We start from the raw sequence: 56123 nt of genomic DNA, 5'->3' as shown, positions 1-56123 counted from the left end.
TTGCTGATGTTTGGCTTCGAGCACGCCGCTGTTGGGACTAGAATATTCGAGAATATCGCAAAAACTATCGGGGATAAGGATCCCAACAACACTTTGCGCATCGCATTGATACGAGGTATTAGCAAGCAAAATCCTGCGCATTATCGTGTGGCTGTAACAAGCAATATTGATCGCTCTGACAATGGAACTTCGCAAGTCCAAACGGCTCTTTCTAGAATTCATACTATGACGCCAAGCTCTTCTGTAAATATTGACAGATTTTTGAAAGACTACGAGGCGCACAAGAAGTGTCATGTTGCCACGGTGAATGCCGAAGGGAAGCTCGTTAACCATTTATTAACTTCTGGGGTTGTTGTCATGCATGCCTGGGAGATTGATGAAAACGACCAGGAAATTTCGGCTATCAATCCTGACGACGATATCCTTATTCCGGTAGGCATGGAAAATCCTCCAGTCAGCCGTGCGTTGGCGAAGATTCGTTCATTTGATGCAAGATAAAGGTTAGTCACCTGCCCCACGTGTCCCATTAACGGCGCCTGGGGAGCTTTATGCCTTTGCGACGAACGACGCATTCGGCTGAAGTCAGATTGGTCCGAGCATACGCTTCTGGCCGATTTCTGCCGCTGCTGACCGGCAGCTTCACGCCTGAGGAAGTCAGTCAACCTAAATCGAAGTTCTTCAGGAGCGGTGAACCGCGCTTCCTCAAGGCATTCAAATAGGTCGTTTCATCGTAGAGCGTCCTGGTCTGCCAGCACCGATATAGAATCCGAATCCACTTCCTGCGCCCTCAACAGCCCGTGCATAGGCCACTGTCGCCACCTCAATTAAGGATCGGCGCTCTTCCTGATTTATAACTCCCCTCGCATGAAAACTGTCAGCAAGTCGAATCAATTCTTCATACTGCTCTTGTGCATTCATCCGAACTTCTGGCGTTACCAGTAAGTCATGAAAAGCGGAAAACGCCTCAAGCTTTGTATCGTCGTATATGTCGATTCTCCGGAGTTTGTACGGTAGAACAGCCTTCAATCTGAGTCGTTCATTTCAGGCGATACACGGCTAGGCTTGAGATTCTTTTGGTGCCTGCGACGCGTTACTCGCACAAGAAATCATGCTTCTGCCTCACAGACCTCATCCCTTCACCCCACTTCATTACGCCTCTGGGGACACGCTTTGAACACGGCTCAGCATCTGTTGACTATTCGGCAAGTCAACATCGCCTGGGTCGGATAAGCTGGACCACCGGCAGCCTTTCCGGCGACGAAGCCATGCGTAAACAGATGCGCCGCACCCTCGGCGACGAAGTCGACGATTTCATCTGGCACCTGCGCTGGCGCGGGCACCAGATCATCGAGCAACGGGTGGAAAAATACGGCATTGCCTGCGACCTCAAGCACGGTCACCTGCACGCAGCGTACAAGCCGAGCCACATGGACGGTTTGCGCAAGGACTACGACGAAGCGCTGCGCCGGGGCATGGGTGACGATGTCAGCCTGCTCGACCGCAGCCAGGTACGTGATCTGCTGCAGAGCGACCTCTACCACGGCGCGATCAAGAACACGAGCAACATGCACCTGCACCCGCTCAACCTGTGCATCGGTGAAGCCCGGGCAGCGGAAAGTCTCGGTGCGTTGATCTTCGAAAACAGCGAAGTGCTGGAGATCATTCACGGTGACAAGCCAGGCGTACGCACCGCCCACGGCCGCATCGACGCCAATCAAGTCCTGCTGGCCGGTGACGTCTACCACAAACTCGAACCGGGCAAACTCAAGGGCAAGATCTTCCCGGCCATGGGCGGCATCGTCACCACGGCGCCCCTGGGAGACCTGGCCCGGCAGATCAACCCTGAAGACCTCGCCGTCTACGACTGCCGCTTCGTGCTCGACTACTACCGCCTGACCGCCGACGGCCGCCTGTTGTTCGGTGGTGGCGCCAACTACAGCGGCAAGGATTCGCGCGACATCGCCGCCGAGTTGCGCCCGTGCATCGAACAGACGTTCCCGGCACTCAAAGGCGTGGCCATCGATTACCAGTGGAGCTGCGCGATGGGCATCGTGATCAACCGCATCCCGCAACTGGGCAAACTCTCGGACAACGTCTGGTACTGCCAGGGCTACTCCGGGCACGGCATCGCCACCACCCACATCATGGGCGAAATCATGGGCCGCGCGATCACCGGGCAGCTTGCGCAGTACGACACCTTCGCCGCCTGCCAGCACATCCGCGTGCCCATGGGCGACCTGCTCGGTAACCCGATGCTGGCAGCGGGCATGTGGTACTACCAGATGCTGGAGCGACTACGCTGATAGTGCGACGGCCAAATTCCAACTGTGGGAGCCTGCTCGTCGCCACAGTTGGATTTCAGTGACGCAAGACACGACTCGCGGGCCAGCTATCAATTCCTTCGATCTTTCAAATCACCAAGCCGAATTTTTTATTTGCGCCGGACCTGTTCAAGATGAGCGCCATCACCCCTGTCACGGATGGAAACGACATGAATCTAAATTTCGCCTTTGCCTGCATGATCGTGGTTTCATTCACCATCGCGTTGGTGCACACCTGATTCGCGTCAGCGCGCTCCCTTTCCATCCAGAGTCGACCCATGCTTTTTGCCCTTGTATCGAACGGCGCCCTTCTCACGCCTGAACAGCCGGATACAACGGTGCCCTGGTGGAGCTTCAGCAAAACCGTGCTCGCGGCGGCAGCCCTGACAGTGGTGCGCGACCGGCTGGTCAGCCTGGATGACAGGGTCGCCGAAGGACCGTTTACCCTGCGCCAGTTGCTACGGCATGAGGCCGGGCTGGCGGACTATTCAGAACTCGCTGATTACCACGCTGCGGTCGCTGGTAATGAAGCTGCCTGGTCGGCGGATGACATGCTGCAACGTCTCGATGCCTCCCGCTTGCGCTACACGCCGGGAGACGGTTGGCGTTACTCCAACGTCGGCTACCTGTTCATCGCAAGGCTGATTGAACGCACCACAGGCCTCCCACTCGCAGACGCACTGACACAACGGGTGTTTGCTCCTCTTGGTTTGTCCCGGGCTCGCCTCGCCAGAACACAGGCCGATCTGGCAGGCGTAAAGATGGGCGCCGCATCCGCCTACGACCCAGGTTGGGTCTATCACGGGTTGCTGGTGGGCCCACTCGCTGAGGCAGCCCTTTGCCTGGACCGGCTATTGGGCGGCGACTTGCTGCCGCAATCCCTGCTCCTGCAAATGCAGACCGTGCGCACCCTCGGTGGGCCGATTCCCGGCCGTCCTTGGACGTCCCCTGGTTATGGCCTCGGGTTGATGCGTGGTGGTGTTGAAGGTCAACGAACCTTGAGCGGTCACACCGGAGTCGGGCCGGGGAGTGTCGTGGCGGTCTATCAATGGGTTAGTGACGACAACATCGCGAGTTGCTGCGCTGTGTTTGATGAGGGTGCCAACGAAGGGGCTGTCGAAGCCGAAGTTGTAAAGCACTTATCGGCCTTTGGAAAAAATGACAAATAATCAAAAGTTGAATAATTATCAAATAAGAACATATACCAACACGCCGCAAACTTAACGCTGTAACAACGCTAAGCGTTATAACTGGTTATTACAGAACTCTGCATATTGGCCACCGCTGGTCGATAAACAACGCCGTAACTTAACCCTTCAAAATTCCGTGATCTAGTCTGAGTGCACGTTCGGCTGGAGCGCACTCCATGTCATTGACTCAAGAGCAAAAACCGCAGCGACGCAAGGAAATGCGGCTGTTCCTGTTTCTTGTTGTCTGCCTTTTTCCGCTACTTTCGGTCGCTATCGTCGGCGGTTACGGTTTCATTATCTGGTTTTTCCAAATGCTCTACGGCCCGCCCGGGCCGCCCAACTAAAAAACTCGATCAGAGCCTGTTGGAGTCGCCCATGGACGAAGCCCTGCATATAGCCAGCCTTGTGGTACATGCCCGCCCCGAACTTTTCGACGCCGTCAAAGCCAACCTGCGTCTATTGGAAGGCGTGGAACTGCATCAGGAAAGTGCTGCCGGGAAACTGGTGGTAGTCCTTGAGACCGTACACGAAAACCAGATCCTGCAACGCATCGAACAAATCAGCAATCTGCCGGGCGTGCTCAACGCTGCGCTGATCTATCACGAAATTCTCGATTCCGCGGGAGACAGCCAATGAGCATGTCGCGCCGAGCATTCGTCAAGGCCCAGGCCGCCGCCATTGCAGCCTCCGCGGCCGGCCTGCCGATATTCACCACCGCCAGCAACCTGGTCACCGAAGCGGACATGGTCACCCTGGACTGGAACAAGGCGCCCTGCCGCTTCTGCGGCACCGGCTGCAGCGTGATGGTCGCGACCCGGGACAACCGGGTGGTCGCCACCCATGGCGACGTCAAGGCCGAGGTGAATCGCGGGCTGAACTGTGTGAAGGGCTATTTCCTGTCCAAGATCATGTACGGCGTCGACCGCCTGACCCAGCCACTGCTGCGCATGAAAAACGGCCAGTACGACAAGCAAGGCGAGTTCCAGCCAATCAGTTGGGACAAGGCCTTCGACATCATGGAAGAAAAATTCAAGCAGGCCCTGAAAAACAAAGGGCCCGAATCGGTCGGCATGTTCGGCTCGGGACAATGGACGGTGTGGGAAGGCTACGCCGCCAACAAACTGATGAAGGCCGGCTTTCGCAGCAACAACATCGACCCCAATGCCCGTCATTGCATGGCCTCGGCGGTGATGGGTTTCATGCGCACCTTTGGTGCGGATGAGCCGATGGGTTGCTACGACGACATCGAAGCCACCGACGCCTTTGTGCTGTGGGGCTCGAACATGGCGGAGATGCATCCGATCCTGTGGAGCCGGGTCACCGACCGGCGCCTGAGCTATCCGCACGTGAAAGTCGCGGTGTTGTCGACCTTCGAACACCGCAGCTTCGAACTGGCCGACATCCCCATGGTGTTCAAGCCGCAAACCGACCTGTTGATCCTCAACTACATCGCCAACCACATCATTGAAAGCGGCGCGGTCAACCAGGACTTCATCAGCAAGCACACGCGCTTCGCCAAGGGCGCCGACGATATCGGCTACGGCTTGCGCCCGGATGACCCGCTGGAAAAACAGGCGAAGAATGCCGACAAGGCCAATACCTGGACGGACATGTCTTTCGAGCAGTTCGCTGCGTTCGTCAAACCCTACACCCTGGAACGCACCGCCAAGGAGACCGGGGTGGCGCCTGAACGCATCAAGGCCCTGGCCGAACTCTATGCCGATCCCAATCGCAAGGTCGTGTCGTTCTGGACCATGGGCTTCAACCAGCACACCCGCGGAGTCTGGGCCAACAACCTGATCTACAACATCCATTTGCTCACGGGCAAGATCAGCGAACCGGGCAACAGCCCTTTCTCGTTGACCGGCCAGCCGTCGGCCTGTGGCACCGCTCGCGAGGTCGGGACGTTTTCCCACCGCCTGCCCGCCGACCTGGTGGTGACCAACCCCAAGCACCGCGCCACTGCGGAAAAAATCTGGAAGCTGCCGGCCGGCACCATCCAGGAGAAAGTCGGCTTTCATGCGGTACAACAGAGCCGCATGCTCAAGGACGGCGTGCTCAACGTCTACTGGACCCAGGCCAGCAACAACATGCAGGCCGGGCCCAACATCATGCAGGAAGTCTTGCCGGGCTGGCGCAACCCGGACAACTTCGTGATCGTCTCCGACGTCTACCCCACCGTTTCCGCCCAGGCCGCCGACCTGATCCTGCCCAGCGCCATGTGGGTGGAAAAGGAAGGCGCCTTTGGCAACGCCGAGCGCCGCACGCAGTTCTGGCATCAGTTGGTCAGCGCACCGGGGGATGCCAAGTCCGACTTGTGGCAATTGGTGGAGTTTTCCAAGCGCTTCAAGACCGATGAAACCTGGCCCGCGGAGTTACTGGCCAAGGCCCCGGAGTACAAGGGCAAAACCCTATTCGAGGTGTTGTTCAAGAACGGCCAGGTCGACGAGTTTCCCGTCGAGCAGATCGAGACCGGCTACAAGAACGATGAAGCCAAGGCCTTTGGTTTCTACCTGCAAAAGGGTCTGTTCGAGGAGTACGCGCAGTTCGGTCGCGGTCATGGCCATGACCTCGCGGCCTTCGACCGTTACCACAGCGAACGCGGCCTGCGCTGGCCGGTGGTCGACGGCAAGGAAACCCGCTGGCGCTACCGCGAGGGGCTCGACCCCTACGTGGAAACCGGCAGCGAAGTGCAGTTCTACGGCTACCCGGACAAGAAGGCGATCATCTTCGCCCTGCCCTACGAGCCACCGGCCGAAGCCCCGGACGCCGACTACCCGTTCTGGCTGAGCACCGGCCGGGTCCTTGAGCACTGGCATACGGGCACCATGACCCAACGGGTGGAAGAACTGTACAAAGCCGTGCCGGACGCACTGGTCTACATGCACCCCGAGGACGCCAAGGCCATGAGCGCTCGTCGTGGCAGTGAAGTGAAGCTGATCAGCCGCCGCGGCGAGATCCGCGCCCGCATCGAAACCCGCGGGCGCAACAAACCGCCCCGCGGCCTGGTGTTCGTGCCGTTTTTCGATGCCAACAAGCTGATCAACAAGGTCACGCTCGACGCCACCGACCCGATCTCCAAGCAGACCGACTACAAGAAATGCGCGATCCGCATCGAGTTGATCAGCGTGGCTTGAGGAGAACCGCCATGAGTTTTCGCATCCTGCCGTTGTTCCTGCTCGCTGTGATCGGCGCGGTCATTGCCGCCGAGGTTGATTACCCCCTCGATGCACCGGGCCCGGACGGACGCCGGCCCGGCGGCACCCTGACGCAAAACGCCCCTGCGCCGCCCCTGGCCGACGATGAAAACAAGGACCTCAAGCGCGAGCGCAACTACCCTGACCAACCGCCGACCATTCCCCACAGCATTCGCGGCTACCAGATCGACAAGAACGGCAACAAGTGCCTGTCCTGCCACAGCCGGGCCAACAGTGCGCGCAGCCAGGCGACGATGATCAGCATCACCCACTACATGGACCGCGACGGCCAGGCGCTGGCGGCTGTCTCACCGCGTCGCTACTTCTGCAACCAGTGCCATGTGCCGCAAAAAGATGTGCTGCCGCTGGTGGGCAACAGCTTCGAGACCATCGACAAAATCCTGCAAGACGACGCCAACGCCGCGCAGAAACGTTGAGGAGGCGCCATGAAAGCACTGTTCGCCCTGCTTAAGGACTACTGGGGCATCCTCTGTCGGCCGAGCGTTTATTTCAGCCTGGGGTTTCTGACCCTGGGCGGTTTTATCGCCGGGATCATTTTCTGGGGTGGGTTCAACACGGCACTGGAGCTGACGAACACCGAGAAATTCTGCATTTCCTGCCACGAGATGCGCGACAACGTGTTTGTCGAATTGCAGGACACCATCCACTACACCAACCGCTCGGGGGTGCGCGCCAGTTGCCCGGATTGCCACGTACCCCACGAATGGACGCACAAGATCGCACGCAAGATGCAGGCCTCGAAGGAAGTCTGGGGCAAGCTGTTCGGCACCATCGACACCCGCGACAAATTCCTCGCCCTGCGCCGTGAACTGGCGGAACACGAATGGGCCAGGCTCAAGGCCAACGACTCACGCGAATGCCGCAACTGCCACAACTTCGAATTCATGGACTTTACCCGCCAGGGCAAACGGGCGGCGGCCATGCATTCGACGTCATTGGCCAAGGGCGAAGCCACCTGCATCGACTGCCACAAGGGCATTGCGCACAAGCTACCGGATATGAGCGGCGTCAAGGGCTGGTAGCGGTTCAGTTGCTTGCCACATGATCCACATGGCCTGCCGTCACCAGTGTCTTCAACGACGCATCGAACTGTTTCAACGCGTTCACTTGCAACGCGGTCTGCTGATTGATCTGCGCGGCAATCTGCGGCGCGGCCTTGCCATGCACCCACACCGAAGGCATCTGCTCGGCACGTGAGCCTTGCGCCTGGCCGATGTATTGCAGGTTCGCATCGTAGAACCTGGCCATGAACCGCGCCTCAACCTGGTTGTTGCGTTTGGACACCAGGCGACTGTAGGTGTCGAGCATCACCACCACGTCCGGATGAGCCTGCAGCGCCGCATCGAGGTTGTCGTAGACGGTCACCGCTGCGAACTCCTTCTGCAACGACGCCATCAACCAGCCAATCGCCCGCTGCGGGTCGGAGCTGTCGACGAACGCCTGGCTGATCCGTGAATCCAGCCCGGGGTTCTGCGCCCCCTTCACTGCCACGGCGTGGTAGCTCTCGAGGTATTGCTGGGTGTTGAGGGTGTTCTCGCTGTAGAGCACCGCCACCTTTTGCGTGTGTTGCAAACGCACAGTGCTGTCGGCAATCGGCAGGAAACGGCAGGCCGCATCGGCAGCAACGACCGGTGTGGTGGCCGCCACGCCAGCACTGAACACGGCGAAAAAGGCCAGCAGGGTCGAGATTCTCATCGCGCTTATTCCTTCAATGGCGAGATCGGTATGACGCTATCTTCCTCCCTTGGCGGAAAAACAGAACTTGCATTCTTTAATGATGGGTATCGAGGGAATGAATGATTGCTATGACTGCACCCGCTCGCCCGGTTTCCCGCAGGCGCCTGCTTGAGGCACCAACTGGATATCGACACGCCGGTTAGCCGCACGCCCGGCCTCGCTGTCGTTGCTTGCGATTGGCTGGCTGTCGGCAAAGCCCTGGACTGCGAAGCAACTGTCGGGGATATCGCCCATTCGCTGCATCCAGCCGCGCACGGCTGAAGCGCGAGCATGGGACAGCTGCAAATTTTGCTCGGCATTGCCCTTGGCATCGCTGTGCCCGGCGATGACGATCAACCAGTCCGGTTGGGCCTTGATGTCGACCAGGGCGCTGATCAGGACCTTGGTCGAGCCGGGCTTGAGTTCGGCGCTGCCGGGGGCGAACAGGGACAGGCTGTCCAGGCGTACGGGCTCGGGCACAGTTGGTGGCGCCTGGAAGACACTGGCGAGGCGATTCACGCCATCCTTGTCCGGGCTCACCAGCCAGGCCGTCCAGAAAGCACCCGCGGCCAAGGTGATTGTCGCGACGGCGGCGAATAACCAAGGGCTGAGCCGATGGGCCTTTTTCTGAGCCAGCACTTCGGGCATCGGCGGCGTCGGCAGGATCACCACCGGCATCACCTGGGGCGGTGGCGGCAGTCTCGTCGACAACGCCACCGGGTCGAACAACACATGGGGCTGTGCATGGGGCTGTGCCAGTCTCTGCAGCAGGCTTTCGACTTGCTGACGCAGGGTTTGCAATGCCCCTGGCGGATGCTGAAGCTGCCGATCCAGTCGTGTGTGCAGGCGCTCCAGCCCAGCGCCCAGTTGGGCGATCGCAGGCAGGCTCCAGGGTTGCAGCTGCAGGCCACGCAACAGCGGCTGCAGGCGCGCGAACAGCCAGGCCAGGATTTCCAGCCGCGCCGACTCCATCGCCGGCCACAGGTTTGCCCATTCACCGACGAGCGCCTCGATCAACGCGATCCCCTGAGCCATACCCTCCACGCCGTGCAGGTGACTGCGGGCCAGTGCGAACGCAGCGGCCGTTTGCAGCTCCGCCCCGTTGCGCTGGAACAACGCCAGGCACAACTGCTCCACCGTGGCCCAATCCACATCCGGGCAGGCCGGATGACTCAGTTTGGCCAACTCTTCACGCAGCGCCTTGAACTCACTGAAGGCAGTTGGATCGCCGCCGAGCCTGATTCGCATTTCAAACAATGCCGTCATTACGCATCCCTTTGTTTAAACAATTCCTGACTTCGATAGACAGTGTTGGCGCTTCAAGTGCCGCACCAGGACCTGGCCCCCTGGCGTGAGTGTGGTGCCGAAGGTCACTCGACGGCCCCCTCTGAGTTGCACTTCGAGGCTGTACTCCAGGTGACCCGGTCGGGTCTGGGGCAACAGCTCGATGCCAATCGTGGCCACGCGCGGCTCGTACCTGGCCAGGGTGTCGGCCATGGCGCGCATCAGTCCATGCGCCGACCCGGGCAGGCCCTGGAGGATCTGGCCCATGTCCGGCAGGCCATAATCGGGCAGATGATCGAGCGCGCCGGCCCGGCTGTTGAGGATGCGCCGCAGGTTGTCCAGCACCGACAGCGTGCACTGGTCCTCTTCAGCGACCTGGTGCAGATCCAGCTCGCCGTCGAAATTCTGCAGGAGTGTCTCGTACAACGAAGGATTGAGATCGCTCATCCGTCACTCCTTGGCCAGCGGGCGCAGGGTCAGGCGGTTGCCCCCCAGTTCGATCACCCGCACCCGGTCCGGGTCAAGGTCCTCCCGTGCCAGGGTCAGGCGCCAGGTGTCGGCTCGGCTATCGGTCTCACGGAACAATGCGACCACCGCGACGTAGCGTGCCTGCTTGTCCAGGGGGATGTTCAGTTGCATGCCCTCGTCGGGCTTGACCACCAGGGCTCGTTTGTCCAACAAGTCGGCACTCAGCACCTGCTCGTCATGGCTGAGCAAGCTATCGTAGTTCAGCGACTTGACCCCGCGCCAGGTTGACTCGACACGCTGGAAATCGGGGTGGTGCATCACGGCATCGAGTTGCCGGCTGATTTGCGCATCCAGGGCTGCGATGTGTTCATCGAGCAGGACTTTATCCAGGCGTTCGAATTTCTGTGAAGATTGTTTGAGCAGTTTAAGGAACACACTGACTGCCGCCGTTACTCGCTCATCGGCGGACACTTCGGAGAGTGCCTCGGTATTTTGAAATACTTCGATACTACTCAGGGTTTTGATCGGACTGAGATTGATCTTGCCAAACAGCGCGCCATATACGCCTTTTTCTTCGGACAACACAGTAGCGCCGCGCGATTGCACGTTAGAACTTTCGATGGACATTCAGGTAACTTCCCTTTAAACGAACCGAAGTGGATTAACGATTTTCTTGCGGCACCAAAGCGGCCAACTCGGCGCGCAGCTCGTCACTTAGCGCATCATCCTTGAGGATGCGTTCCAGATCATGACGAAAGGTAGCGTTGTCCAGCAAGTTCGACTTGAGATCGCGCAACAGGTTGCGCATGGCCAGCAGAGCACGCAGGTGCGGAATTTGCCGCGCCACCTGCTCCGGCTCGAAGTCCTTCATACGCTGGAAACTCAGCTCGACCGGGGCGTCGCCAGCGTCGTTGACCAGGGTATTTTCCACGGCCATTTCCAACACCGGAGAAAACTCTGCCAATACGCTGTCGAGGTTGTTTTTGTTGATCGAAACCTTGCTTCGGGCCGATAACGGACGCTGCTCCTTGCCGTTGCTGTAGTCGCCCATGACCATCAGCTTCAGCGGTAATTCGACCTTCTTCTGCGCACCGCCGGTGTGCAGGTCGAGTTTTATATTTACCCGCGCCTTTGGCACTTCATTCTGGAAACTGCTTGAAGCCATAACCCCCTCCCGTTTTTTCGTGATAACCACTGCCTTGACAATAAACTTGCAAGGACTGCGTTCAACAAGCCTAGACAATCAAACAAGAAAGATGTCGAGGCAGTTTGGAAATTCCATTTCAATTTAAATCTACCAACACGACTTATTTAGAGATCCTACAACACTAATGAAGTATCCTACTTCTCACTTTTCACCTCTCCAATGCACTTTAGGAAATTTCGCACCTGAATGCGGAAAAAAGCCTACAAACCAATCATCAGAACGTTGGTAAAAGAAAGTCGAAGTAACGACACGTCTCGGATACATCGCCCCGAATACCCTGTTTCCTGCTTGTTACCTCGGCGCCGCTGTTGTCACTTCTGCACCGCTCGACAGCTCAATAAAGTAGGGCCTTCGGCATCCTGCAGGGACCTCAGGTCCCGGTTCAGCGCCGATCCCATCACGGAAGAGGTGAAATCATGAGTTTCGTCAAAGTGGAAAAAAACCAGAGCAGCGCGCCATCGGAAGCCGAGATGAAAAAGGCCATGATCGAGTCGGGCGGCGTACCGGGCGAGGTCAGCGGGAACAACGCCGCCCGAACCTTGACCTACACTGGCTTGGTGAATCACACGGTGTATGAGAACAAGCTGATCGAGATTGCCCATGGCAAGCGCACCAGCTGGAACTTTGTCTGGGCCGACGCCCGGGCTGCCTGAAACCACGATGGGGCGGCCTGTTGGCCGCTCCACCGCGAGCGCCGCTGATACAACCCCGATACCCGCCTGTAACGCCAAGACACTTGGGCACCCTGCCCCTTGCGCCTAGATTGAACCCCGCAATGGACCGACCGGCTTCACCGCTCGAGGCCCATTGACTGCCCAACACACCACCAAGGAAGAGGGAAACCATGAGCAAATCAATCGCTGTCAGCCAACAAAGCCAGCAGCTTCAGAACGATGTGCAAGAAGCCGTCAAGTCGATCATGGGTGCTACCACCGCGCTGAAGTCCACCGATTACGGTCGGGTCTTCAGGTCCGTCCTAGCGGCTTCGCAGAAAACCGTCACCATTGAAATTGCCCCCGGCGACCTGACCCTGCTGAAGAAGTCCGGCTACAAGCTGTGCTTTGCCAAGAAAGTCGGTACGGCCGACTACAACGTGGTCTGGCAGTCCTACAGTGCTTACCTCAGCAACAACGAATTCAGCTGGACGCCGCTGTATCAGCTGTTCGCCTCCAACGTGTTCAAGGAAAACGTGCAAGTCAAAGTCTCGACCAATATCGTCAATATCGGTCTGGGGCAAACCTCGACACTCGATGAGCACGGCCTGCTGAGCCCCGCAGTAACGGGCGGCCCTGAGGTGTCCGTGACCTTCGTCAACAACTTCGCCCCGATCCATCCTGGGATCAACCAGTTGTCCACCGGCATCGATGGCAACCAGGTCAGCACGCCGATCTACGTGGCCGTCAATCAGGTGGTCACCGGAAACACCGTACTGACCCCCGTGGAAACCATCCTCGTGTGGTTCGAACAGGATGTGCAGACCAGTACCATGTTCAGTTCCTCACGCTCCAAGGCGATCGAAATCGACCTGACGTTCGATAACACCGCAGGTCGCCTTTACGAAGGCGGTCAATGGAAAACCGTTTGACGGGCGCACACCGGGGCAACCTCGCGGTTGCCCCGTCTATTCGTCGAACGTGCCTCGTGCAAAATAGCCCGTCAACGACAGACAGATAGAGGCTGCCAGGTCCTCCTGGGTAGCGATGCCATAGGGTTGGTTGCGATCGAACTGCGCCGACCAGCGAATCCGCCCCTGCGCCACATCCACCAACCGCAGCGACGCCCGGACCCGCGCCGGTTCGACCCGCACGCTGCCCTCCAGGCAATAACAGTAACGACCGCCACGCCGCGCATCCGCAGTTTTCACAGGGCTGCGCGGCATCCTTATCAACACGTGGTTGCCACCGGTCTGTGCCTGCTCGAACGACTCGAACAGGCGACAACTGAGCTCCTCGCACAAGCCACGGGTAAAGTCATCGCCCTCACGGGTAATGCAGGTAAAGGGCTGGATCTGCAACACAGGATGGTGCGCGGTCACTGAGTTGGGCCGCAGCCGCTGATAGGCCAGGCGATAACAACCGGGTGGAATGCTCAGCCGCACAGGCTCCTGCTGCCCCACCGTGGCGTAATGGCTGGCGAGTTTGCGACGCAGCCGCCCCACCTGCACCCGCACCACCGGATCGTCACCGGTGCAATACACCGCCGGATCGCGACGAAACACGGCGATGCCGATGGCGTGTTCGGTCAGGGGGACATTGGCCGATTGCAGATCGTGCTCGACCAGAAAACGCAGCAGGCTGCCCATGCGCCTGGACCTGGCGAACAACGGACTGGCCAGCAGCAACGCCAGCACCTGCTCCATCTCATCAGGATCGAGCGGCACGGCAGTACCCTCGGCACTTGCAGGACCTGTATTTTTGATCACCATTGCCTGCCTCCGTGCAGGTTGCCGACAATCGTTTGCCCCTTCCAGTGAAGGGGGATGTGGGTACGGGAGTCCTACTCCCTGGCCACGCGTGACACCGGCCATAGGCAGGCCAGGACGTGGCAAGGTCGAAGCTTAGCAGCCGTGATGGAACGGGCAGGATATTGCAGTGTTTACAGCGTTCCGGCCGACGAACGTTCAATCCCGCCCCCCCGCCAACGCGGTGCCCCAAAGGCTCTGCATCAGTTATTTATGCTCAAATGCCAGCTTAATAATATTTTACCGATATCAGGCTGATCCCTAGTCTTGAGCCCAAGAAATGGCAGGTCGACACAGACCTTTATCCAACTTCGAAGGGCAAAGAGATGACCATTGAAAAAACAATAATAGATACCTTGATTGTCGGCGCCGGCCAGGCCGGCGTAGCCATGAGTGAACACCTGAGCAAGCTTGGCGTGCCGCACCTGGTGCTGGAGCGCAACCGTATTGCCGAGCGGTGGCGCACCGGCCGCTGGGATTCGCTGGTGGCCAATGGTCCGGCCTGGCACGACCGTTTTCCGGGCCTGGAATTCGACGATATCAGCCCCGACGGTTTTGCCCCCAAGGAACGTGTGGCCGATTACTTCGAAGCCTATGCCCGCAAGTTCAAGGCACCGATCCGCACCGGCGTGGAAGTGAAGAAAGTCGAACGTAATGTCGGTCGCCCGGGCTTCACCATCGAGACTTCCCAAGGCGTGATCGAGGCCAGCCGCGTAGTGGCTGCCACCGGCCCCTTCCAGCGTCCGGTGATCCCGCCGATCGCACCGCAAGATACACAATTGCTGCAGATCCACTCCGCCGACTACCGCAATCCCGGGCAATTGCCCGAGGGCGCCGTGCTGGTGGTGGGTGCAGGTTCGTCGGGCGTGCAGATCGCCGATGAACTGCAGCGCTCCGGCAAGCAAGTCTACCTGTCGGTGGGTGCCCACGATCGTCCGCCCCGCGCCTATCGCAACCGTGATTTCTGCTGGTGGCTGGGTGTGCTAGGCGAGTGGGACCAGGCCGCCATGAAACCCGGCCGCGAACACGTGACCATCGCCGTCAGTGGCGCCCAAGGTGGCCGCACGGTGGATTTCCGTGGCCTGGCCCATGCCGGCATGGTGCTGGTGGGCCTGACCCAATCGTTCAATGGCAGCGTGGCGACCTTCCAGCCGAACCTGGCGGAGAACCTGGCGCGGGGCGATGAAAACTACCTGGCTTTGCTCGATGCCGCCGATGCCTACATCGAACGCAACGGCCTGGACCTGCCGGAAGAGCCCGAAGCGCGCCACACCTTCCCGGAGCCGGACTGCGTCACCCAACCGATCCTCGAGCTCGACCTGGTCAAGGCCGGCGTGACGTCGATCATTTGGGCCACCGGCTTTGCCGTGGACTACAGCTGGCTGAAGGTCGACGCCTTCGACGACAACGGCAAGCCGCAGCATCAGCGCGGCGTGTCCAGCGAAGCTGGTGTGTATTTCCTCGGCCTGCCGTGGCAGTCCCGCCGTGGCTCGTCGTTCATCTGGGGCGTGTGGCATGACGCCAAGTACGTGGCCGATCACATCGCCATCCAGCGCACCTACCTCGAATACCGCGATGCCGCCCAGCGCGAGACTGAAATCGCCCCGGCCGCTCACAAGACCACCGTCAGCGCTTGATATCCGCACGGCGCGCGAACCGCGCCGTCCACCCTGTTTAAGGAGTTTCAAATGACTACGCCAACCCATACCCGCATCCGCATGTTCAACACCAAGGAAACCTACCCGAACCAGAGCCTGGACAACGACCTGTGCCAGGCCGTTCGCGCCGGCAACACCGTTTATGTGCGCGGCCAGGTCGGCACCGATTTCGAAGGCAACCTGGTTGGCCTCGGCGATCCGCGAGCACAAACCGAGCAGGCCATGCGCAACGTCAAGCAACTGCTGGAAGAAGCCGGCAGCGACCTGAGCCACATCGTCAAGACCACCACCTATCTGATCGACCCGCGCTATCGTGAACCGGTGTATCAGGAAGTGGGCAAGTGGCTCAAAGGCGTGTTCCCGATTTCCACCGGGCTGGTGGTGACGGCATTGGGTCAGCCGCAGTGGCTGATGGAGATCGACGTGATTGCGGTGATCCCGGAATAAGGAGCAGAACCATGACCTTTTCCATCGCCGCCCGCTGCCCCGAAACCGGTCAGTTCGGCATCGCCATCAGTTCCTCGAGCATCGCCGTCGGCGCCCGCTGCCCCTGGCTGTTGCCCGGTGTGGGTGCGGTGTCCACGCAAAACATCACCCTGCCCTCCCTTGGCCCGGAAACCCTCGCCTTGATGGAGCAAGGCCTGGCACCTGCCGAGGCCCTGGACAAGGTGCTGACCCGCAACGGCTACAGCCAGTACAGGCAGATCACCGCCATCGACCACCTCGGCCGCACTGCGCACTTCAGCGGTGCGCAAACCCTGGGCCAGAACAATGCCGTGTCCGGCGAGCAATGCGTGGCGGCCGGCAATATGCTCGCAGCCCCCGGGGTGATCGAGGCCATGGTCAGCGCCTTCGAACAGGCCGAGGGTCAACTGGCTGACCGTTTGCTGGCGGCGATGCAAGGCGGCATGGCGGCCGGTGGCGAAGCCGGGCCGGTGCATTCGGCCGCGGTGATGGTGGTTGGGGAACTGACCTGGCCAATCATCAACCTGCGAGTCGACTGGGCCGATGAAGACCCGATTGGCCAGCTGCAAAAGCTCTGGCAGGCCTACCGCCCGCAAGTCCAGGACTACATCGACCGCGCCCTGGCGCCCGACAGGTCCCCGGGCTACGGCGTCGCCGGAGACGATCGATGAGCGCCAGCCGCAACCTGCTCGAAACCCTGGTGGCGTTCGACACCACCAGCCGCGAATCCAACCTGCAGCTGATCGAGTTCGTCCGCGACTACCTCGCAGGCTTCGATGTGCCGTGCCAGCTGGTTTACAACCCGGAGCGCAGCAAGGCCAATCTGTTCGCCACGATCGGCCCGGCGGACCGGCCTGGCATCGTGCTCTCGGGGCACACCGACGTGGTGCCCGTCGACGGCCAGCCGTGGACCGTCGCGCCGTTCCAGCTCACCGAACGCGAGGGCAAGTTGTACGGTCGCGGCACGGCGGACATGAAAGGCTACATCGCCTGCGTGCTCGCCCTGGTGCCCGCGCTGGTGCAGGTCTCGTTGCGCCTGCCGGTGCATATTGCCCTGTCCTACGACGAGGAAGTCGGCTGCCTGGGCGTGCGCTCCCTGCTCAAGGCCCTGGAACAACGCCCGGTCAAACCGATGCTGTGCATCATTGGCGAACCCACCGAACTCAAACCGGTGCTGGGCCACAAGGGCAAGCTGGCGATGCGCTGTGACATCCACGGCCACGCCTGCCATTCGGCCTACGCCCCGCTCGGGGTCAATGCGATCGAATACGCTGCCGAACTGATCGGTGAGCTGGGGCGCATCGGCCTACGGCTCAAGGCCTCCGAACACCATGACGCGCGTTTCGACCCGCCGTTCTCCACGGTGCAGACCGGCGTGATTGGCGGCGGCAAGGCCTTGAACATCGTCCCGGCCGACTGCCGCTTCGACTTCGAAGTTCGCGCCTTGCCCTCACACAACCCGCGACTGGTGGCGCAGGAACTGCAGGCCTATGCCGAGCAGCAGCTGTTGCCGCGCATGCGTGCTGTGAGTGAACAGAGCGAGATCCGCTTCAGTGAGTTGTCGGCGTACCCTGGCCTGGCCACCGATGAACGCAGCGAAGCCGCTGAGTTGATCGCGGCATTTTCCGGCTCCCGGGATTTCGGCACGGTGGCGTTCGGCACCGAGGGCGGCCTGTTCGATGCGGCGGGAATCCCGACGGTGGTGTGCGGCCCGGGCAGCATGGAGCAAGGCCATAAACCCGATGAGTTCGTCAGCCTGGAACAACTGCACGGCTGCGATGCCATGCTGCAACGGATGCTGTTGGCGATCAGCAACTAATGGCTGGCCCGAAGCTCAGGTATAGAGCCGGGCCAGTTCTTCCTGGCAGTAATCCACGAACAGCTGCACCGGCTTGGTCAGTTGCGCCCTGCGCAACCACGCCGCCGACAACCCGGAACCGGTCACGGTTTCGGCCAGCGGCACGCACACGACCTGTTGCCCGTCATAGGTGTATTCGGAAAACGGTTTGGTCACCAGGATCGAAAAGCCGAACCCCCGCCCTACCATCCCCCGCACCATCTCGATCGAGGGCGAACTGAAGACGATGTTCGGCGTCAGCCCGCGCTCTTCGAAGATGCTCACGAAATAGGTCCGGCTGGGCACCACGTCCAGCAAAATCATTGGTTCCAGCACCAGGTCGTGCAGCGAGACCTTGGCCTGCTGCGCGAAGCGATGGTCCGCGGGAAGCAGCGCGTAGGGTTGCTGCGGCGGCATCAGCGCCACGGTCTCGATCGTGCTGTCCAGGTCGTGTTCGAAAACCATGGCCATGTCGATGCTGCCGGCGGTCAGCGCCTGCACCAACTCCTGCTGCTCGCCATCGCGAATGCGGATTTCCACCCCTGGCCAGCGGGCCTTGAAACCGGCGATCAGGCGTGGCAGGTACAGCGGCGCCACGGTCTCGAAACAGCCGATGTCGATCTGCCCCGCCACCACGTCATTGTCCGCCAGGGCGTTCTGCTCGAACTCATGGGCGACCCGCAGCAGCTCCTGGGCCTTGCGGTAGAACCGCGAGCCGCTCGGCGTCAGCGAAACGCCCTGGGCGTGATGGCGGATGAACAGTTGCACGCCAAAACTCTCTTCCAGGTGCTTGATTGCCGTCGACACCGATGGCTGCGCGATGTAGAGCTTGCGCGAAGCCTCGGCCACGCTGCCGCAGTCGGCCGTGGTGACGAAATATCTGAGCTGGCGCAGGTTGTAAGCGGCCATGGGCACCTCCAGAAAACACAACATCAGGATCAAGGGATCGACAGCGCCCACAAGGGTTTTGCGTCAAGGCTGAACATACCGGAGGCGAGCGCAGCCACGGCATATATTTTTTAAGGTTTGAGGCAACAAACTTACTAATTTATCTATCCCGATCCGTTGCACATGATCACTCCAACAAGAAAAGCGTCGTTCGCGCGGCGCTCACCGAAGTACGTCCACGTACTCACTTTGCCTTGGAGTTCGTCATGGTAACCACTGCAACAACGAGCGCTCCGCTCATCGAAAAACACACGATCGGCTACGTGCCGCCGCAGGATCGTCACGGCAAGACCCGCGACCTGTTCACCCTGTGGTTCGGTGGCAACATCGCCCCCTTGCCCATCGTCACCGGCGCCCTCGGCGTGCAAATGTTTCACCTGAACCTGGTCTGGGGCATCGTCGCCATCCTCGTTGGCCATCTGGTCGGCGGCGTGCTGATGGCGCTGCACTCGGCCCAGGGCCCGCAGATGGGCATCCCGCAGATGATCCAGAGCCGCGCCCAGTTCGGCTCCCTCGGTGCGCTGCTGGTGGTGCTGATCGCCGGCGTCATGTACATCGGCTTCTTCGCGTCCAACATCGTGCTGGCCGGCAAATCCCTGCACGGCGTGGTCGACAGCGTGCCGGTGCCCGTGGGCATCGTCATCGGTGCCCTGGGTTCGGGCATCATCGGCATCATCGGCTATCGCTTTATCCACGTGCTCAACCGTATCGGCACCTGGGTGCTGGGTATCGGCATCGTGCTGGGCTTCGGCTACATCCTGACCCACGTACAGACTGACGACTTCCTTACCCGCGGCGGTTTCAACATCTCCGGCTGGCTGGCGACGGTTTCCCTGGCCGCGCTGTGGCAAATCGCCTTCGCGCCCTACGTGTCCGACTACTCGCGCTACCTGCCGGCCAACGTACCCGTGGCAGCGACCTTCTGGACCACCTACCTGGGCACGGTGCTCGGCTCCAGCCTGTCGTTCGTCTTCGGTGCCGTCGCCGTGCTGGCCACGCCGGTCGGCATGGACACCATGGACGCGGTCAAGCTCGCCACGGGCTCCATCGGCCCGCTGATGCTGGTGCTGTTCCTGCTCAGCGTGATCAGCCACAACGCCCTCAACCTCTATGGCGCCGTGCTGTCGCTGATCACCCTGGTGCAAACATTCGCCTACCGCTGGATCCCCACCGCCAAGAGCCGCGCCGTGCTCTCGGTGATCGTGCTCGCGGCCTGCTGCTTTGCCGCCGTCGGTGCCTCCGCTGACTTTATCGGCCACTTCGTCGACATGGTGTTGGTGCTGCTGGTGGTCCTGGTGCCGTGGACGGCGATCAACCTGATCGACTTCTACGCCATTCACAAAGGCAAGTACGACATCGACTCGATCTTCCACGTCGATGGCGGGATCTACGGGCGCTACAACCCGCAGGCGCTGCTTGCCTACGCGATCGGCATCGTGGTGCAGTTTCCGTTCATGAACACGCCGCTGTATGTCGGCCCGATTTCCGAGCACATCAACGGCGCGGATTTGTCCTGGTTGGTGGGCTTGCTGATTACGTCGCCGTTGTACTGGTGGCTGGCCAATCGTGACAGTGCGTACAAGCGTCGGTTGTCGGGTAGAAAGCTGGCGGCCAACGTTTAATCGGGCCAACAACCCGCATGATGAAGCCGCGCAGATCTGAAATTTAGATTGGGTGTATATCCGTTGCTGCGGTAACGGCCACTTAGGGTTTCGCCCTTACGGCGAGTCACTTGGAAAAGCCCCAAGTAACCAAGGGCTCTTGCCCCTGGCGTTCGGTGCCTCGCTAATGCTCGGCATGCCCTCGCTCCGATCCTGCTCCGTGGGTCGCCGCGATGGGGCAAGAAAATCAAAAGCCAAAGCAAAAGCGAGGCGGCCTGACAGCCGACCTGATCGGGAGCCGTACGCAATTCCCTTGTAGGAGCCAGGCTTGCCGGCGAACCAGGCGCTGCGGTGTGTCTGTTGTACCGCGTTATCGTTCTTCGCCGGCAAGTCGGATCGCCGCACCGCTGGCTCCTACAGAGGATTGGGGGGTATCTGCAAAGATCAGGTCGGCTTTAAGGCCGCCTCGCTTTTGCTTTGGATTTGGGTGCCCCGTTAACCACGATGGCCGAACGCAGGCATTGCGCAGTGGGGAAACCGGCAGGACGCCGGTTTAGCCGCGCTGGGCCATGGATGGCCCATCGCGGCGACCCACGGAGCAATGCCGGAGTGAGGGCATGCCGAGCTCTAGCGAGGCACCAAGTGGTGGGGCAAAGCCTTTTGCTTACTTTTTGGCGTTTGAAAAAGTGAGTCGCCGTAAGGGCGAAACCATAGGTGGCCGTGACCGCAGCAATGGATATGTACACCCCAAGTCTTTAGACACAACCCCACGCTCAAGTGAACGGCATTACTGCAGACTCGGGGGCTTTGTCATGCCTGCACACCTGAAATGAATGGAACCACGCCCCTCATCGCGTTTTCAAAACGCTATCGGCGCCGATTCCCGATCAGGCAAAGGCGCCATTGCAGAGGAAATCCCGATGAACCGTCGACTTCTGCTCCTGATCGCCTGCCTCGTTCCCGGCCTGGCCATCGCTGAAGGCTGTGACGTGCTGACGCGATCGCAAAGCTCTTCCGTTCCCGCGGTCGAGACCCACAGCTGTTATGAATACGAAGGCATGCCGGTCAACTCCATCGACTGGTCCTGCAGCAACGAGAGCAAGGACATGCTGACCCGCACCAAGAAAAAGGTCGAACGCTGTGCCGATCATTATCAAGCCACCTGCAGTGCCACGCTGACCCAGGAGTCCCTGGCCAACCCGCATTCCACCAGCAAGGACAAGAACAGCACGTCGCTGAACATTCCCGACAACGCCAAGGTCACCACCTATTACTACGACGCGCAGCACATTGACCAAGCCAGGATCGATTGCGAGTCCGGTGGCGGTCACTGGAAGGCCGGGTAGCGGCCTGGGTGGAAATCAGAAGTTCGCCGGGGTGTTCGCGCTGATGATTTCCGCCTCGTCCGCGCCGATGTTCCTGAAGCGGTGCGGCAGCGTCGTCGGAAAGTAATAGCCATCACCGGCATTGAGCACGCTGATCTGCCCGTCCACCGTCAGCTCGACGGTGCCACGGGTGACCAGCCCGCACTCCTCGCCTTCCGAATGCACGATCGGCTCTTCCCCGGAACTGGCGCCCGGCGCGTATTGCTCGCGCAGCAGGCGCATCTGACGGCTCGGCACGGAAGCGCCGATCAACAGCAGGCGCAGGCCGTGGCGGCCGAGGTCCGGCTGTTCGTTGGCGCGGAACACGTATTGATGCTCGCGCGGCGGTTGATCGAAGGTGAAGAAGTCGGCCAGGGACATGGGAATGCCTTCGAGCAGCTTTTTCAGCGAGCTGACGGAAGGACTGACGCGATTCTGTTCGATCAGGGAAATGGTGGCATTGGTGACGCCGCTACGCCGGGCCAGCTCGCGCTGGGACAGTTTGTAGCTTTCGCGTACTAATTTGAGTCGTGAGCCCGTGTCCATGACAGCCTTATGTGCTTGGTACGCAAGGGTAATGGGGGTGAAAAAAAGGCGTGGATCGCGCCGTTTTTCCGGTCCCGGAAACGTGAAAGGCGGCTATTAAATCACGTTTGTGGGTGTTGCTCAGCAGGTTCGATAAACGGCTGGAAAAATAGCCATTTGCCATGAAATTGCACCAACTGTGGGAGCGAGCCTGCTCGCGAAAGCGGTGCGTCGGGCAACATCAATTTTGGCTGATATGGCCTCATCGCCAGCAGGCTGGCTCCCACAGGGAACGGCGGTGTTTCAGGTGTTAAAAAACCGACGGCATCCTTGGGGGAAATGCCGCCGGCGAGGTAACGCTTAGATGCCGAAACGGTCGCGCAGCGAGTAGTACACCGCGCCAAGGGCGGTCAACGGCGCCGAGAACGTGCGCCCGCCGATCATCGGCATGTGTGGCAAGGATGCAAACGCATCGAAGCGCTCGGCGTCGCCACGGATCATTTCCGAGATCAGTTTGCCGGCCAGGTGCGAACAGGTGACGCCGTGCCCGCTGTAGCCCTGCATGTAGTAGGCGTTTTTCTCGATACGGCCGAATTGCGGCATGCGCGACATGGTCAGCAGGAAGTTGCCGGTCCAGCGGTAGTCGATCTTCACATCCTTCAACTGCGGGAAGGTCTTGAGGATCTTCGGGCGGATCAGTTGTTCGATGTCGTCCGGCTCGCGGGCGCCGTAGACCACGCCACCACCGTAGAGCAGGCGGTTGTCACGGGTCAGGCGGTAGTAGTCGAGCAGGTAGTTGCAGTCTTCGACGCAGTAGTTGTTGGTGATCAGGCTGCGGGCGACTTTTTCCGGCAGAGGCTCGGTTACGACGATTTGCGAACCGCACGGCATGCTCTTGCTGGTCACGCGGTTGTCCAGGCCCTGCGGCAGGTAGGCGTTACCGGCGATCAGCAGGTACTTTGCCTTCACCACGCCTTTGGCGGTGCGCACGGTGATCGGCTCGCCGTAGGTGATTTCCACAGCCGCCGATTGCTCGTAGATCTTGCCGCCCAGGCCGATGATTGCCGAGGCTTCGCCGAGGGCCAGGTTCAGCGGGTGAATGTGCCCGCCTTGCATGTCCAGCAGGCCACCGACGTAGGCATTGGAACCCACTTCGCGCTTGATGTCGGCCGCGTCGAGAATTTTCAGGTTCTTGTTGCCATAGCGTTCCCAGCTCTTCTTCTGTTCGGCCAGGCCTTTGAGTTGCTTCTTGTTCATCGCAGCGAAGATGCCACCGGGACGGTAGTCGCACTGGATGTCGTAGTGCTGTATGCGTTGACGGATGATGTCGGCGCCTTCGAAAATCATGCTGCCGAGGATTTCAGCGGTCTTGTCGCCGTAGCGCTCTTCGATGACATCGACGTCACGGCTGTAGGAGTTGACCAGTTGCCCGCCGTTGCGACCGCTGGCGCCGAAGCCGACCTTGGCCGCTTCGAGCACGGTCACGCTGTAGCCCGCTTCGGCAAGGAACAGCGCCGAGGACAGGCCGGTGTAGCCGGCGCCGATCACGCAGACGTCGCAGTCCACCGCGCCTTCCAGCACCGGGAAATCACCGGTGAAGTTACGGGTGGCGGCGTAGTAGCTATTAACATGTGCTTGTTTCATAAGTTTCTCCGATGGCCGCCGCAGGTTGCCGGCGACCGCCGCTTTATTGTTATTAGAGCTTGATCCAGGTCGCTTTAAGCTCTGTGTACTTGTCGAACGCATGCAGCGATTTGTCCCGACCGTTACCCGACTGCTTGTAGCCACCGAACGGCGCGGTCATGTCGCCGCCGTCGTACTGGTTGACCCAGATGCTGCCGGCACGCAGGCCACGGGCGAAGGTGTGGGCCTTGCTCAGGTTGCGAGTCCACACGCCGGCGGCCAGGCCGTAGATGCTGTCGTTGGCAATCGCCAGGGCTTCATCAAAGGTATCGAAGGTGATGACCGACAGCACCGGGCCGAAAATCTCTTCCTGGGCGATGGTCATGGCGTTGCTCACGCCATCAAAAATCGCCGGCTCCACATACAGGCCGCCGGTGTCTTCGAGGGTGCGGCTGCCGCCCGCGATCAACTGCGCGCCCTGCTCCTTGCCGATGTCGATGTAGCGCAGCACGTTGTCCAGTTGACGCTGATCCACCACTGCGCCGACGGTGGTCGCAGGATCGAGCGCGTGCCCCGGTTTCCAGCCTTGCAGGGCTTCCACCAGCAGCGGGATGAACTGATCGCGGATCGAGCGCTCCACCAGCAAACGCGAGCCGGCGGTGCAGACTTCGCCCTGGTTGAAGGCAATGGCGCCAGCGGCACCCTGCGCTGCGGCGCGCAAATCCGGCGCATCGGCGAACACCACGTTGGCGCTCTTGCCACCGGCTTCAGCCCAGACGCGTTTCATGTTGCTTTGCCCGGCGTAGATCATCAGTTGCTTGGCAATCGCCGTGGAGCCGGTGAAGGCCAGCACGTCGACGTCCATGTGCAACGCCAGCGCCTTGCCGACGGTGTGGCCGAAGCCCGGCAGGACGTTGAAAACGCCTTTCGGGATGCCTGCGTCCAAAGCAAGCTGGGCGATGCGAATGGCCGTCAGCGGCGATTTTTCCGAAGGCTTGAGGATGAACGAGTTGCCCATCGCCAGGGCCGGGGCGAATTTCCAGCTGGCCATGATCAGCGGGAAGTTCCACGGCACGATGGCCGCCACTACGCCGGCAGGTTCGCGAGTGACCAGGCCAAGTTGATCGTGGGGCGTGGCGGCGACTTCGTCGTAGAGCTTGTCGATGGCTTCGGCGGTCCAGCGAATCGCGTTGGCGGTTGCCGGAATGTCGATGGCCAGGGAGTCACTGATCGGCTTGCCCATGTCCAGGGTTTCGAGCAGTGCCAGTTCTTCTTGATTGGCCAGGATCAGGTCGGCAAAGCGGATCAGGATGCGCTTGCGCTCGGCCGGGGCCAGGTTGGCCCAGACGCCGGATTCGAAGGTGCGGCGGGCCACGGCTACGGCGGCGTTCGCGTCGGCTTCGTCGGTACTGGCGACGTTTGCCAGGAAACGACCGTCCACGGGACTGATGCATTCGAACGTGGCGCCGCTGGCGGCTGCGCAGTACTGGCCGTCAATGAAGGCACGGCTTTCGATGTTGAGGGACTGGAAGCGTTGCTCCCAATCGCTGCGAGTGATTGTCATGGTTGTGACTCGACGCAGGGGGATTGGATGGCAGGTGAACGCCCGCCAATCAAAATTTGGTAATCCTTTCCCCTGTAGGAGTGAGCCTGCTCGCGATAGCGGAGGATCAGTCACCATCACTATTTAATGTGATGACGCTATCGCGAGCAGGCTCACTCCTACAGGGATTGGGGAAGGTCCTTAGACCGTATGCAAGTACCAGTTGTACTCAAGGTCGGAGATGGAGTTCTCGAACTCGGCCAGCTCGCTTTCCTTGCACGCCACGAACACGTCGATGTACATCGGGTCGATGTATTTGGCCATGACTTCGCTGTCGTCCAGCTCGCGCAGGGCATCGCGCAGGTTGTTCGGCAGGCTCTGCTCGTTCTGCTCGTAGCTGTTGCCTTCCACCGGGGCACCCGGCTCGATCTGGTTGGTCAGGCCGTGGTGCACGCCGGCCAAAACCGAAGCCATCAACAGGTACGGGTTGGCGTCGGCACCGGCCACACGGTGTTCGATGCGCACGGCGTCCGGTGAACCGGTTGGCACGCGGACCGCCACGGTACGGTTGTCGACGCCCCAGCTCGGCGAGTTCGGCACGTAGAACTGCGCGCCGAAACGACGGTAGGAGTTGACGTTCGGGCAGAGGAACGCCATCTGCGCCGGTAGGGTCTCGAGCACACCGCCGATCGCGTGTCGCAGCGCGGCGTTCTGCTCGGGATCCTCGCTGGCAAAGATGTTGTTGCCTTCCTTGTCGAGAATCGAAATGTGCACGTGCAGACCGTTACCCGCCTGGCCCGGATACGGCTTGGCCATGAAGGTGGTGTCCATCTCGTGGTCGTAGGCGATGTTTTTCACCAGACGCTTGAGCAGCACCGCGTAGTCGCAGGCCTTTATAGGGTCGGCCACGTGGTGCAGGTTGACTTCGAACTGCGCCGGGGCGCTTTCCTTGACGATGGCGTCAGCCGGGATGCCCTGCTCTTTCGCACCTTCGAGGATATCCTGCAGGCAGTCGACGTATTCGTCGAGGTCGTCGATCAGGTACACCTGGGTCGACATCGGACGCTTGCCGGACACTGGCGAACGTGGCGACTGCGGACGACCGTTCACATTGTCCTGGTCGATCAGGTAGAACTCGAGTTCGAACGCGGCGCAGATGGTCAGGCCCATGTCGTCGAACTTGCGCACAACATTGGCCAGCACTTCCCGCGGGTCGGCGAAGAACGGTTGGCCTTCGAGTTCGTGCATGGTCATCAACAGTTGCGCGGTTGGGCGCTTCTGCCAAGGCTCGATGCTCAGGGTGCCGGGGATCGGGTAGCAGATCCGGTCGGAGTCGCCGATGTCCAGGCCCAGGCCGGTGCTTTCCACCGTGGAGCCATTGATGTCCAGAGCAAACAGCGACGCTGGCAGGTTGATGCCTTTCTCGTAAACCTTATGAAGACTGGTGCGTTCGATGCGCTTGCCGCGCACCACACCGTTCATATCCGCAATCAGAAGGTCGACGTACAAAACCTCAGGATATTTCTTAAGGAATGCGTTTGCTTCGTTGAGTTGAACGGTACGCAGAGGGACCGACATGATGCACCTATTAGCTGTTAATTATTATGTTCACCGCCCTTTCACGTAGCCAGTCAATCCGAAAGGCAAAGTGAAGTCAATAGCGAACACCTCACCTTTAAACGTTTATTTTCGGGCCTCTCAGGGGTACGAGAGTGCCAGATCATCCCTGGAACACGCGTAAATCCTCGCATTCGGACGTGCGGCGTTTAGAATTTTTTACATGAGAGTTGTTAATTAAAATCAACAAGGCTAAGCTCCGGAAAAGCTCGTTCAAGTGTGAAACTTCGAGGTGATAAAAATGGCATTCAAGCCATTGATCGGCGTTACTGCATGCGTCAAACAGATTGGCCTGCACCCCTACCACGTCAGCGGCGACAAGTACTTGCGTGCTGTCAGCGTTGCGGCGCTGGGGCTGCCCGTCGTTATTCCTTCCTTAGGCGACCTGACCGAAATCGAAGACCTGCTACCGCAGCTCGACGGTCTGTTGCTGACCGGCTCGCCGTCGAATGTGGAACCCTTCCACTATCAAGGCCCCGACAGCGCGCCCGGCACCGAACACGATCCCCAGCGGGATCGCACCACCCTTCCCCTGATCCGCGCGGCCATTGCCGCTGGCGTTCCGGTGCTCGGCATCTGCCGCGGCTTTCAGGAGATGAACGTGGCGTTCGGTGGCAGCCTGCATCAGAAGGTCCATGAACTGCCCGGCTTCCTCGATCATCGCGAAGCCGACCATCCTGACCTGGCGGTGCAATACGCAGCGGCGCATGCCGTGAGAGTGCAACCCGGCGGCGTGTTCCAGGCGCTGGACCTGCCCCCGCAGTTCCAGGTCAATTCGATTCACAGCCAGGGCATCGATCGACTCGCGCCCGGCCTGCGCGCCGAAGCGCTCGCGCCGGATGGCCTGATCGAGGCGGTCTCGGTGGAAAACAGCAAGACCTTCGCCCTCGGTGTGCAATGGCACCCGGAATGGCAGGTTCTTGAGAACCCGCCGTACCTGAAAATTTTCCAGGCGTTTGGTGACGCGTGCCGACAACGGGCGGCGCTGCGGAACTCGCGCTGACGTAACAAGCGATCAATCCATTTACTGCCCCCGCGGGTCTGGCGGGCGTGCCTTTGCGCGCCCGCCGCCCACGACAACAACACACTGCAATAACAACAAGTACCGCAGCCAGGAAGGCGGCACCGGATAAACCCGGCTGAAACGGTAACCCTGTAGGAGCGAGGCTTGCCCGCGAAGACGGTATGTCAGTCGACATCATCGATACCTGATACACCGCCTTCGCGGGCAAGCCTCGCTCCTACAAGGGACTGCCAGATCCGGGTTTGCAATCAACTATTAAGCCAGGCCACGTTGGCCCGGCGACTGAAACCTGTTGGGAGTTTCACATGGCAAACGCCTCCAGCATCTACAGGAAGGCTCTTGAAGGTCACCAGGCACCGAAAAAGGTGTTGGTGAAAGTCGACCGCGTCACCAAGAAGTTCGACGAGACCACCGCAGTGGACGATGTGTCCCTGGAAATCCATCAGGGCGAGATCTTTGCCCTGCTCGGTGGTTCCGGTTCCGGTAAATCGACGCTGCTGCGCATGCTCGCCGGCTTCGAGCGCCCGACTGAAGGGCGCATCCTGCTCGACGGCGTGGACATCACCGACATGCCGCCGTACGAGCGGCCGATCAACATGATGTTCCAGTCCTATGCCTTGTTCCCGCACATGACCGTGGCGCAGAACATCGCCTTCGGCCTCAAGCAGGACCGTTTGCCCGCCAGTGAAATCGATGCCCGGGTCGAAGAAATGCTGCGCCTGGTGCACATGACCCAGTACGCCAAGCGCAAACCCCATCAGTTGTCCGGCGGCCAGCGCCAGCGCGTGGCATTGGCCCGCTCCCTGGCCAAGCGTCCAAAGCTGTTGTTGCTCGACGAACCCATGGGTGCGCTGGATAAAAAACTGCGTTCGCAAATGCAGCTGGAACTGGTCGAGATCATCGAGCGCGTCGGCGTGACCTGCGTCATGGTGACCCACGACCAGGAAGAAGCCATGACCATGGCCCAGCGCATCGCGATCATGCACCTGGGCTGGATAGCCCAGATCGGCAGCCCGGTCGACATCTATGAAGCCCCCGTCAGCCGCATGGTCTGCGAGTTCATCGGCAACGTGAACGCGTTCGAAGGCACGGTGGTTGAAGACCTGGAAGGTCACGCGATCATTCACAGCAAGGACCTGGAGCAGAAGATCTACGTCGGTCACGGCGTCAGCACCTCGGTCGAGGACAAGTCGATCACCTACGCCATCCGCCCGGAAAAATTGCTGGTCAGCACCACCAAGCCCGACGCCCGCTACAACTGGTCCAGCGGCAAAGTGCATGACATCGCCTACCTCGGCGGCCATTCGGTGTTCTACGTCGAACTGCCTGGCGGCAAGGTGGTGCAATCGTTCATGGCCAACGCCGAACGCCGTGGTGCACGTCCGACCTGGGACGATCAGGTCTACGTGTGGTGGGAAGACGACAGCGGCGTGGTACTGCGCGCATGAGAACCTTCAATCAGCAATTCCTGCGCCTGGTGCCCAGCGGTCGAAAGCTCGTCATCGGCATCCCGTTCCTGTGGCTGTGCCTGTTCTTCATGCTGCCCTTCTTCCTGGTGATGAAGATCAGCTTCTCGGAAGCAGCCCTGGCCATTCCGCCCTACTCGGAGATCTACACCTACGCCGAGCAGAAATTCAATCTGCTGCTCAACATCGGCAACTACACGCTGCTGGGCGAAGATGAGCTGTACCTCTCGGCTTACCTCGGTTCGTTGAAGGTCGCGTTGTTCAGTACGCTGATGTGCCTGGTGATTGGCTTTCCGATGGCCTATGCCATTACCAAGGCGAGCAAGGAAGCGCAAAACGTCTTGATGCTGCTGATCATGATGCCGACCTGGACGGCGATCCTGATCCGCGTTTACGCGTGGATGGGCATCCTCAGCAACAACGGCCTGCTCAACGGCTTCTTGATGTGGACCGGGCTGACCGATCACCCGATCGAGATCCTCAACACCAACACCGCCGTCTATATAGGGGTCGTTTACGCTTACCTGCCGTTCATGATCCTGCCGCTGTATGCCAACCTGGTCAAACACGATCAGAGCCTGCTGGAAGCGGCGTCGGACCTGGGTTCGAGCACCTTCAACAGCTTCTGGAAAATCACCGTGCCACTGGCCAAGAACGGCATCATCGCCGGATGCATGCTGGTGTTCATTCCAGTGGTTGGCGAATTCGTGATCCCGGAACTGCTGGGCGGCCCGGAGACCCTGATGATCGGTCGCGTGCTGTGGCAGGAGTTCTTCAATAACCGCGACTGGCCGGTGGCGTCTGCCCTGGCGGTGGTGATGCTGTTGATTCTGATCGTGCCGATTCTGCTGTTCAACCGCAGTCAGGCCAAAGAGATGGAGGCACGGGGATGAAACGCTTCGGATTTTCAAAGTTCATGCTGATCTTCGGCCTGTCGTTCATCTACCTGCCGATGCTGATCCTGGTGATCTACTCGTTCAACGCCTCCAAGCTGGTGACGGTGTGGGGTGGCTGGTCGTTCAAGTGGTACGCCGGCCTGCTCGACAACTCGCAACTGATGGGCTCGGTGGTGCGCTCGCTGGAAATCGCCTGCTACACCGCGATTGCCGCGGTTGCGCTGGGGACGCTGGCCGCGTTCGTGCTGACTCGCGTTACGCGCTTCAAGGGTCGCACCTTGTTCGGTGGCCTGGTGACCGCGCCGCTGGTAATGCCGGAAGTGATCACCGGTCTGTCGCTGTTGCTGCTGTTCGTGGCAATGGCGCAGTTGATCGGCTGGCCGATGGAGCGTGGCATCGTCACGATCTGGATCGCCCACACCACGTTTTGTGCCGCCTACGTTGCAGTGGTAGTCTCCGCCCGCCTTCGCGAGCTGGACCTGTCCATCGAAGAAGCGGCCATGGACCTGGGTGCCAAGCCATTCAAGGTGTTTTTCCTGATCACCATCCCGATGATCGCGCCGTCACTGGCGGCCGGCGGCATGATGTCGTTTGCCCTGTCGCTGGATGACCTGGTACTGGCAAGCTTCGTCTCGGGCCCGGGCTCCACCACCCTGCCGATGGAAGTGTTCTCGGCGGTGCGCCTGGGCGTGAAGCCGGAGATCAACGCCGTGGCCAGCCTGATCCTGTTGGCCGTGTCGATTGTGACCTTCATGGTCTGGTACTTCAGCCGCCGTGCCGAAGCCAGCCGTAAACGGGCGATCCAGGAAGCAATGGACCAGACCGCAAGCGAATCCTGGCAACAACCGAAAAAGCCAATGGTCGGAGCCACCGCCTAGCACCACCCCTGTAGGAGCGAGCATGCTCGCGATGGACGTCAACGATGACGCGGGCTACCAGAATTAGCGCGGCGTCCTTGAGTTTTTCGCGAGCAGGCTCGCTCCTACAGAGGAGCGCGCAAGCGCTCTAGCCACAGATGTGTGCCGTGTGATTTTGAATAAGAAAAGAAATGGAGTTGTACCGATGAAAATGTTTGGCAGGACTCTGCTGACACTGTCCTTATTGGGCGCGATCGCCTCGGGCGCCCAGGCCAATGACAAGGTTCTGCGCGTCTACAACTGGTCGGATTACATTGCACCGGACACCGTCAAGAAGTTCGAAGACGAGACCGGCATCCGCGTGACCTACGATGTGTTCGACAGCAACGAAACCCTTGAAGCCCGCTTGCTGGCGGGCAAGTCCGGCTACGACATCGTCGTGCCGTCCAACAGTTTCCTGGCCAAGCAGATCAAGGCCGGGGTCTATCAGGAACTGGACAAGTCGAAGCTGCCCAACTGGCAGAACCTCAATCCGGTGCTGTTGAAAAACGCCTCCGCCAGCGACCCGGACAACGCCCATGCCTTCCCGTACATGTGGGGCTCGATCGGCATCGGCTTCAACCCGCAGAAGGTCAAGGAGGTGCTCGGCACCAATGCCCCGACCAATTCCTGGGACCTGCTGTTCAAGCCAGAAAATGCTGAAAAACTCAAAGCCTGCGGCATCAGTTTCCTCGACTCGCCAACCGAGATGATCCCGGCCGCCCTGCACTACCTGGGCTACCCGGTGAACGATCAGGACAAGGCGCACATCGCCGAAGCCGAAGCGCTGTTCATGAAGATCCGCCCGTCGGTGGCGTATTTCCATTCGTCGAAATACATCTCCGACCTGGCCAACGGCAACATCTGCGTGGCCGTCGGTTACTCCGGCGACGTGCTGCAGGCCAAGGCCCGCGCCGAGGAAGCCGGGGACAAGGTGAAGATCGACTACAGCATCCCGAAAGAAGGCGCCGGCAGTTTCTACGACATGGTCGCCATCCCGCGCGATGCCGCCAACGTCGAGAACGCCTACCTGTTCATGAACTTCCTGATGCGCCCGGACATCATCGCCGAGATCACCAACAACATCGGCTACAGCAACGCCAATGCGGCCGCGACACCGTTGGTGGATGAGGCGATTCGCAACGACCCGGGCTCGTATCCGCCTGAAGCGGTAATGGCGACTTTGTATGCCATTCCTGACCAGCCGATTGGCGTGCAACGGGTGATGACCCGCGGCTGGACCAAGGTGAAATTGGGCCAGTGATATTTATGCAGCGCCTTACCACCGCTGCATCCCTCACCTGGCTCCTCGGTTAAGGTGAAGTTTGGCGCCCTCGGGCGCCTTTTTTTTGCTTTGGATCAAGCCCCACCCAACGGCCACTCGGCCAACGCCCGGTAACGGCCCTTGTGCGATTCGAACAAGGTGAAGCGCTCGGCACGCAGGATGAACTCCGGTGGCGTGGCAGACTCCGGCACCGGCGCCCGATAGTCACGCGCCAGGGTCAGGTGCGGGCGAAATTCCCGGGGCGCATCCGCAAGCACAAACGGCAACATGGCCTGCTCCAGGTCATACACCAACCGCAACAGCGCCGGCGATGCCTGTTCGGGCGCCAGCACCAGGACCCCTGCCCTGCGCCACACGTCCAGGCGATCGAGCTCCACGACCAGGCGTTTGCCCGATGTGCGCACAGACGCGGCAGCCTTGCAGACCTCGGCAATCTGCGCGATCCCCACCGCCCCCAGAAACTTCAAGGTCAGATGAAAATTCTCGACCGGCACCGGACGCCCGCTGCGCAGTTGCAAGGCGCTGCGCCATTGGGCGATGGCCTTGCGTTGCGCCGATGCGCAATCCAGGGCGAAAAACAACCGCTTGAACGGTTCATGGGTTTCGTCATTCATGCCAGGTATCTCTGCCGGGAATTGCCTTGAGTCTACAACCGGCAAGCCCCTTCCTGGCATCTGCTGGCATGCACGTTATAGTTGATGCAAGCGAAGCAACCGGAGGGCAGCATGCGACAGATCCTCAGCAAGGAACCCTGGTGGGCGAAGCCGCCTGAACCCGGTCAGGACGAGCTCAAGCTGGATTGGGGCTGGCTGGTGCATTACAGCGAAGGCGAGCCGCGTTTCGAGTTCGTCCGCGAGCGACCGACCGATGACGAAATCCGCAACCGCAAGAGTTGCCGGATCACCCCGGCGGCGGAGTGATCCGGCGATTCGGTTCAAGCCTTCACGATCATTTCAAAACCGCCGAAAATCATCCGTTGACCATCGAATGGCATGGGATTGACGTCGGGTTGTATCCGCGGATCGGTCATCAGTTTCGCCATCCCGGCGTCACGGGTCGGCTTGTCCGGCCAGACGATCCAGGAAAACACCACGGTTTCGTCTTCCTTGAGCTTTACCGCCATCGGGAACGAGGTCAGCTTGCCGTCAGGGACGTCGTCGCCCCAGCACTCGGCAAGGCTCAGCGCGCCGTTCTCCATGAAAATGGCCGCGGCCATCTCGGCGTGCTTCTTGAATTTTTCGCGGTTGGCGGTGGGTACGGCAGCGACAAAACCATCGACATAAGACATGGGTGTTCTCCTTGGGTCATGGGTTGATCTGCTGGTTAGTCGACTGCGTGGGGCTCCAATCGACAGATCCCGTACCTGACCCGACCGACGGTTCGGCGCTCTGCGCCAGGCTCCCTTCTATTTGCGAGGCCATGTACAACGTGCCTGCCATCACGCCGGTGGTCGGGTTCTGCAGCAGCTTCGTCCAGGCCTTGTCGAACGTGTTGCCCAGGCTGCTGCGGATCAACGCTTCACTGTCCGGCCGGTCGTTGGCCTGGATGATCGCCCGAACACCCGCGACACCGACGGAGATCAACGCACCGGCCAGTTTGCCTGCAGCCGCCGCAACCGCGCTGGCCGCCCCGCGCGGGGCCATCTCGGCTTCAATTCGTTGACTGGCGCGCTTGGCCACCGGCGCCATGGCGGTGTCGGTCGAGCCTACGCCCTTGTCGCCACCGGCCTTGTGCACCTTGTCGACCAGCGCGGCGTACGCCGGCAGCGCGGTCAGCTGCTCGGTGTGTACCACCTGGTACAGCGAGGCGTCCCTGGCGGGTGGCGGCCCGAGGGCAATCGCCGGAATTTTCTGGATGCGGCCATTGAGCTGGGCCATGGGCACGCCATGGCGTTGGGAAATTTTCTGCAATTCTTCCTTGAGGATGTCCAGGTAGAACGCCGCGGCCAGGGTGAGGATCGCATCCGGATCAACCTCCAGCGCCGCCGGGGCCAGTACTTTTTCCTGGTACTTCTCCAGCAAATACGCTGCCAGGCGTTTTTCCGAGGCATTTTGCTCGTCTTTGGAACTGCTGATGGCGTACCAACTGACCTTCACCGACAGCCATTCCTGGGTCCAGTAACTGCTGAACCAGGGGATGAAGTTTTCTTCGGTCAGCTGGTAAACCCGCGTGCGCCAGTAATCCATGGCACCGCGCGCATAGATTTTTGCCTGTTCGGTGGCCGATTGCGAGGCATCGACAATTTCCCGGTCCACTTGTTGCCAGGTACTCGGAGAAACCATGATCTGCGGCACTTCCACCGGAACAGGCGGGGCCGTGACGCATCCCGCCAACACCACCAGCACGGCGACGATCAGCGAACGCAGCTTCAAGATTGCGCTTTCCTGAAATGTGCACCGAGCGGCATGTCCGGCGCTTTAAGGCCCCTGGTTTGAGTATAGGTCGCGGCGGTTACTCGCCCGGAACCGACCATCACTCCCATCGATATTCACCATCGCCACGAATGCCTTCCGCCCACCAGCCGACAGCGTAGGATCAACTTCAACCCAACACCCAAACCCTGTAGCGGAGGGTCGAACCATGCTGATCCATCTCCTGACCTGCCTGGCCCTGACGGCCTTCACGTTGAGCGTATTCGGCTGGTTCGTCCTTTCCGAGGAGCACGCGTCATGATCACCAACGTCACCCTGGCCGTGAGCTTCCCGGTGTTCGGCAACAACTACTACTCGCAGCAATTCGAGTCTCGTAAAGTATTGACCCTGATGTTCGACGAAAAATTCGAGGCGCTGCTGATTCCGGCAGCCGGTCATCACTTCAGCAACGAAGTGGTCGGGCTCAACGATCAGTTCCGCTTTCTCAATGATGTGCTGGCCGAGCATTTGCTGGCGACTGAGTTCGCCGCCAGTGCCCGTCACAATCACTTCTGAGCAAGTGCTTATTGCGCACAAACTTCCCTCAGGCATTCGCGCAACCATCGATGCACTGGATCGGCATCCAGCCGTGGATGCCAAAGCATCGCCACGGTAATTTCCGGCAGCGACAGCGGCAGTGCAAAGCTGTGCATGCCTGAGCGCAGGTTGGCGGTATGGCGCTCGGGCACACTGGCAATCAGATCGCAGGATCGGGCAAGCGCCAGCGCCGTCGAGAAACCGGCGACCATGGTCGCGATGTGCCGCTGCAGACCGAGCGACTCCAGGGCTTCATCGATCGGCCCCTTCTCCACTCCCCGCCGTGACACGCTGATATGACTGTGCGCGGCGAAAAGTGCGGGCGACATCTCACCCTCGCACAACGGATGCCCCGCGCGCACCACGCCGATGAAACGGTCGCGGAACAACCCTTGGGTACGCAGTTCCGGGCCCGCGGCCTGACCCACCACGCCGGTTTCCAGATCGACCGTGCCGTCGCGCAGGGCAGTGCTGTCCTTGTCGGCCTTGTGCATGAAGCGCAGGCGGATGCCTGGTGCCTGGTCGGCGATGCGGGCGATCAGCGCGGCGCCGAAGTTTTCGACAAAACCTTCGCTGGTGCGCAAGGTGAATGTGCGCGACACGTGCATGAGATCGGGTCGCTCGGCTGGGCGCAGCACCGCTTGCGCCTCCTGCACCAACTGACCGACCCGCTCACGCAACTCCAGCGCGCGTGGTGTAGGCACCAGGCCGCGACCGGCCCTGACCAGCAGCGGATCGCCGGTGGTTTCACGCAAGCGCGCCAACGCCCTGCTCATCGCCGATGGGCTCAAACGCAAGCGTTTGGCGGCGCGGGCGACACTACCTTCTGCCAGCAAGGCATCGAGGGTGATCAGCAGGTTGAAATCGGGTGTGGACATGCATGGCCTCAGGGTCGGCTGATATGGCGTCATGTGCACGTATCAAGTGCAATCCATGCGCCTTCCGCCATATTATGTCCCGGCGTAGATTTCTGATAGCTCCAATCGGGAGTGGCCAGGAAAAGAGGGACAACATGAATGACAGTTCTGCGATCGCGGCAGTCGCTCAACGGACGTCGTCGGTGAAAGGGGCGCTGGCCAGCCTGTCGCTGGCGATGTTGTTGTCATCGCTGGGCACCAGCATCGCCAACGTCGGCTTGCCATCCCTGACCCAGGCGTTCAGCGCGTCCTTTCAACAGGTGCAGTGGGTCGTCATCGCCTACCTGCTGGCCATTACCACCTTGATCGTCAGTGTCGGTCGACTCGGTGACCTTGTCGGCCGGCGCCGGTTGCTGCTGTGGGGCATTGCCCTGTTTACATTGGCGTCGGCCTTGTGCGGCCTGGCGCCCAATCTGGGCCTGTTGATCGCTGCCCGGGCACTGCAAGGCCTGGGCGCGGCGGTCATGATGACGCTGACCATCGCGTTTGTCGGCGAGACGGTGGCCAAGGGCAAGACCGGTGGCGCCATGGGCCTGTTGGGAACCATGTCGGCCATCGGTACCGCGATGGGCCCGGCGCTCGGGGGTGTGCTGATCGGCGAATTCGGCTGGCGCTCGATGTTCCTCGTCTGCGTGCCCCTGGGTCTGTCGACATGGCTGCTCGCGCAACGCTACTTGCCCGAGGATCGCCCCGCGACAACCGGGCGTACGAGTTTCGATTCGCTGGGCACGCTGTTACGGACCCTGTTTCGCGATACGCGACTCAGTGGCAGCCTCGCCATGAGCCTGCTGGTGACGAGCGTGATGATGACCACGCTGCTGGTCGGGCCGTTCTACCTCTCGCAGACCCTGGGGTTGACGGCTGTGGAGATCGGCCTGGTGTTGTCGGTCGGGCCGCTGGTCGCCGCGCTGACCGGTGTGCCCGCCGGGCGCGTCGTCGACCGTTGCGGTGCACCTGGCATGACTCTCGCCGGGCTTGTGGGCATGGCGCTTGGCTGCTTGATGTTGTCGATCGTGCCCGAGTCGTTCGGCGTCGGCGGCTACCTCGCGCCCATGATCGTCGTCACCCTGGGCTACGCGGTATTCCAGACCGCCAACAACACCGCCGTCATGCTCGACGTGCCGGCCGACCAACGTGGTGTGGTGTCCGGCCTGCTCAACCTGTCGCGCAATCTGGGCCTGGTCACCGGGGCTTCGGCGTTGGGCGCCGTTTTCGCCCTGGCCTCAAAGGCGGCCGACATCGGCACCGCGCACCCGCAGGCCATTGCCAGCGCTATGCGCACCACCTTTGTGGTGGCGTTGGGGCTGATCGTCGTCGCCTGCCTGATCGCGTGGCGCAGGCAGGCTGACGCGCGGTAGAAGCGTTTACTGCTCCAGTTTCACCAGCGGCGTGTCTTTCTTGACGATGTAGGTCGCCAGTTCCGACGCCTTGCCCTGGCCGACGTTCTTGGCCACATGGGCGGTGCCGGCCGGGATGTACAGGGAGTCGCCGGCCTTGAGCGTAACGGGCGGTTGCCCTTCGAGTTGGTATTCGAAGGTGCCGTCGATGACATAGGCCACTTCTACCCCGGGGTGCGAATGTTTCGGCGACACCACGCCCGGATCGAAATCAACGCGCACCTGGATGACTTCGCGCCCGGCGACATCCAGGTCACGGCGTACCAGGTCCGTGCGCTTGAGACCGGCCTGCCAGTTTTTTGCCGGGGGCTGGCCCGCCTCCTGGGCTTGGGCAAGGCCGGTGAAAGCAGTCAGGGTCGCAGTGACAAGGGCAACGCCGAGCAGGCCTGCCGCGTAGCGGGTGGGGGTTCGGGACATGGTGATTCTCCAGTGTGCGCAAGGTAAAGCCGTTAGGCGGCGGTTGCATTACGCGCTCGCCGTGTAACCCCTTCGTGTCCTGTCACCCCGGTTTTTGTATGCGACTGTAGCTTTGTGAATGGCGGATACGTTGCGATACGCAGTCATCCCGATTTCCTTGCGGATGATCGGGATGAATGTGTCGATCTGCCCCTTTACTCAGAAGCATCAATCCAGATCGTCTTGATCTCGGTGTACTGATCGTGCGCCCAGATGGACTTGTCGCGCCCGCCAAACCCGGACTCCTTGTACCCGCCAAACGGTGTCGAGGCATCGCCTTCACCGAAGCAGTTGACCGTGACGATGCCGGCGCGGATTTCACGCGACAGCTTGATGGCGTGGCGCAGGTTGTCGGTGTAGACCGAGGCCGCCAGGCCATACACCGAGTCATTAGCCAGGGTGATGGCTTCGTCGAGGGTGGTGAAGGTCGTGACGGCGAGCACCGGGCCGAAGATCTCCTCCTGGAACAGCTTGCTATCGGTGCCCACGCCATCGACCACGGTAGGCTCGACGAAGATGTCGCCCTGGGTGTTGCCGCCGAACACCACCCGCAGTTTCTCGAGGCCAGCCTGCTCGAGGTAGGAGCGGACTTTCTCGTAATGCGCCCGGCTGACCATGGCGCCCAGGCGGTTTTCCGGGTCCAGGGGGCTGCCCATTTTCCATTCCAGCATCTGCACGCCGATGCGCTTGAGCAGTTCGTCCTTGATGTCGGCATGCACGATCAGGCGCGAGGAGGCGGAGCAGTTTTCGCCCATGTTCCAGAACGCGCCGTTGACCACGTGGCTGGCGACCGAGTCGAGGTCTGCCACGTCCTTCATGACCACGGCCGGGTTCTTGCCGCCGCACTCCAGCACGATGCGCTTGAGGTTGGAATCCGCCGCATAGTTGAGGAAGCGCCGCCCAGTCGCCGTGGAACCGGTGAAGCTGACCATCGACACGTCCATGTGCCGGCCCAGCGGCTCCCCGACTTCACCGCCACCGCCGGACAGCACGTTGAACACACCGGCCGGTACACCGGCTTCGAACGCCAGCTCGGCGACCCGCAACGCGGTCAGGGTGGTTTCCTTGGCCGGCTTGACGATGATCGAGCAACCGGCGGCCAGGGACGGGCCGATCTTCCAGGCCAGCATCAGCAGCGGGAAGTTCCACGGCAGCACCAGGCCGACCACACCGATGGCTTCACGCACCACCAGGGTCAAGGCGCCGTTGCCGACCGGTGCCGTGTTGTCGTAGATCTTGTCGATCAGCTCGGCATGCCAACGCAGGGTGTGAATGGTTTCCGGCACATCCGTGAGTTGGCATTCGCGCACCGGCTTGCCGCTGTCCAGGCTTTCCAGCACCGCCAGCTCGTGGGCGTTCTGCTCCACCAGGTCGGCAAAGCGCAACAGCACTTTCTTGCGCTCGCCGGGGCTCAGCTTGTGCCAGCGACCGTCTTCAAAGGCCGCCTTGGCCTTGGCCACGGCGAAGTCAACGTCCTGGGCATTGCAGGCGGTGATCTCGGCCAGCACTTCATCGGTCGCCGGATTGGTCGTGGTGAAGGTGTTGCCCGACAACGAGATGTAGGCCTCGCCATTGACGAAGGAGCGGGTCGGGAACTTCAATTCCCGGGCAATGGCGGCGTATTCAGCCGCGCTGAGAAGGCCAGTCATTTTGCGCTCCCGGTCACCTGGGCGACCTCACGTTTCAGCGTGGTGATGATCTCCTGCAGGGCCTGTTTTTCGTGCTCGTACATCGGCTGCAGCGGCGAACGCACACTGCCGGTGCGCAGGCCGTTCAACTCGCAACCCACCTTGATCGACTGGACAAACTTGCCGCTTTCCAGGAAGTCCATCAGGGGCATGAAGGCACTCATGATCTTGCGGCCTTTATCGAAGTCCTTTTCCACCACGCAGGCTTCATACAAGGCCACGTGCTCGCGCGGGATGAAGTTCGAGCCGGCACACACCCAGCTGCGCGCGCCCCAAGCGAAGAACTCCAGGGCCTGGTCATCCCAGCCGCAGGACAGGCTGATGTTCGGGTAGTCCCGCGCCAGGCGGTGCACCTGGGCCATGTCGCCGGAGCTTTCCTTGATGGCGACGATGTTCTTGCTCTCGGCCACCGCGGCGAAATACTCCGGGCCCATGCTCACGCCCATGCGCGCCGGGTAGTTGTAGAGCATGATCGGCAGGTCGGCGGCACGGTCGACGGTCAACGCGTGGATGGCGTTTTCTTTTTCGGTCGGCAGCGCGTACGGCGGCGAACCCACCAGGATGGCATCGGCCTTGATGGCGCGGGCGGCCTTGGCGTATTCGACCGAGTCTTCGGTGCGGATGGCGCCGGTGCCGATCACCAGGGGCAAGCGTGTGCCGATGACGTCCTTGGCCTGGGTCGCCAGCTCGATGCGCTCCTGCGAGGTATGGGCGTAGTACTCACCGGTGGAGCCACCGATGATGATGCCGTGCACCTTGGACTCGATCAGGTACTCGAGCACTTCGGCGAATGCCGCTTTGTCGATGTCACCGCTGGCGGTCAGGGGCGTGATTGCCGGGGTGTAGATGCCTTCGAATTTCATGATTTGCTCTCCAACTGTCAGGGATGTTTTCAACTCAGCGGCTAACGAAAACCCAAAATCCGGGTGAACGAAAACCGTCTCGACCAGAAACAATCAGCCTCCATGGACGCGCCAATAGAACTAAAAACTTCCAATCAATGGTTTTAATTACTGGGTTATCTATAAGTTGTTACTTGATCAGCTTTCCCTTCCTGCCCGGCATTGACCCCACAGCAAGTTCATATTGACGCCCGCTGAAAGGATCGGCTCAGGCGGGTTTCTGTTCGGCCCCGGGGAGGACAGGAGAAAGTCCGTGAGATGACTCTTTTTGCCCGCCAGCCAGTCGGCCAGCAATGTGCCCGTCACCGTTCCCCGGGTAACACCCAGCCCGTTGCAACACAGGGCGCCATAGACGTTGTTTGCCAGCTGGCCGAAGTGCGCCATGTGATTTCTGGACAACGCCAGCGAACCGCCCCAGGTGTATTCGAAATTGACCTCGGGGAGCATCGGGAAGCGGCGTTCGAAAGACTCTATGTGCCGTCGTTTGAACCGCTGCAGGTACTTCTGATGACTGCGGCCATCGGCATTGAAACTGAAGCTGTTGCGCACCAGCAGGCGATTGTCGGTTGTGCGGCGCAAGGTCGTGCCAAAAGGATCAGCGGGAATCACGCCCCAATAAGGCAAGCCACCCAATCGCGCCTGCTCTTGCTCCGTCAGCGGTCGGGTCAGGCTCGCGTAAGTGAAAATCGGCAGCATGCGCCCCTTCAAAAAGCCGAAGCTCATGGCGAACGCGTTGTTGGTCAGGAGCAGTTTGTCCGCAACGATACGACCGGCGCTGTGGGTCAGAATGGTTTTATCGCCGTACTCGACGCCGGTAATCGGGGTGTTTTCGTAAAGCGTGACGTTGGCGGGCAAGCTGTCGGCCAGGCCCTTGACCAGTGCCGCGGGCTGGATCAGGGCCGTGCCCGGGGTAAACAGGGCCTTGCGATAGAAGTGCGTGCCGATGTGGTTCGGCAAGTCCTGTTCTTCGATCACCTGGTATTCCTGGCCCAGCTTGTCCAGGCCACGACGGTAGGCATCCAGCACCGCTATGCCTCTGTTCTCGATGGCGGCCTGATACTTTCCGCACAGGCGAAACTGACAGTCGATGCGGTGTTTTTCAACGAGATCTTTCAAAATGGATTGACCCATCAGGTTCAATTCCATGCTGATTTTGGCGGTCTTGATATCACCGATATAGTCGTCAGCGCCGATATCGTGTGGCAGGTCAATGGCGAAGCCGGCGTTTCTTCCGGAGGCGCCATAACCCACTTCCTGGGCCTCGATCAGCACGATCTCGTCATCAGGAAAATTCAGCGCCAGCTGACGCGCCGCCGCAAGTCCGGTGAAACCAGCACCCACCACGACCCAGCGGGCCGAGCGGTTGCCAGAGTGGGACGCACGGGCCACCCTGGGCTGGCTAAGGTGAAACCAGCCGCAAGTAGAATCATCTGCCGGTGTGTATCTGATCTTTGCCATTGTCGAAACCCGGGTTTTTTATAGTGCTATAAGCCGCCCGTCTGCATCGATCAAATCACTTCATGTGAAGTGCTTATGCAAGTAGAACCGGCGGCCTATCAAAAATTAATGGCGACTTCCAACCCTTCCGGTGCGGCGTATTCGGACATCCGGCGGCGCGACAGTTCAAGGTGCGCCCGCACGATATCGCCCGCCTGGGCCGGATCATGGTTTTCAATAGCGGCGATCATTTCGTCATGCTGCTGGGTCGCCAACTTCAGGTCTTCCTGCATATCGACGGTCGTTGGGTGGCGATAAAAGATCTTCCCCAGGCGTGCATGGTCGATCAACAAACGCTGCAGGCTCGGCATCAAATAAGCGTTATGCGCCATCTTGCCGATCTGCAAATGGAATTCATCGTTGTACAGCACGCGTTTCTCGACATCCTTTTCCTCGATGGCTTCGCGGAAACATTCCTGGATGCGCTTGAGCTCGGCAATCTCCGATGGCCTCGCGTGCGTGGCGGCCAGTTGGGTGGTCGCGATGTAGATCAAGGGGGCCGCCAGGAAAAAGCTGCGCAGCGATTGATAGTTCATCGACGACACCCGGGCGGCCCGGTTCGCTTCAAGGTCGATATAGCCTTCAGCAGCCATCTGGCGCATCAGCTCGCGCACCGGGGGACGGGAAAGTCCGAATTCGTCACACAAGGCCAGCTCGTCAACGACGGCACCGGGCGCCAGCTCCATGCTCAGGATACGGCGCCGCAGCGTCTCTCCCAGTACGGCCTTACGGTCAACAGGCAGTTCGGAGGAAGCTTGGGATTCGAGATCTTTCGTTGCCATGATGGAAACCTTACGGGTAAGTGAGCGTTGTCTACTACCTGTATTATCACTATAAAACAGCATTATTCTTTGTGTCTACAATTAATATACTAACTTTGAGGGCCGGCTATTTCACCAGCCTGACTTCCTTGGAGGGCCGATAACCAAAATACGAGCTGTAGCACTTGCTGAAGTGGCTCGGCGAAACGAAGCCACAGGCCACGAGCACCTCGACCTGGGACAACTCCGTGTGCTGGAGCAGCCGTCGTGCCTCGGTAATGCGCAATTCCATGTAATAACGCTGTGGCGTGGTACCCAGTTGCTCCCTGAACAAACGCTCGAGTTGTCGGCGCGATCGCCCGGCGTAAACCGCCAGTTGCTCCAACTCCAGGGGCTCTTCCAGGTTGGCGTCCATCAGCTTCACCACCTCACGCAACGGCGCACTCACGCAGATGTTTTCCGCCGGTTTTATCCGTCGGTAGCGAGATTCCTCAAACGCGAGGATGTCCTCGATGCCCTCGACCAGCGCTTTGTCATGCAGGCCCTTGATCCAGTCCAGCGCCATGTGGAAGGCCCCCGACGGGCTGGACGCGGTGAGCCGGTCCCGATCGATCACGTAGGGCTCGCTACTGACCTGCGTCGCCTTGCAGAACTCCGCCAGCGCCGGGCGATGTTCGGGGTGCACGGCGCAGCGATAACCCTCGAGCAAACCCGCGCGCCCCAGGAACCAGGCGCCATTCCACAAGCCGGCCAGGCTGACGCCCAGCTCGGCGGCTTTTGCGAGCAGGCCGGTCAGCTCCTCCGACGCCTTCAGTTCCGTGCGGTAGCCACCGCAGATCACCAGCAGGTCCAGCTCCTTGATCGCTGCGCAATCGATCTGGCTATCTGGCCGGATGACCAGGCCCAGGTCGCTGACCACCTCACCGTCGCTCATGCCGAACGTGCGGGTGGTGAACAGCTGGGGTCGCAGAAGATTGGCCGTGACCAGCGTATCCAGCACTTGCGTGAATGCCGGGAGCGAAAAGTGCTCGAGCAGCAGGAAGCCTGCTCGCACCGTTCGCGCCATGGCGTTGGGGTTGTCATTGAGATAGCGAAGATTTTTCCCCTTCATGCCTCCGCTAAATTGGCGTCGTTCGATCACGGGTCGATCTACCCTGTTACGTTCGAGAACACATCAAGCCAACTGAAAGCCATGGCGCAGGGGGTCGCGGTCGTCGACAAAAATGGTGTTGTGCCCGGTGATCTGCGCCCAGCCACCGATGCTCGGCCGGATACCCTCGTAGGCTCCGACCTTGACCGCCGCTTCGACCTTCCCTTCAAAGATCGTCCCGATCAGGCTTTCGTTGCGGTACGTCTCCCCCACCTTCAACCGACCCTTGCCGAACAACTGCGCCATTCGCGCAGAAGTACCGGTGCCACCGGGAGACCGGTCAATGGCCTTGTCGCCGTAGAACACTGCGCCGCGACCATCGGCCGCCAGCGTGTGTCCGTCGTCGCACCAGATGACATGGTGAACGCCGCTGATCCTGCTGTTCTCGGGATGCACCGGGTCACTGACTTCAGCCAGGGCCGCGCGCAATTTCTGGCTCAGGCCAACGATCTCGGCGCTGGTCAAGCCTTGCAGGCCAGCCCAGTTTTCCTGCGGCTCGACCACCGCGTAGAAATTGCCGCCGTAAGCGATGTCCACGACCAGCTCACCGACACCGGGCACCTCTACCACCACATCGGCGCTGTGCAGGTAACTGGCGACGTTGAACAGGCGAATCGAGTCAACGTATTCGCCGCTCATGGTGTAGGCCACGTCGACTCGCCCGGCAGGCGTCTCGATGGCCAGCGTGCCAGGTTCGCGCGGTGTGACCAGGCCTTCCTCGATCACCACGGTGGACATGCCGATGGTGCCGGCGCCACACATGGGCAGGCAGCCACTGACTTCGATGAACAATGCGCCAAAATCGCAGTCATCCCGCGTGGAGGGATAGATGATCGCCCCCGACATCACGTCATGGCCCCGGGGCTCGAACATCAACGCGGTGCGAATCCAGTCATGATCACGCACGAAGATGTCTCGGCGTTCCGCCATCGAAACGGAGGGCAACAGCGGCCCGCCGCCTGTCACTACCCGCACCGGGTTCCCGCACGCATGGGAGTCCACACAAAAAAAGCTACGTCTCATTCTGAAAATCCCTAAACCAGTTTGCGTGGGGAATGACGCTGCAACGCGCCGCGCGACAGCCGATCCAGCAGCAGTGCCACCGCGACAATCGCCAGGCCCGCACGAAGACCCAAGCCCATCTCCATCCGGGTGAGGCCGCGGGTCACTTCGGCGCCAAGTCCGCCAGCACCCACCAGGCCCGCCAGAACCACCATCGCCAAAGACAGCAGAATGCATTGGTTGAGCCCCACCAGCAGCGTCGGTGCGGCAGTCGGCAACTCGATCTTGAACAGGATCGCCCTGGGCGAAGCGCCGATAGCCTGCCCCAGCTCAAGGAACTCCTTGGGCAGTTGCTTGAAGGCCAGGGTCGTCAGCCTGAGCATCGGCGGAATGCCGTAGACGATGGTGGCGATGATTGCCGGCACGCGACCCAGGCTGAACAGCATCACCGCGGGAATCAGGTAAACCCAAGGCGGAACGGTCTGCATGATGTTGAGGATCGGCAGGAATGCGTCATCCACCTTCTTTACACGCGCGGCAAGCACACCGAGCGGAAACGCGATGGCGACGGAGATCAGCACGGCCACCGAGACCAGCGCGATGGTTTGCATCGACGCCACCCAAAGCCCGGAGAACAAGCAAAATGCCAACATCAAGGCAGAAAACACCGCCACTTTCTTGTTGGCGAAAAAGAACGCCAGCAACGCCACACCGCCGATCATGGCGTAGGGATGCGGCGCCAGCAGCGCCCCTTCGACGCCGCCGAGTACGGCTTCGATAACCTGGCTGATGACCTTGAACAACCCATGCAAATTAGCGTTCAGCCAATCGACCGCAGGCGCGAGGAATTCACCAGGAGAGAAATGGATTTCTGCAGTACTCATTGGGAGTCTCCCATCCGGGACCGCGCAGCGCTCTGCGCCAATCGATCGAGGATCATGGTCAGGATCACGATGGCAATGGCCGCGTTGATCGACTTGGCGATGTCCAGTGTGCGAACGGCGCCGTAGATCGATTCACCCAGGCCGCCTGAACCGACGATGCCGGCGATCACCACCATGCCGAAGGCCATCATCAGGCTTTGGTTCACTCCTGCCATGATGCTGGGCATGGCGAACGGCAAGCGGATCTTGAAGAACATCTGCCACCCGGTGACGCCGCTGGCCTCCCCTAGCTCGATGAATTCCTTGGGCGTCATTCGAATCCCCAGGGAGGTCAGGCGCATGGCGGGCGGCACGGCAACGATAAAGGTCGCCAACAGTGCGGTGGCAGTGCCATAACCCAGCAGCGCGATGGCTGGAAGCAGGTAGATGTAGGGCGGCATGGTTTGCACCAGATCCAGGAACGGATCCACCACTCGATCAAAGGACGGAGCGAGCCCTGCCAGCACACCCAGGGGTATGGCTACTACCAGCGCGAGCACGGTGGCGGTCAGCACCAAGGCAAGGGTACTGACGGTTTCCGGCCACAAGCCAATGACGTCACAGAACAACAACGCTAAACCGGTAAGAATCGCAAAGCGTACTCCCACAGCGCGCCAGCCAATCAGGGCCATGACGATCGCGATGACGTAATACGGTGGATAGGCAATGCACCATTGCACGCCTTCAAAAATTCCCTTCAACGCCGTATTGGCCGTGTCGAACACAAACTCGCCGTTGTCCATCAGCCATTCAAGGCTCGAGTCGATGACCGCGTCGAATTGATTGGAAAAGTCAGGGATGCTCATGTCGACGCCTCCAGAACCGTGCCGGCAGGCGCCTGCGCGAATTCGTTCGGAATGCCTTGAACGCCGCGCAGCAGGTCACGTGGTGTGATGATGCCGACTACCGTTCCGTTATCCACCACGGCAAGGGCATCGCGCTCGGACTTCATGGTCAATCCGATGAGCTCGTTGATGTCGGCATCGGGTGTGGTTTTCGGGAGTCGGGCGATGTCACAGCCCGGGTTCGCCACTTTGAACGGTTCGACCGGTGTCATGACCGAATGCGCCCGCACCAGATGCAACCTGGAAATGCCCGCCACAAACTCCGCGACGTAGTCGTCAGCCGGATTGAGCACGATCTCCTCGGCCGTACCGACTTGAATGATCGCGCCGTCTTTCATGATCGCGATGCGGTCGCCGATGCGAATCGCTTCGTCTAGGTCGTGGGTGATGAACACCGCCGACTTGCCCAGCTCCTTGGTCAGCTGGCGGAATTCATCCTGCAGCTGTCGACGAATCAGGGGGTCAAGCGCACTGAACGGCTCGTCCATCAGGATCACTTCAGGGTCCGCCGTGATCGCCCGTGCAAGGCCGACACGTTGTTGCATACCGCCTGACAGCTCAGTGGGATATCGCGACATCCAGTCACTCAGGCCAACCTTGGCCAAGGCCTGCTCGGCCACCTTGTAACGCTCGGCCTTGCCGACGCCCTGCACTTCCAGGCCAAACGCGGTGTTTTCCAGGACCGTGCGGTTAGGCAGCAGTGCCACGCTTTGAAAGACCATGCCGATATGACGCGCCCTCACCTCTCGCAGCTGCGCTGCATTCAAGGAAGAGAGCTCTTTGCCCTTGACCACGATCTTGCCGGCACTGGGCGTGATGAGCTTGTTCAAAAGCCTGATGAGGGTAGATTTGCCACTGCCGGACAAGCCCATGATGCAGAAGATTTCTCCTCGGCGAACCTGGAGACTGACGTCGGAGACGCCGACCACGCAACCGTAGTTTTGCAGGATCTGAGTCTTGGTCAGCCCCTGCTGAACGACGGCATTCATCGCTGCAGGCGCGGCTTTACCGAAGATTTTCCAGACTGACTGGCAATCTATCAGCACTTCGTTGGTGTCAATTTTGGCCGTTGTCATTTTTATAACCCGTGAACCAGTTTTCTGGTTTCTCTATTGAATCAAAGGGCGGCAGTGGCGAAGAAAAGAGACGCTGTTTATTTCTTGATGTTTTCCCAACGCTTCAACAGCTCAGCGTTTTTAACTGTCCAGTCTTGAATGGCCTGATCCATGGTCTTGCCATCCTTCACTTCGCTGTTGATCGCCGTGATATCGCCCAGGGGCACGTATACGCTTGCGATCACTTCGCGCGCTTTCGGGTACTCTGCCGAGAAGCCTTTATGACCAATCCAGTAGTAACCCTGTGCTGGAGGGAAAATGGCTTTTGGATCCTTGAGGAACTTCAGGTCAAACTTTTGCACCATCCAAGACGGTTCCCAAATCGTTACGACAACCGGCTCTTTACGATCGACTGCCGATTTCAAGGCGGCGGTCATCGCAGCGGTACTGCCTTCCAGCAGTTTGAGCTTGAGACCGTAGCCGCTGACGGCGTTGGTGGCATCACTCATCAGGCCAGACCCGGGCTCGATGCCGACGATCTTGCCGCCCAGCTTGTCGGCGTTGTCGTTCAGCTGGTCGATCGAGTCGATATCAACATACTTGGGAACGGCAAAACCCTGGTAAAGCCCGAAGGACACCGGGGACAGTTTTTCCAGACGGTTCTTGTTCTTGTTCCAGTAGTCGTGCGCCGCATAGTCGGTCTGGGAAGTGAGGATCTGAATGTCGCCTTTGCTCAGTGCAGCGTAAGCAATGCCCCACTCGGAAAACTCAATGACTTTCACCGTGTAACCAGAATCTTCAAGTACTTTCTTGGTGATACCGGTAATAGGCGTCAAGTCTTCCCAGGATAATGTGCCCATGGTGATGGTTTTTCTTCTGCATGAACGGGTAAACACATCATGCCCGCTACAGCGACTGCGCAGATTGCCTTCCAAATCTTCTTCATGGCCTTCCTCGATCTACGATTGGAACTTGTTATATTAACTTCCAGAAACAGAAGTCCGCGGTGTACAACAGTAAGCCCACCTTCTATTACAGGTAATTCCTGTCATTCCCTGACTGATTGAAACTTATTGCCTTTGGCTATTTCGACTTCACTTTTATTGAGCCTGGGCGTGAGTTTGGCCGGGATCAATATAATTAAAGACTAGATAGGCGGGTCTGCGCTCATTGCAGGAAAAGTTGGCTTTTGCGTGCTTTCGCGAGAAAGCTGAAAAGGCCTGATCACCGGGGCGGTGGCCGGGGGTCTTTTCAGTACCCGGTTCCGGGGTGGGGAAACGACGCTTCAGGTCGATTTGAGTGTTCTGGTTGTTCTTCACTACGCTCTCCCAAGGTCGCCTTTACAGCGCCTCCGGCTTGGTGTGGAGTCCAGATTCGCACGCGTTGAGCGCACCGTCAACGCTTAGTATTCTCTATGTATACAGACGGAATACTGTTGATATTCACATAGAACTATTAAATATTCGTTTTAAAACAATGACTTGTGGTTTTGCTGTCAATTCTTGTGGTCGCTAACAGGAATGTTTGTTGTCGTGAATTGAACGCTTTTTTTGTCCCGGTTCTGGGCGCTCGGCGGTTGAGGCAGTCTGGGGGCGTCATGGTAGCGGTCTTGTGCGACATGCCAGGGGGTGTAGATCCGTTGCTGCGGTAACGGCCACTTATGGTTTCGCCCTTACGGCGAGTCCCTTTTTCAAACGCCAAAAAGGAACCAAAAGGCTTTGCCCCACCACTTGGTGCCTCGCTTAGGCTCGGCATGCCCTCACTCCGGCATTGCTCCGTGGGTCGCCGCGATGGGCCATCCATGGCCCAGCGCGGCTAAACCGGCGTCCTGCCGGTTTCCCCACTGCGCAATGCCTGCGTTCGGCCATCGTGGTTAACGGGGCACCCAAATCCAAAGCAAAGCGAGGCGGCCTGACAGCCGACCTGATCTTTGCAGATATCCCCAACCCCCTGTAGGAGCCAGGCTTGCCGGCGAAGAACGATAACGCGGTACAACAGGTACACCGCAGCGCCTGGTTCGCCGGCAAGCCTGGCTCCTACAGGGAATTGCGTACGGCTCCCGATCAGGTCGGCTTTAAGGCCGCCTCGCTTTTGCGTTTGATCTTGATCTGGCTTTTGATTTTCTTGCCCCATCGAGAGGCCGAGTGGAGGTTCTGCGCAGTGGGTAAACCGGCATGGATGCCGGTTTAGCCGCGCTGGGCCATGGATGGCCCATCGCGGCGACCCACGGAGCAGGACCGGAGCGAGGGTACCCCGAGCCTTAGCGAGGGGCCGAACGCCAGGGGCAAGAGCCCTTGGTTACTTGGGGCTCTTCCAAGTGACTCGCCGTAAGGGCGAAACCCTAAGTGGCCGTTACCTCAGGAATGGATATGTACAAATATCGCCTGACGCAAAACCTTCGCCGGCCAGTCGGACCACCGCCCCCCCTTGCACTACAACGCTGTCCCACGACGGGAATCTGAAATCATCGGGCGGTGGCTGTCTTGAACTTGGTCCAGGTACGCATGCGCGCCCGCATGTCCGCCTGGGGGATATCCTTGCCAGGAATCAACCGCGCATACGTGGCCTCGTCGATGTAGATATCGGGGTTGTTGCGCATGCTCGCATCGACGTCCGGTCGCGCCTTGGCGTTGGAGGTGGGATAGCCGGTGAAGTTGCTGATGGCAGCCATGTTCTGCGGGCGCATGACGAAGTTGATGAACGCATAGGCATACTCCGGATGCCTGGCATCGACCGGAATGGCCATGGTGTCCATCCAGACCGTCGTGCCTTCGAGGGGAATGCGGTACTGGAACACGGATTTCTTCCCGGCCGAATCGGCCGTTCGTTGTGCCTGGGTCATGTCGCCGCTGTAGCCGAGCGACAGGCACAGGTTGCCATTGACCAGGTCGGTCACCGGCTGCGACTGGAATTTGCGAATGTACGGTCGCAACTTGAGCAGCAATTGGCTCGCCGCCTCCAGGTCTTGCGGTTTGGCGCTGCGCGGCTCCCGGCCCAGGTAGTTGAGCACCACAGCCAGCACTTCGTCCGGCGAGTCGATCACCGAGATGCCGCAATCGGCAAACCGCGCCGCCAGTTCGGGCTTGAACAGCATGTCCAGGCTGTTGACCGGCGCATCTGGCAGGCGCTGCCGGATTTGCTCGGCATTGTAGGTCAGGCCGATGGTGCCCCAAGTATAAGGGACGGTGGCCTGGCTGGCGTGCTCGTAATGTGCGCGCAGTTTCTGCAAGCCGGGTTCGATGTCGTCCACTTCCGTGAGTTTCGAGCGGTCCAGCGGCTGCAGGCTACCGGCGCGCATCAAGCGTTCGGCCACGGTGTCGCCGGGGAAGATCAGGTCATAGCCGCTGCCACCAGCGAGCATTTTGGCCTCCAGCGTCTCGCTGCCATCCATGACGTCGTAGATCACCTTGATCCCGGTTTCGGCGGTGAAGCGGCTCAGGGTGTCCTCGGCAAAATAGTCGGCCCAGTTGTAAAGCCGCAGGGTTTTCTCCTCGGCGTGCAGCGACGGCACGACGACGCAGCACAGGGAAAACCCCAGGGCAGTGAGCAGGTGTTTATGGGAAGCGTGCATATCAGTCTCCCTGGTTGTTCCAGCGTGCGTTGATCCGGCGACCGTCCTGGCTCAACAAGGCCCCGTACATCTCCGGACGGCGGTCGCGGTAGATTCCCCAGCTCAGCCGCTCTTCGCGCATGGCCGCAAGATCCAGGGTTTGCACGAGCACGCCCGTACTGTCGCGGTCGGCCTCGGCGAGCAACTTGCCTTTGTGGTTGCAGATAAAGGACGAGCCGTAGAAGCTCATCTGCAGGTTCGGATCGGTGGTCGCCGCTTCCCGGCCAACACGGTTTGCCGCCACCACCGGCAGCAGGTTCGCCGCGGCGTGACCGCGCATGGTCATCTGCCAGTGGTCGCGCGAATCCAGGGTTGCACAACCCGGTTCAGAGCCGATGGCGGTGGGGAACAACAGGACTTCAGCACCCATCAATGCCAGACAGCGTGCCGTCTCGGGGAACCACTGGTCCCAGCAGATGCCCACTCCGAGGCGCCCGAACGCCGTGTCCCAGACACGAAAGCCGGTGTCGCCGGGGCTGAAGTATTCCTTCTCCTGATAACCGATGGCGTTGGGAATGTGGGTTTTGCGATACACCCCCAGCAAACGCCCATCGGCATCGGCGACGCTCAAGGAGTTGAAGAAGGCATTGCCCGCCTTCTCGAACCAGCTCAGCGGCAATACCACACCCAGCTCCCTGGCCAGGGCGGCAAAGCGCTTGAGTACCGCACTGTCGCGATACTCTTCGGCCAACAGTAAATGCCGATGATCTTGCTCGATGCAGAAATACGGCGTGGCAAACAGCTCCTGCAGCAGGATGACCTGGGCGCCCTGGGCTGCCGCCTCGCGCACCCGTTGCTCGGCCTGATCGAGATTGTGTTGCAGGTCCCAGGTGCAAGGCATCTGGGTCGTGGCGATCGTCAACAGGGTCATGGCATCAACCCTCCACCGGCCAGGCAGGTTGCTGCTGGGTGATGCAATGCACCCCGCCGCCACCATGGGCCAGGTGGTTGATGCGCACCGGCACCACCTCGCGTCCGGGGAATGCCTGCACCAACACTTCGGCCGCCGCGTTGTCCGCCTCGATGCCATAGGCCGGCATGATGATGGCGCCGTTGGCGATGTAGAAGTTGGTGTAGGAAGCGCAGAACACTTGCGCCTCGGTGTCCACCGCCTCACTGGCCTCATACAGTTCGATCAGTTCGAACCTGCGGCCTCGCGCATCGGTGGCCAACTCCAGGGCACGGCGGTTTTCGCGGGCCACTTCTGCATACACCGACTGCCGGTCGTGGGTGGCGTCTACCAGCAGCACGCCAGGTCGGGCGAAGGCGCAAACGCCATCGACATGGCCGTCAGTCATGTCACCGGTGACATAGTCTGGATCGCCCGGCAACCAGATGGTCTTTTTCACCCCCAGCAGGCGGGCAAAGATCTCCTCCATCTCCGCCTTGTTCATGCCCGGGTTGCGATTGGGGTTGAGCAAGACCGACTCGGTGGTGATCAGCGTACCCTCCCCGTCGACATGAATGGCACCGCCTTCATTGCTCAGGGGTGTGCCGAAGCACGGCAGCCCCAGGCGATTGAGTGCGCGGCGCGCCAGGCCTTCGTCCAGCTCATGTGCCGACTTGCCGCCCCAGGCGTTGAAACGCCAGCTCACGCCGGCCAGGCCCTGTTGCGGATGGCAAACGAAGCTCGGGCCGGAGTCGCGGCACCAACTGTCGTTCACCGCCAGTTCGATCAATTCGATGTTGGGACCACACAAGCGTTCGGCACTGGCGACCGCCGACGGGTCGACGACCATTTTTACCGGTTCAAAACGGGCAATGGCGTTGGCAACGCGAGCGAAGTCTTCCTGAACCAATGGCAGCGTGACGCCCCATCCCGACTCCCAGAGTGCCTTGTTATGCGGCCAGACCATCCAGGTCGCGGCGTGCCTGGCCCACTCGGCGGGCATCATCCAACCGCTGTTTAAAGATTCGTTCTGCTGCATGACAAAAAGCCCTTTCAGTTAAGTTATTGTGTTCAATGAAAAACAGCTTGTCGGCGTTGTCATGCATGCTACGGCTGTAAAAACGGCGCAACAAACGATGGATTTTGCGCACAACTGATTAGAGGAACTTATCGATATGCTCAAACACTGGCCGCCGCTCAGTACCTTGCGCGGCTTCGAGGCGGCTGCCCGGCTGGGCAGTTTCCACAAGGCTGCCGAGGAATTGCACCTTACCCAGTCCGCCATCAGCCAGCAGATCCGCAGCCTTGAGGCGTACCTTGAACAACCGCTGTTTTTCCGCAGTGGGCGCAGCGTCAGCCTGACCGATGCCGGCCATGACCTGCTCAGCACCACCCAGGCGCTGCTGCAGCAACTGGCAGTGGGCATTCGGCGCCTCGGCCAGTACCAGAAACCCAACCAACTGGTGCTCAACACCACGCCAGCGTTCGCCCGTCACTGGCTGCTGCCACGCCTGGGAGACTTTCGCCAACAGCACCCAGAGGTCGATCTGTGGATTTTCAGCACCGACGAAGTCCCGGACATGACCACCCAGACCATCGACCTGGCGCTGCGCGACGACATCAGCTCCCAGGCTGAATGCAGCTTCAGGGTGCTGCACGCCGACCGCCTGTTTCCGGCCTGTCATCCAAGTGTGTTGGCCTTGCCTGCGGAACAGCGCACGACCCTTCACGGCGAGCGGGAAATGGACTGGAGTCATTGGGCGGTGGAAGCTGGCATCGATGTCGGCCAGCAGGATCAGGGGATGAACTTCTCCGACCCCGGCCTGTTGCTCGATGCCGCTTGCGCGGGGCTCGGCATTGCGCTGGTGAGTGAGTTGTTGAGCCGGCAGGCCTGCGCCAACGGGTTGTTGCAACCGCTGGTGGAACACAGCATCCGCGGGCCGAACTGGGCCCTGCTAACCCATCGCGACAGTGAGAACAGTGCACGCAGTTTCAGCGAATGGTTGATGCGCCAGCTGCAAGGCCAAAGCCCGGAATGCGGGTAGCGGGAACACATCGCCGCACTTCGTCTACCCTCAAAAGGCGCCCGGCCGCTATCCCTGTGTGTCAGGCGCTTGCACCTACCTGCGCTCATGAACCGGAGAACTTCCATGCTCAAACGCACCCTGGCATTGGCTGTCGGCCTGACCCTGTCGCTTTCCACCCTGCTGGCCCAGGCTGCCGACACTTTGAAGGTCAGCGCCATTCCGGATGAAGCCCCCACCGAACTGCTGCGCAAGTTCCAGCCCCTGGGCGCTTATCTGGAACAGCAACTGGGGATGAAGGTCGAGTTCGTGCCGGTCAGCGACTATCCGGCCGTGGTCGAAGCGCTGGCCACCGACCGGATCGACCTGGCTTGGCTGGGCGGCTTCACCTTCGTCCAGGCGCGCCTGAAAACCGGTAATGCCATACCGTTGGTACAGCGCGAACAGGATGCCCAGTTCACCAGCAAGTTCATCACCGCCGACCCGAACGTCAAATCCCTCGCCGACCTCAAGGGCAAGACCTTCGCCTTTGGCTCGGTGTCTTCGACCTCGGGCAGCTTGATGCCGCGTTACTTCATGCTGCAGGACGGCATCAAGCCGGAAACGTTCTTCAGTCGCGTGGGCTACTCCGGCGCCCATGACGCCACCGTTGCCTGGGTCCAGGCGGGCAAGGTCGACGCCGGTGTCCTAAACGCCAGCGTTTGGGAAAAACTGGTCAAGGCCGGCAAGGTCGACACCGACAAGGTCAAGGTTTTTGCCACCACGCCGGCCTACTACGACTACAACTGGACCGTGCGCGGCACCCTCGACCCGGCGCTGGCGGCGAAGATCAAGGCCGCTTTCCTCGCGCTCGACCCGGCGAACCCCGAGCAAAAAGCGATCCTGGACTTGCAGGCCGCCAGCCGCTTCATCGAGACCCGGCCCGAAAACTACAAGGGCATCGAGGAAGCCGCTCGCGCCGCCGACCTGCTCAAATGACCTTGCACCTGACCCGGGTCAGCCTCACCCACGCCAACGGCGTACAGGCCCTGCGCAGCCTGGACCTGCACATCGAAGCCGGTGAACAGGTCGCCATCATCGGCCCATCCGGCGCGGGCAAGTCGAGCCTGCTCAACGTCCTCGCCACCGGCCTGCGCCCTGGCATCGGCGAGTTGCAGGTGCTGGGTGAACAACCCTGGCACCTCTCGGCCCGCCAGCGCCAACGCCTGCGCGCGCGCATCGGCCTGGTGCATCAAGCGCCGCCGCTGCCACCCCGGCAGCGAGTGATCACTGCGGTGCTGGCGGGAAAAATCGGTCAATGGGGGTTGGGCAAGAGCCTGTTGAACCTGGTGCATCCACTGGATGTTCCGGGGGCTCGCGCGGCATTGGCCAGGCTGGACCTGCACGACAAGCTCTTCGCCCAGTGCCAGCAATTGTCCGGCGGCCAACTGCAACGCGTGGGCATTG

The 56123-nt window shown here is 60.3% G+C and carries 56 protein-coding genes and 2 pseudogenes (2 of these 58 cut by a window edge); 27 read left to right on the top strand and 31 right to left on the bottom strand.

Annotated elements, in window-relative coordinates; genetic code table 11:
- On the top strand, positions 1-498 hold the 3' end of the coding sequence (locus tag OH720_RS13385; RefSeq protein WP_272605991.1) for a hypothetical protein. The gene continues 2733 nt to the left of window position 1, outside the view; 498 of the gene's 3231 nt are visible here — the last part of the coding sequence; its start codon lies beyond the left edge, outside the window; the stop codon is at positions 496-498.
- Positions 499-1238: 740 nt separating this feature from the next.
- Positions 1239-2303, top strand: a pseudogene (locus OH720_RS13375) (NAD(P)/FAD-dependent oxidoreductase); the annotation flags it as partial.
- Between the two features lie 106 nt (positions 2304-2409).
- Here the strand turns inward: OH720_RS13375 and OH720_RS13370 are convergent.
- A complete protein-coding gene (locus tag OH720_RS13370; protein WP_272605990.1) occupies positions 2410-2601 on the bottom strand; it encodes a hypothetical protein in 192 nt (63 codons plus the stop codon).
- Between OH720_RS13370 and OH720_RS13365 the strand changes: the two genes are divergently transcribed.
- From OH720_RS13365 to OH720_RS13340, 6 genes are all read left to right on the top strand, one after another.
- The gene (locus OH720_RS13365; RefSeq protein WP_272605989.1) at positions 2600-3490 is read left to right on the top strand and encodes a serine hydrolase domain-containing protein; all 891 of its coding nucleotides are present in this window, start codon (positions 2600-2602) and stop codon (positions 3488-3490) included. The genes OH720_RS13370 and OH720_RS13365 overlap by 2 nt on opposite strands.
- A 197-nt stretch (positions 3491-3687) precedes the next feature.
- Positions 3688-3855, top strand: coding sequence for a periplasmic nitrate reductase, NapE protein (gene napE, locus OH720_RS13360; RefSeq protein ID WP_008059985.1), 168 nt, complete (start codon positions 3688-3690; stop codon positions 3853-3855).
- Between the two features lie 31 nt (positions 3856-3886).
- Positions 3887-4147 (top strand): chaperone NapD, encoded by a 261-nt coding sequence (locus OH720_RS13355; RefSeq protein WP_272605988.1) that lies wholly within the window; start codon positions 3887-3889, stop codon positions 4145-4147.
- Positions 4144-6648: a nitrate reductase catalytic subunit NapA gene (gene napA / locus OH720_RS13350; protein WP_272605987.1), complete on the top strand. Its 2505-nt coding sequence runs from the start codon at positions 4144-4146 to the stop codon at positions 6646-6648. The genes OH720_RS13355 and napA overlap by 4 nt, the downstream gene beginning before the upstream one ends.
- Positions 6649-6659: 11 nt before the next feature.
- Positions 6660-7145 carry a nitrate reductase cytochrome c-type subunit gene (locus OH720_RS13345; protein WP_008059997.1) on the top strand — a complete coding sequence of 162 codons (486 nt, stop codon included), beginning with the start codon at positions 6660-6662 and terminating at the stop codon, positions 7143-7145.
- A 9-nt stretch (positions 7146-7154) separates the two neighbouring features.
- Positions 7155-7751 carry a cytochrome c3 family protein gene (locus OH720_RS13340; RefSeq protein ID WP_180206965.1) on the top strand — a complete coding sequence of 199 codons (597 nt, stop codon included), beginning with the start codon at positions 7155-7157 and terminating at the stop codon, positions 7749-7751.
- Positions 7752-7755: 4 nt separating this feature from the next.
- On the opposite strand, the gene OH720_RS13335 is transcribed toward OH720_RS13340, so the two are convergent.
- The 5 genes from OH720_RS13335 to tssB all read right to left on the bottom strand — a co-directional run bounded on the left by OH720_RS13335 (position 7756) and on the right by tssB (position 11362).
- A complete protein-coding gene (locus OH720_RS13335) occupies positions 7756-8424 on the bottom strand; it encodes an ATPase (RefSeq protein ID WP_272605986.1) in 669 nt (222 codons plus the stop codon).
- Positions 8425-8532: 108 nt separating this feature from the next.
- The gene (locus tag OH720_RS13330) at positions 8533-9711 is read right to left on the bottom strand and encodes an OmpA family protein (protein WP_272605985.1); all 1179 of its coding nucleotides are present in this window, start codon (positions 9709-9711) and stop codon (positions 8533-8535) included.
- 15 nt (positions 9712-9726) lie between these two features.
- Positions 9727-10176 carry a type VI secretion system baseplate subunit TssE gene (gene tssE / locus OH720_RS13325; protein ID WP_272605984.1) on the bottom strand — a complete coding sequence of 150 codons (450 nt, stop codon included), beginning with the start codon at positions 10174-10176 and terminating at the stop codon, positions 9727-9729.
- A gap of 3 nt (positions 10177-10179) precedes the next feature.
- The gene (tssJ, locus tag OH720_RS13320) at positions 10180-10824 is read right to left on the bottom strand and encodes a type VI secretion system lipoprotein TssJ (RefSeq protein ID WP_272605983.1); all 645 of its coding nucleotides are present in this window, start codon (positions 10822-10824) and stop codon (positions 10180-10182) included.
- A 34-nt stretch (positions 10825-10858) separates the two neighbouring features.
- A complete protein-coding gene (gene tssB, locus OH720_RS13315) occupies positions 10859-11362 on the bottom strand; it encodes a type VI secretion system contractile sheath small subunit (RefSeq protein ID WP_272605982.1) in 504 nt (167 codons plus the stop codon).
- 458 nt (positions 11363-11820) lie between these two features.
- Between tssB and OH720_RS13310 the strand changes: the two genes are divergently transcribed.
- Together OH720_RS13310 and OH720_RS13305 are read left to right on the top strand one after the other, a co-directional pair.
- Positions 11821-12057 (top strand): hypothetical protein, encoded by a 237-nt coding sequence (locus OH720_RS13310; RefSeq protein WP_008058652.1) that lies wholly within the window; start codon positions 11821-11823, stop codon positions 12055-12057.
- Positions 12058-12248: 191 nt separating this feature from the next.
- On the top strand, positions 12249-12989 hold the full coding sequence (locus tag OH720_RS13305; protein WP_008058651.1) for a hypothetical protein: 741 nt from the start codon (positions 12249-12251) through the stop codon (positions 12987-12989).
- Positions 12990-13025: 36 nt separating this feature from the next.
- Here OH720_RS13305 and OH720_RS13300 read toward each other — a convergent pair whose 3' ends face one another.
- Positions 13026-13829 carry a hypothetical protein gene (locus OH720_RS13300; RefSeq protein WP_272605981.1) on the bottom strand — a complete coding sequence of 268 codons (804 nt, stop codon included), beginning with the start codon at positions 13827-13829 and terminating at the stop codon, positions 13026-13028.
- Positions 13830-14191: 362 nt separating this feature from the next.
- On the opposite strand from OH720_RS13300, the gene OH720_RS13295 reads away from it, so the two are divergent.
- From OH720_RS13295 to argE, 4 genes are read left to right on the top strand one after another with little or no spacing between them, the layout of a single operon-like run.
- Positions 14192-15502, top strand: coding sequence for a flavin-containing monooxygenase (locus OH720_RS13295; protein WP_272605980.1), 1311 nt, complete (start codon positions 14192-14194; stop codon positions 15500-15502).
- Positions 15503-15553: 51 nt separating this feature from the next.
- Positions 15554-15970 carry a RidA family protein gene (locus OH720_RS13290; RefSeq protein ID WP_008058648.1) on the top strand — a complete coding sequence of 139 codons (417 nt, stop codon included), beginning with the start codon at positions 15554-15556 and terminating at the stop codon, positions 15968-15970.
- A gap of 11 nt (positions 15971-15981) precedes the next feature.
- Positions 15982-16659, top strand: a complete 678-nt coding sequence (locus OH720_RS13285) for a DUF1028 domain-containing protein (protein ID WP_272605979.1) — start codon at positions 15982-15984, stop codon at positions 16657-16659.
- Complete coding sequence (gene argE / locus OH720_RS13280) at positions 16656-17807, top strand: acetylornithine deacetylase (RefSeq protein WP_272605978.1); 1152 nt, start codon at positions 16656-16658, stop codon at positions 17805-17807. Before OH720_RS13285 ends, argE begins: the two co-directional genes overlap by 4 nt.
- Positions 17808-17822: 15 nt before the next feature.
- Here argE and OH720_RS13275 read toward each other — a convergent pair whose 3' ends face one another.
- On the bottom strand, positions 17823-18734 hold the full coding sequence (locus tag OH720_RS13275) for a LysR substrate-binding domain-containing protein (RefSeq protein WP_008058642.1): 912 nt from the start codon (positions 18732-18734) through the stop codon (positions 17823-17825).
- Positions 18735-18979: 245 nt separating this feature from the next.
- On the opposite strand from OH720_RS13275, the gene OH720_RS13270 reads away from it, so the two are divergent.
- Both OH720_RS13270 and OH720_RS13265 read left to right on the top strand, forming a co-directional pair.
- On the top strand, positions 18980-20395 hold the full coding sequence (locus tag OH720_RS13270) for a purine-cytosine permease family protein (protein ID WP_272605977.1): 1416 nt from the start codon (positions 18980-18982) through the stop codon (positions 20393-20395).
- Positions 20396-21294: 899 nt separating this feature from the next.
- On the top strand, positions 21295-21720 hold the full coding sequence (locus tag OH720_RS13265; RefSeq protein WP_272605976.1) for a hypothetical protein: 426 nt from the start codon (positions 21295-21297) through the stop codon (positions 21718-21720).
- Between the two features lie 15 nt (positions 21721-21735).
- Here OH720_RS13265 and OH720_RS13260 read toward each other — a convergent pair whose 3' ends face one another.
- The 4 genes from OH720_RS13260 to OH720_RS13245 all read right to left on the bottom strand — a co-directional run bounded on the left by OH720_RS13260 (position 21736) and on the right by OH720_RS13245 (position 27007).
- Positions 21736-22284 (bottom strand): cupin domain-containing protein, encoded by a 549-nt coding sequence (locus OH720_RS13260; RefSeq protein ID WP_007895886.1) that lies wholly within the window; start codon positions 22282-22284, stop codon positions 21736-21738.
- Between the two features lie 339 nt (positions 22285-22623).
- Positions 22624-23907, bottom strand: coding sequence for an NAD(P)/FAD-dependent oxidoreductase (locus tag OH720_RS13255; RefSeq protein ID WP_272605975.1), 1284 nt, complete (start codon positions 23905-23907; stop codon positions 22624-22626).
- A 52-nt stretch (positions 23908-23959) separates the two neighbouring features.
- Positions 23960-25450: an aldehyde dehydrogenase gene (locus OH720_RS13250; protein WP_272605974.1), complete on the bottom strand. Its 1491-nt coding sequence runs from the start codon at positions 25448-25450 to the stop codon at positions 23960-23962.
- Between the two features lie 180 nt (positions 25451-25630).
- Entirely contained in the window at positions 25631-27007 is a 1377-nt protein-coding gene (locus tag OH720_RS13245) for a glutamine synthetase family protein (protein WP_008063763.1), read from the bottom strand.
- Between the two features lie 280 nt (positions 27008-27287).
- On the opposite strand from OH720_RS13245, the gene OH720_RS13240 reads away from it, so the two are divergent.
- The 5 genes from OH720_RS13240 to OH720_RS13220 all read left to right on the top strand — a co-directional run bounded on the left by OH720_RS13240 (position 27288) and on the right by OH720_RS13220 (position 32592).
- Entirely contained in the window at positions 27288-28049 is a 762-nt protein-coding gene (locus OH720_RS13240; protein ID WP_272605973.1) for a gamma-glutamyl-gamma-aminobutyrate hydrolase family protein, read from the top strand.
- Between the two features lie 326 nt (positions 28050-28375).
- The gene (potA, locus tag OH720_RS13235) at positions 28376-29518 is read left to right on the top strand and encodes a polyamine ABC transporter ATP-binding protein (RefSeq protein ID WP_008063760.1); all 1143 of its coding nucleotides are present in this window, start codon (positions 28376-28378) and stop codon (positions 29516-29518) included.
- Between the two features lie 29 nt (positions 29519-29547).
- Positions 29548-30429, top strand: a complete 882-nt coding sequence (locus tag OH720_RS13230) for an ABC transporter permease subunit (protein WP_171017102.1) — start codon at positions 29548-29550, stop codon at positions 30427-30429.
- Positions 30426-31310: an ABC transporter permease subunit gene (locus OH720_RS13225; RefSeq protein ID WP_110755182.1), complete on the top strand. Its 885-nt coding sequence runs from the start codon at positions 30426-30428 to the stop codon at positions 31308-31310. Before OH720_RS13230 ends, OH720_RS13225 begins: the two co-directional genes overlap by 4 nt.
- A gap of 184 nt (positions 31311-31494) precedes the next feature.
- On the top strand, positions 31495-32592 hold the full coding sequence (locus tag OH720_RS13220; RefSeq protein ID WP_008063754.1) for a polyamine ABC transporter substrate-binding protein: 1098 nt from the start codon (positions 31495-31497) through the stop codon (positions 32590-32592).
- Positions 32593-32687: 95 nt separating this feature from the next.
- On the opposite strand, the gene thpR is transcribed toward OH720_RS13220, so the two are convergent.
- Positions 32688-33227: an RNA 2',3'-cyclic phosphodiesterase gene (thpR, locus tag OH720_RS13215; RefSeq protein ID WP_272605972.1), complete on the bottom strand. Its 540-nt coding sequence runs from the start codon at positions 33225-33227 to the stop codon at positions 32688-32690.
- Positions 33228-33338: 111 nt separating this feature from the next.
- Between thpR and OH720_RS13210 the strand changes: the two genes are divergently transcribed.
- Positions 33339-33533: a hypothetical protein gene (locus tag OH720_RS13210; RefSeq protein WP_272605971.1), complete on the top strand. Its 195-nt coding sequence runs from the start codon at positions 33339-33341 to the stop codon at positions 33531-33533.
- A 14-nt stretch (positions 33534-33547) separates the two neighbouring features.
- Here the strand turns inward: OH720_RS13210 and OH720_RS13205 are convergent, their stop codons facing one another.
- Together OH720_RS13205 and OH720_RS13200 are read right to left on the bottom strand one after the other, a co-directional pair.
- Positions 33548-33901: a DUF1428 domain-containing protein gene (locus OH720_RS13205; RefSeq protein ID WP_272605970.1), complete on the bottom strand. Its 354-nt coding sequence runs from the start codon at positions 33899-33901 to the stop codon at positions 33548-33550.
- 16 nt (positions 33902-33917) lie between these two features.
- Positions 33918-34985, bottom strand: a complete 1068-nt coding sequence (locus tag OH720_RS13200; RefSeq protein ID WP_272605969.1) for a hypothetical protein — start codon at positions 34983-34985, stop codon at positions 33918-33920.
- A gap of 297 nt (positions 34986-35282) precedes the next feature.
- Between OH720_RS13200 and OH720_RS13195 the strand changes: the two genes are divergently transcribed.
- The gene (locus OH720_RS13195) at positions 35283-35540 is read left to right on the top strand and encodes a hypothetical protein (RefSeq protein ID WP_272605968.1); all 258 of its coding nucleotides are present in this window, start codon (positions 35283-35285) and stop codon (positions 35538-35540) included.
- 8 nt (positions 35541-35548) lie between these two features.
- Here the strand turns inward: OH720_RS13195 and OH720_RS13190 are convergent, their stop codons facing one another.
- Positions 35549-36439 carry a LysR family transcriptional regulator gene (locus OH720_RS13190; RefSeq protein ID WP_272605967.1) on the bottom strand — a complete coding sequence of 297 codons (891 nt, stop codon included), beginning with the start codon at positions 36437-36439 and terminating at the stop codon, positions 35549-35551.
- A gap of 134 nt (positions 36440-36573) precedes the next feature.
- On the opposite strand from OH720_RS13190, the gene OH720_RS13185 reads away from it, so the two are divergent.
- Complete coding sequence (locus OH720_RS13185) at positions 36574-37836, top strand: MFS transporter (protein ID WP_272605966.1); 1263 nt, start codon at positions 36574-36576, stop codon at positions 37834-37836.
- 6 nt (positions 37837-37842) lie between these two features.
- Here OH720_RS13185 and OH720_RS13180 read toward each other — a convergent pair whose 3' ends face one another.
- The 15 genes and pseudogenes from OH720_RS13180 to OH720_RS13110 all read right to left on the bottom strand — a co-directional run bounded on the left by OH720_RS13180 (position 37843) and on the right by OH720_RS13110 (position 53692).
- Positions 37843-38292 (bottom strand): cupin domain-containing protein, encoded by a 450-nt coding sequence (locus OH720_RS13180; RefSeq protein ID WP_272605965.1) that lies wholly within the window; start codon positions 38290-38292, stop codon positions 37843-37845.
- A 194-nt stretch (positions 38293-38486) separates the two neighbouring features.
- Positions 38487-39980, bottom strand: a complete 1494-nt coding sequence (locus OH720_RS13175; protein ID WP_272605964.1) for an aldehyde dehydrogenase — start codon at positions 39978-39980, stop codon at positions 38487-38489.
- Positions 39977-40882 carry a dihydrodipicolinate synthase family protein gene (locus OH720_RS13170; protein WP_272602760.1) on the bottom strand — a complete coding sequence of 302 codons (906 nt, stop codon included), beginning with the start codon at positions 40880-40882 and terminating at the stop codon, positions 39977-39979. Before OH720_RS13170 ends, OH720_RS13175 begins: the two co-directional genes overlap by 4 nt.
- A 177-nt stretch (positions 40883-41059) precedes the next feature.
- Positions 41060-42379, bottom strand: a complete 1320-nt coding sequence (locus OH720_RS13165) for an NAD(P)/FAD-dependent oxidoreductase (RefSeq protein WP_272605963.1) — start codon at positions 42377-42379, stop codon at positions 41060-41062.
- Positions 42380-42477: 98 nt separating this feature from the next.
- Positions 42478-43200: a GntR family transcriptional regulator gene (locus OH720_RS13160; protein WP_272605962.1), complete on the bottom strand. Its 723-nt coding sequence runs from the start codon at positions 43198-43200 to the stop codon at positions 42478-42480.
- A gap of 106 nt (positions 43201-43306) precedes the next feature.
- On the bottom strand, positions 43307-44290 hold the full coding sequence (locus tag OH720_RS13155) for a GlxA family transcriptional regulator (protein ID WP_272605961.1): 984 nt from the start codon (positions 44288-44290) through the stop codon (positions 43307-43309).
- 63 nt (positions 44291-44353) lie between these two features.
- Positions 44354-45352 (bottom strand): 4-hydroxyproline epimerase, encoded by a 999-nt coding sequence (locus OH720_RS13150; RefSeq protein ID WP_272605960.1) that lies wholly within the window; start codon positions 45350-45352, stop codon positions 44354-44356.
- Positions 45353-45363: 11 nt separating this feature from the next.
- A complete protein-coding gene (locus OH720_RS13145) occupies positions 45364-46215 on the bottom strand; it encodes an ABC transporter permease (protein ID WP_008064467.1) in 852 nt (283 codons plus the stop codon).
- Positions 46212-47060 carry an ABC transporter permease gene (locus OH720_RS13140; protein ID WP_008064469.1) on the bottom strand — a complete coding sequence of 283 codons (849 nt, stop codon included), beginning with the start codon at positions 47058-47060 and terminating at the stop codon, positions 46212-46214. Before OH720_RS13140 ends, OH720_RS13145 begins: the two co-directional genes overlap by 4 nt.
- Positions 47057-48175 (bottom strand): quaternary amine ABC transporter ATP-binding protein, encoded by a 1119-nt coding sequence (locus OH720_RS13135; protein WP_272605959.1) that lies wholly within the window; start codon positions 48173-48175, stop codon positions 47057-47059. Before OH720_RS13135 ends, OH720_RS13140 begins: the two co-directional genes overlap by 4 nt.
- A 77-nt stretch (positions 48176-48252) precedes the next feature.
- A pseudogene (locus tag OH720_RS13130) lies at positions 48253-49100 on the bottom strand (glycine betaine ABC transporter substrate-binding protein).
- A 154-nt stretch (positions 49101-49254) separates the two neighbouring features.
- Positions 49255-49473: a hypothetical protein gene (locus OH720_RS13125; protein ID WP_272605958.1), complete on the bottom strand. Its 219-nt coding sequence runs from the start codon at positions 49471-49473 to the stop codon at positions 49255-49257.
- A 1145-nt stretch (positions 49474-50618) separates the two neighbouring features.
- Positions 50619-51725, bottom strand: coding sequence for an extracellular solute-binding protein (locus OH720_RS13120; RefSeq protein ID WP_272605957.1), 1107 nt, complete (start codon positions 51723-51725; stop codon positions 50619-50621).
- 1 nt (position 51726) lies between these two features.
- Positions 51727-52635 carry an N-carbamoylputrescine amidase gene (gene aguB / locus OH720_RS13115; RefSeq protein ID WP_272605956.1) on the bottom strand — a complete coding sequence of 303 codons (909 nt, stop codon included), beginning with the start codon at positions 52633-52635 and terminating at the stop codon, positions 51727-51729.
- A gap of 4 nt (positions 52636-52639) precedes the next feature.
- Positions 52640-53692, bottom strand: a complete 1053-nt coding sequence (locus OH720_RS13110; protein ID WP_272605955.1) for an agmatine deiminase family protein — start codon at positions 53690-53692, stop codon at positions 52640-52642.
- A gap of 136 nt (positions 53693-53828) precedes the next feature.
- Between OH720_RS13110 and OH720_RS13105 the strand changes: the two genes are divergently transcribed.
- From OH720_RS13105 to OH720_RS13095, 3 genes are all read left to right on the top strand, one after another.
- Positions 53829-54698, top strand: coding sequence for a LysR substrate-binding domain-containing protein (locus tag OH720_RS13105; RefSeq protein WP_272605954.1), 870 nt, complete (start codon positions 53829-53831; stop codon positions 54696-54698).
- Positions 54699-54803: 105 nt separating this feature from the next.
- Positions 54804-55655, top strand: a complete 852-nt coding sequence (locus OH720_RS13100; protein WP_272605953.1) for a putative selenate ABC transporter substrate-binding protein — start codon at positions 54804-54806, stop codon at positions 55653-55655.
- A protein-coding gene (locus tag OH720_RS13095) for a phosphonate ABC transporter ATP-binding protein (protein ID WP_272605952.1) crosses the window boundary here: on the top strand, positions 55652-56123 show its 5' portion. Its footprint extends 326 nt past the window's final position; 472 of the gene's 798 nt are visible here — the first part of the coding sequence; it begins with the start codon at positions 55652-55654; its stop codon lies off the right edge, out of view. Before OH720_RS13100 ends, OH720_RS13095 begins: the two co-directional genes overlap by 4 nt.

The sequence above is a fragment of the Pseudomonas sp. WJP1 genome, assembly GCF_028471945.1.
GTDB lineage: Bacteria > Pseudomonadota > Gammaproteobacteria > Pseudomonadales > Pseudomonadaceae > Aquipseudomonas.
This window is presented reverse-complemented; position numbering and strand designations above follow the sequence as displayed.

Coding starts and splice junctions, on each gene's coding strand:
- OH720_RS13260 (WP_007895886.1), bottom strand. CDS start 22,284: ATGGACACGGGCTCACGACTCAAATTAGTACGCGAAAGCTACAAACTG.
- OH720_RS13140 (WP_008064469.1), bottom strand. CDS start 47,060: ATGAGCATCCCTGACTTTTCCAATCAATTCGACGCGGTCATCGACTCG.
- OH720_RS13135 (WP_272605959.1), bottom strand. CDS start 48,175: ATGACAACGGCCAAAATTGACACCAACGAAGTGCTGATAGATTGCCAG.
- OH720_RS13185 (WP_272605966.1), top strand. CDS start 36,574: ATGAATGACAGTTCTGCGATCGCGGCAGTCGCTCAACGGACGTCGTCG.
- OH720_RS13330 (WP_272605985.1), bottom strand. CDS start 9,711: ATGACGGCATTGTTTGAAATGCGAATCAGGCTCGGCGGCGATCCAACT.
- OH720_RS13145 (WP_008064467.1), bottom strand. CDS start 46,215: ATGAGTACTGCAGAAATCCATTTCTCTCCTGGTGAATTCCTCGCGCCT.
- OH720_RS13190 (WP_272605967.1), bottom strand. CDS start 36,439: ATGTCCACACCCGATTTCAACCTGCTGATCACCCTCGATGCCTTGCTG.
- napE (WP_008059985.1), top strand. CDS start 3,688: ATGTCATTGACTCAAGAGCAAAAACCGCAGCGACGCAAGGAAATGCGG.
- potA (WP_008063760.1), top strand. CDS start 28,376: ATGGCAAACGCCTCCAGCATCTACAGGAAGGCTCTTGAAGGTCACCAG.
- OH720_RS13160 (WP_272605962.1), bottom strand. CDS start 43,200: ATGGCAACGAAAGATCTCGAATCCCAAGCTTCCTCCGAACTGCCTGTT.
- tssJ (WP_272605983.1), bottom strand. CDS start 10,824: ATGTCCATCGAAAGTTCTAACGTGCAATCGCGCGGCGCTACTGTGTTG.
- tssB (WP_272605982.1), bottom strand. CDS start 11,362: ATGGCTTCAAGCAGTTTCCAGAATGAAGTGCCAAAGGCGCGGGTAAAT.
- OH720_RS13195 (WP_272605968.1), top strand. CDS start 35,283: ATGATCACCAACGTCACCCTGGCCGTGAGCTTCCCGGTGTTCGGCAAC.
- OH720_RS13365 (WP_272605989.1), top strand. CDS start 2,600: ATGCTTTTTGCCCTTGTATCGAACGGCGCCCTTCTCACGCCTGAACAG.
- OH720_RS13265 (WP_272605976.1), top strand. CDS start 21,295: ATGAACCGTCGACTTCTGCTCCTGATCGCCTGCCTCGTTCCCGGCCTG.
- OH720_RS13310 (WP_008058652.1), top strand. CDS start 11,821: ATGAGTTTCGTCAAAGTGGAAAAAAACCAGAGCAGCGCGCCATCGGAA.
- aguB (WP_272605956.1), bottom strand. CDS start 52,635: ATGACCCTGTTGACGATCGCCACGACCCAGATGCCTTGCACCTGGGAC.
- OH720_RS13255 (WP_272605975.1), bottom strand. CDS start 23,907: ATGAAACAAGCACATGTTAATAGCTACTACGCCGCCACCCGTAACTTC.
- OH720_RS13250 (WP_272605974.1), bottom strand. CDS start 25,450: ATGACAATCACTCGCAGCGATTGGGAGCAACGCTTCCAGTCCCTCAAC.
- argE (WP_272605978.1), top strand. CDS start 16,656: ATGAGCGCCAGCCGCAACCTGCTCGAAACCCTGGTGGCGTTCGACACC.
- OH720_RS13305 (WP_008058651.1), top strand. CDS start 12,249: ATGAGCAAATCAATCGCTGTCAGCCAACAAAGCCAGCAGCTTCAGAAC.
- OH720_RS13155 (WP_272605961.1), bottom strand. CDS start 44,290: ATGAAGGGGAAAAATCTTCGCTATCTCAATGACAACCCCAACGCCATG.
- OH720_RS13205 (WP_272605970.1), bottom strand. CDS start 33,901: ATGTCTTATGTCGATGGTTTTGTCGCTGCCGTACCCACCGCCAACCGC.
- OH720_RS13105 (WP_272605954.1), top strand. CDS start 53,829: ATGCTCAAACACTGGCCGCCGCTCAGTACCTTGCGCGGCTTCGAGGCG.
- OH720_RS13355 (WP_272605988.1), top strand. CDS start 3,887: ATGGACGAAGCCCTGCATATAGCCAGCCTTGTGGTACATGCCCGCCCC.
- thpR (WP_272605972.1), bottom strand. CDS start 33,227: ATGAATGACGAAACCCATGAACCGTTCAAGCGGTTGTTTTTCGCCCTG.
- OH720_RS13290 (WP_008058648.1), top strand. CDS start 15,554: ATGACTACGCCAACCCATACCCGCATCCGCATGTTCAACACCAAGGAA.
- OH720_RS13245 (WP_008063763.1), bottom strand. CDS start 27,007: ATGTCGGTCCCTCTGCGTACCGTTCAACTCAACGAAGCAAACGCATTC.
- OH720_RS13300 (WP_272605981.1), bottom strand. CDS start 13,829: ATGGTGATCAAAAATACAGGTCCTGCAAGTGCCGAGGGTACTGCCGTG.
- OH720_RS13270 (WP_272605977.1), top strand. CDS start 18,980: ATGGTAACCACTGCAACAACGAGCGCTCCGCTCATCGAAAAACACACG.
- tssE (WP_272605984.1), bottom strand. CDS start 10,176: ATGAGCGATCTCAATCCTTCGTTGTACGAGACACTCCTGCAGAATTTC.
- OH720_RS13150 (WP_272605960.1), bottom strand. CDS start 45,352: ATGAGACGTAGCTTTTTTTGTGTGGACTCCCATGCGTGCGGGAACCCG.
- OH720_RS13370 (WP_272605990.1), bottom strand. CDS start 2,601: ATGGGTCGACTCTGGATGGAAAGGGAGCGCGCTGACGCGAATCAGGTG.
- OH720_RS13240 (WP_272605973.1), top strand. CDS start 27,288: ATGGCATTCAAGCCATTGATCGGCGTTACTGCATGCGTCAAACAGATT.
- OH720_RS13170 (WP_272602760.1), bottom strand. CDS start 40,882: ATGAAATTCGAAGGCATCTACACCCCGGCAATCACGCCCCTGACCGCC.
- OH720_RS13110 (WP_272605955.1), bottom strand. CDS start 53,692: ATGCAGCAGAACGAATCTTTAAACAGCGGTTGGATGATGCCCGCCGAG.
- OH720_RS13285 (WP_272605979.1), top strand. CDS start 15,982: ATGACCTTTTCCATCGCCGCCCGCTGCCCCGAAACCGGTCAGTTCGGC.
- OH720_RS13340 (WP_180206965.1), top strand. CDS start 7,155: ATGAAAGCACTGTTCGCCCTGCTTAAGGACTACTGGGGCATCCTCTGT.
- OH720_RS13175 (WP_272605964.1), bottom strand. CDS start 39,980: ATGACTGGCCTTCTCAGCGCGGCTGAATACGCCGCCATTGCCCGGGAA.
- OH720_RS13335 (WP_272605986.1), bottom strand. CDS start 8,424: ATGAGAATCTCGACCCTGCTGGCCTTTTTCGCCGTGTTCAGTGCTGGC.
- OH720_RS13345 (WP_008059997.1), top strand. CDS start 6,660: ATGAGTTTTCGCATCCTGCCGTTGTTCCTGCTCGCTGTGATCGGCGCG.
- OH720_RS13275 (WP_008058642.1), bottom strand. CDS start 18,734: ATGGCCGCTTACAACCTGCGCCAGCTCAGATATTTCGTCACCACGGCC.
- OH720_RS13220 (WP_008063754.1), top strand. CDS start 31,495: ATGAAAATGTTTGGCAGGACTCTGCTGACACTGTCCTTATTGGGCGCG.
- OH720_RS13100 (WP_272605953.1), top strand. CDS start 54,804: ATGCTCAAACGCACCCTGGCATTGGCTGTCGGCCTGACCCTGTCGCTT.
- OH720_RS13225 (WP_110755182.1), top strand. CDS start 30,426: ATGAAACGCTTCGGATTTTCAAAGTTCATGCTGATCTTCGGCCTGTCG.
- OH720_RS13210 (WP_272605971.1), top strand. CDS start 33,339: ATGCGACAGATCCTCAGCAAGGAACCCTGGTGGGCGAAGCCGCCTGAA.
- napA (WP_272605987.1), top strand. CDS start 4,144: ATGAGCATGTCGCGCCGAGCATTCGTCAAGGCCCAGGCCGCCGCCATT.
- OH720_RS13180 (WP_272605965.1), bottom strand. CDS start 38,292: ATGTCCCGAACCCCCACCCGCTACGCGGCAGGCCTGCTCGGCGTTGCC.
- OH720_RS13165 (WP_272605963.1), bottom strand. CDS start 42,379: ATGGCAAAGATCAGATACACACCGGCAGATGATTCTACTTGCGGCTGG.
- OH720_RS13120 (WP_272605957.1), bottom strand. CDS start 51,725: ATGCACGCTTCCCATAAACACCTGCTCACTGCCCTGGGGTTTTCCCTG.
- OH720_RS13295 (WP_272605980.1), top strand. CDS start 14,192: ATGACCATTGAAAAAACAATAATAGATACCTTGATTGTCGGCGCCGGC.